58 protein-coding genes and 1 pseudogene (1 of these 59 running past the window's edge) are annotated in these 56,543 nt (G+C 58.7%); 45 read left to right on the top strand and 14 right to left on the bottom strand.

Annotated features, from left to right (window positions below):
• Positions 1-256: IS3 family transposase (locus G556_RS10290; protein ID WP_036916067.1), on the top strand; the 256-nt coding region annotated here is incomplete at its 5' end.
• Between the two features lie 212 nt (positions 257-468).
• On the opposite strand, the gene greA is transcribed toward G556_RS10290, so the two are convergent.
• Complete coding sequence (gene greA / locus G556_RS0104835; protein WP_024110451.1) at positions 469-975, bottom strand: transcription elongation factor GreA; 507 nt, start codon at positions 973-975, stop codon at positions 469-471.
• Between the two features lie 104 nt (positions 976-1,079).
• Between greA and mca the strand changes: the two are divergent.
• From mca to G556_RS0104885, 10 genes and pseudogenes are all read left to right on the top strand, one after another.
• Positions 1,080-2,014 (top strand): annotated as a pseudogene (gene mca / locus G556_RS10295) (mycothiol conjugate amidase Mca).
• Between the two features lie 194 nt (positions 2,015-2,208).
• The gene (infA, locus tag G556_RS0104845; RefSeq protein ID WP_016455544.1) at positions 2,209-2,430 is read left to right on the top strand and encodes a translation initiation factor IF-1; all 222 of its coding nucleotides are present in this window, start codon (positions 2,209-2,211) and stop codon (positions 2,428-2,430) included.
• A gap of 80 nt (positions 2,431-2,510) precedes the next feature.
• Positions 2,511-2,624: a 50S ribosomal protein L36 gene (rpmJ, locus tag G556_RS0104850; RefSeq protein WP_016455545.1), complete on the top strand. Its 114-nt coding sequence runs from the start codon at positions 2,511-2,513 to the stop codon at positions 2,622-2,624.
• Between the two features lie 256 nt (positions 2,625-2,880).
• Entirely contained in the window at positions 2,881-3,258 is a 378-nt protein-coding gene (rpsM, locus tag G556_RS0104855) for a 30S ribosomal protein S13 (protein ID WP_016455546.1), read from the top strand.
• 37 nt (positions 3,259-3,295) lie between these two features.
• Positions 3,296-3,700, top strand: a complete 405-nt coding sequence (gene rpsK / locus G556_RS0104860) for a 30S ribosomal protein S11 (protein ID WP_016455547.1) — start codon at positions 3,296-3,298, stop codon at positions 3,698-3,700.
• Positions 3,701-3,726: 26 nt separating this feature from the next.
• The gene (rpsD, locus tag G556_RS0104865; RefSeq protein ID WP_016455548.1) at positions 3,727-4,332 is read left to right on the top strand and encodes a 30S ribosomal protein S4; all 606 of its coding nucleotides are present in this window, start codon (positions 3,727-3,729) and stop codon (positions 4,330-4,332) included.
• Between the two features lie 119 nt (positions 4,333-4,451).
• A complete protein-coding gene (locus G556_RS0104870; RefSeq protein WP_024110500.1) occupies positions 4,452-5,492 on the top strand; it encodes a DNA-directed RNA polymerase subunit alpha in 1,041 nt (346 codons plus the stop codon).
• 50 nt (positions 5,493-5,542) lie between these two features.
• Positions 5,543-6,046: a 50S ribosomal protein L17 gene (gene rplQ / locus G556_RS0104875; protein WP_028821967.1), complete on the top strand. Its 504-nt coding sequence runs from the start codon at positions 5,543-5,545 to the stop codon at positions 6,044-6,046.
• A 67-nt stretch (positions 6,047-6,113) separates the two neighbouring features.
• Positions 6,114-7,202, top strand: coding sequence for a glycosyltransferase (locus G556_RS0104880; protein ID WP_028821968.1), 1,089 nt, complete (start codon positions 6,114-6,116; stop codon positions 7,200-7,202).
• A 169-nt stretch (positions 7,203-7,371) separates the two neighbouring features.
• Entirely contained in the window at positions 7,372-7,653 is a 282-nt protein-coding gene (locus tag G556_RS0104885) for a DUF1540 domain-containing protein (RefSeq protein WP_016455552.1), read from the top strand.
• A 62-nt stretch (positions 7,654-7,715) separates the two neighbouring features.
• Here G556_RS0104885 and G556_RS0104890 read toward each other — a convergent pair whose 3' ends face one another.
• From G556_RS0104890 to G556_RS0104925, 8 genes are all read right to left on the bottom strand, one after another.
• Positions 7,716-8,522 carry a hypothetical protein gene (locus tag G556_RS0104890; RefSeq protein WP_028821969.1) on the bottom strand — a complete coding sequence of 269 codons (807 nt, stop codon included), beginning with the start codon at positions 8,520-8,522 and terminating at the stop codon, positions 7,716-7,718.
• A gap of 95 nt (positions 8,523-8,617) precedes the next feature.
• Positions 8,618-9,718 carry a resuscitation-promoting factor gene (locus G556_RS11705; RefSeq protein ID WP_024110396.1) on the bottom strand — a complete coding sequence of 367 codons (1,101 nt, stop codon included), beginning with the start codon at positions 9,716-9,718 and terminating at the stop codon, positions 8,618-8,620.
• 197 nt (positions 9,719-9,915) lie between these two features.
• Positions 9,916-11,001, bottom strand: coding sequence for a resuscitation-promoting factor (locus G556_RS0104900; RefSeq protein WP_162139757.1), 1,086 nt, complete (start codon positions 10,999-11,001; stop codon positions 9,916-9,918).
• A 224-nt stretch (positions 11,002-11,225) separates the two neighbouring features.
• On the bottom strand, positions 11,226-11,831 hold the full coding sequence (locus G556_RS0104905) for a superoxide dismutase (RefSeq protein WP_028821971.1): 606 nt from the start codon (positions 11,829-11,831) through the stop codon (positions 11,226-11,228).
• Positions 11,832-11,881: 50 nt separating this feature from the next.
• Complete coding sequence (locus G556_RS0104910) at positions 11,882-12,079, bottom strand: CsbD family protein (protein WP_028821972.1); 198 nt, start codon at positions 12,077-12,079, stop codon at positions 11,882-11,884.
• Positions 12,080-12,200: 121 nt separating this feature from the next.
• Entirely contained in the window at positions 12,201-12,800 is a 600-nt protein-coding gene (locus tag G556_RS0104915; protein WP_016455558.1) for a class I SAM-dependent methyltransferase, read from the bottom strand.
• Positions 12,797-13,627 carry a tRNA pseudouridine(38-40) synthase TruA gene (truA, locus tag G556_RS0104920; RefSeq protein ID WP_028821973.1) on the bottom strand — a complete coding sequence of 277 codons (831 nt, stop codon included), beginning with the start codon at positions 13,625-13,627 and terminating at the stop codon, positions 12,797-12,799. The genes G556_RS0104915 and truA overlap by 4 nt, the downstream gene beginning before the upstream one ends.
• Positions 13,628-13,647: 20 nt before the next feature.
• Entirely contained in the window at positions 13,648-14,535 is an 888-nt protein-coding gene (locus G556_RS0104925) for a hypothetical protein (RefSeq protein ID WP_155941745.1), read from the bottom strand.
• A 112-nt stretch (positions 14,536-14,647) separates the two neighbouring features.
• Here G556_RS0104925 and rimP point away from each other — a divergent pair, with 112 nt between their 5' ends.
• From rimP to truB, 6 genes are all read left to right on the top strand, one after another.
• Positions 14,648-15,166 (top strand): ribosome maturation factor RimP, encoded by a 519-nt coding sequence (gene rimP / locus G556_RS0104930; RefSeq protein WP_028821975.1) that lies wholly within the window; start codon positions 14,648-14,650, stop codon positions 15,164-15,166.
• 8 nt (positions 15,167-15,174) lie between these two features.
• Positions 15,175-16,152, top strand: coding sequence for a transcription termination factor NusA (nusA, locus tag G556_RS0104935; protein ID WP_028821976.1), 978 nt, complete (start codon positions 15,175-15,177; stop codon positions 16,150-16,152).
• Positions 16,149-16,361, top strand: coding sequence for a YlxR family protein (locus G556_RS11275; protein ID WP_081636638.1), 213 nt, complete (start codon positions 16,149-16,151; stop codon positions 16,359-16,361). Before nusA ends, G556_RS11275 begins: the two co-directional genes overlap by 4 nt.
• Positions 16,362-16,598: 237 nt before the next feature.
• Entirely contained in the window at positions 16,599-19,466 is a 2,868-nt protein-coding gene (gene infB, locus G556_RS0104940; protein ID WP_028821977.1) for a translation initiation factor IF-2, read from the top strand.
• Between the two features lie 7 nt (positions 19,467-19,473).
• A complete protein-coding gene (gene rbfA, locus G556_RS0104945; RefSeq protein ID WP_016455564.1) occupies positions 19,474-19,914 on the top strand; it encodes a 30S ribosome-binding factor RbfA in 441 nt (146 codons plus the stop codon).
• Entirely contained in the window at positions 19,907-20,782 is an 876-nt protein-coding gene (truB, locus tag G556_RS0104950) for a tRNA pseudouridine(55) synthase TruB (RefSeq protein WP_028821978.1), read from the top strand. The genes rbfA and truB overlap by 8 nt, the downstream gene beginning before the upstream one ends.
• A 60-nt stretch (positions 20,783-20,842) precedes the next feature.
• Here the strand turns inward: truB and G556_RS0104955 are convergent, their stop codons facing one another.
• Entirely contained in the window at positions 20,843-21,445 is a 603-nt protein-coding gene (locus G556_RS0104955; RefSeq protein ID WP_028821979.1) for a MarC family protein, read from the bottom strand.
• Positions 21,446-21,530: 85 nt separating this feature from the next.
• Here G556_RS0104955 and G556_RS0104960 point away from each other — a divergent pair, with 85 nt between their 5' ends.
• From G556_RS0104960 to glmM, 6 genes are all read left to right on the top strand, one after another.
• Positions 21,531-22,457, top strand: a complete 927-nt coding sequence (locus G556_RS0104960) for a bifunctional riboflavin kinase/FAD synthetase (RefSeq protein WP_028821980.1) — start codon at positions 21,531-21,533, stop codon at positions 22,455-22,457.
• Positions 22,458-22,596: 139 nt separating this feature from the next.
• On the top strand, positions 22,597-22,860 hold the full coding sequence (gene rpsO, locus G556_RS0104965; RefSeq protein WP_016455568.1) for a 30S ribosomal protein S15: 264 nt from the start codon (positions 22,597-22,599) through the stop codon (positions 22,858-22,860).
• Positions 22,861-23,128: 268 nt separating this feature from the next.
• The gene (locus tag G556_RS0104970) at positions 23,129-25,354 is read left to right on the top strand and encodes a polyribonucleotide nucleotidyltransferase (RefSeq protein ID WP_028821981.1); all 2,226 of its coding nucleotides are present in this window, start codon (positions 23,129-23,131) and stop codon (positions 25,352-25,354) included.
• A gap of 116 nt (positions 25,355-25,470) precedes the next feature.
• Positions 25,471-26,205 carry a 4-hydroxy-tetrahydrodipicolinate reductase gene (gene dapB, locus G556_RS0104975; protein ID WP_028821982.1) on the top strand — a complete coding sequence of 245 codons (735 nt, stop codon included), beginning with the start codon at positions 25,471-25,473 and terminating at the stop codon, positions 26,203-26,205.
• A gap of 1 nt (position 26,206) precedes the next feature.
• A complete protein-coding gene (locus tag G556_RS0104980; RefSeq protein WP_028821983.1) occupies positions 26,207-26,908 on the top strand; it encodes an LmeA family phospholipid-binding protein in 702 nt (233 codons plus the stop codon).
• An 88-nt stretch (positions 26,909-26,996) separates the two neighbouring features.
• Positions 26,997-28,346, top strand: coding sequence for a phosphoglucosamine mutase (glmM, locus tag G556_RS0104985; RefSeq protein WP_028821984.1), 1,350 nt, complete (start codon positions 26,997-26,999; stop codon positions 28,344-28,346).
• A 441-nt stretch (positions 28,347-28,787) separates the two neighbouring features.
• On the opposite strand, the gene coaA is transcribed toward glmM, so the two are convergent.
• Positions 28,788-29,747 carry a type I pantothenate kinase gene (gene coaA, locus G556_RS0104990; RefSeq protein ID WP_016455573.1) on the bottom strand — a complete coding sequence of 320 codons (960 nt, stop codon included), beginning with the start codon at positions 29,745-29,747 and terminating at the stop codon, positions 28,788-28,790.
• A gap of 148 nt (positions 29,748-29,895) precedes the next feature.
• Between coaA and glmS the strand changes: the two genes are divergently transcribed.
• From glmS to G556_RS10300, 3 genes are read left to right on the top strand one after another with little or no spacing between them, the layout of a single operon-like run.
• Positions 29,896-31,737 carry a glutamine--fructose-6-phosphate transaminase (isomerizing) gene (gene glmS, locus G556_RS0104995; protein ID WP_028821986.1) on the top strand — a complete coding sequence of 614 codons (1,842 nt, stop codon included), beginning with the start codon at positions 29,896-29,898 and terminating at the stop codon, positions 31,735-31,737.
• Positions 31,738-31,755: 18 nt separating this feature from the next.
• The gene (locus G556_RS0105000; protein WP_028821987.1) at positions 31,756-32,133 is read left to right on the top strand and encodes a holo-ACP synthase; all 378 of its coding nucleotides are present in this window, start codon (positions 31,756-31,758) and stop codon (positions 32,131-32,133) included.
• Complete coding sequence (locus G556_RS10300; RefSeq protein ID WP_036916072.1) at positions 32,130-33,509, top strand: NAD(P)H-hydrate epimerase; 1,380 nt, start codon at positions 32,130-32,132, stop codon at positions 33,507-33,509. Before G556_RS0105000 ends, G556_RS10300 begins: the two co-directional genes overlap by 4 nt.
• Here the strand turns inward: G556_RS10300 and G556_RS0105010 are convergent.
• Complete coding sequence (locus tag G556_RS0105010) at positions 33,506-34,633, bottom strand: glycosyltransferase family 4 protein (protein ID WP_028821988.1); 1,128 nt, start codon at positions 34,631-34,633, stop codon at positions 33,506-33,508. The genes G556_RS10300 and G556_RS0105010 overlap by 4 nt on opposite strands.
• A 236-nt stretch (positions 34,634-34,869) precedes the next feature.
• Here G556_RS0105010 and G556_RS0105015 point away from each other — a divergent pair, with 236 nt between their 5' ends.
• Positions 34,870-35,871 (top strand): TerC/Alx family metal homeostasis membrane protein, encoded by a 1,002-nt coding sequence (locus tag G556_RS0105015; protein ID WP_028821989.1) that lies wholly within the window; start codon positions 34,870-34,872, stop codon positions 35,869-35,871.
• A 1-nt stretch (position 35,872) separates the two neighbouring features.
• Here G556_RS0105015 and G556_RS0105020 read toward each other — a convergent pair whose 3' ends face one another.
• Entirely contained in the window at positions 35,873-36,523 is a 651-nt protein-coding gene (locus G556_RS0105020) for an MBL fold metallo-hydrolase (RefSeq protein WP_051176710.1), read from the bottom strand.
• A 17-nt stretch (positions 36,524-36,540) separates the two neighbouring features.
• On the bottom strand, positions 36,541-37,272 hold the full coding sequence (locus tag G556_RS10305) for a maleylpyruvate isomerase family mycothiol-dependent enzyme (protein ID WP_051176691.1): 732 nt from the start codon (positions 37,270-37,272) through the stop codon (positions 36,541-36,543).
• Between the two features lie 53 nt (positions 37,273-37,325).
• Between G556_RS10305 and uvrA the strand changes: the two genes are divergently transcribed.
• The 18 genes from uvrA to G556_RS0105115 form a co-directional block, all read left to right on the top strand.
• Positions 37,326-40,202: an excinuclease ABC subunit UvrA gene (gene uvrA, locus G556_RS10310; protein ID WP_051176693.1), complete on the top strand. Its 2,877-nt coding sequence runs from the start codon at positions 37,326-37,328 to the stop codon at positions 40,200-40,202.
• Positions 40,199-42,151 carry an excinuclease ABC subunit UvrC gene (uvrC, locus tag G556_RS0105035; protein ID WP_028821991.1) on the top strand — a complete coding sequence of 651 codons (1,953 nt, stop codon included), beginning with the start codon at positions 40,199-40,201 and terminating at the stop codon, positions 42,149-42,151. Before uvrA ends, uvrC begins: the two co-directional genes overlap by 4 nt.
• Before the next feature lie 92 nt (positions 42,152-42,243).
• Positions 42,244-42,705 carry a YceD family protein gene (locus G556_RS0105040; RefSeq protein WP_155938431.1) on the top strand — a complete coding sequence of 154 codons (462 nt, stop codon included), beginning with the start codon at positions 42,244-42,246 and terminating at the stop codon, positions 42,703-42,705.
• A 163-nt stretch (positions 42,706-42,868) separates the two neighbouring features.
• Positions 42,869-43,060: a 50S ribosomal protein L32 gene (gene rpmF / locus G556_RS0105045; RefSeq protein ID WP_016455584.1), complete on the top strand. Its 192-nt coding sequence runs from the start codon at positions 42,869-42,871 to the stop codon at positions 43,058-43,060.
• Entirely contained in the window at positions 43,061-43,828 is a 768-nt protein-coding gene (gene rnc / locus G556_RS0105050; protein WP_024110426.1) for a ribonuclease III, read from the top strand.
• Positions 43,821-44,672 (top strand): bifunctional DNA-formamidopyrimidine glycosylase/DNA-(apurinic or apyrimidinic site) lyase, encoded by an 852-nt coding sequence (gene mutM / locus G556_RS0105055; RefSeq protein ID WP_024110387.1) that lies wholly within the window; start codon positions 43,821-43,823, stop codon positions 44,670-44,672. The genes rnc and mutM overlap by 8 nt, the downstream gene beginning before the upstream one ends.
• A 23-nt stretch (positions 44,673-44,695) precedes the next feature.
• Complete coding sequence (locus G556_RS0105060; RefSeq protein WP_051176695.1) at positions 44,696-45,217, top strand: GtrA family protein; 522 nt, start codon at positions 44,696-44,698, stop codon at positions 45,215-45,217.
• A gap of 3 nt (positions 45,218-45,220) precedes the next feature.
• Positions 45,221-48,772 carry a chromosome segregation protein SMC gene (smc, locus tag G556_RS0105065; RefSeq protein WP_028821993.1) on the top strand — a complete coding sequence of 1,184 codons (3,552 nt, stop codon included), beginning with the start codon at positions 45,221-45,223 and terminating at the stop codon, positions 48,770-48,772.
• 156 nt (positions 48,773-48,928) lie between these two features.
• Positions 48,929-49,444: a M48 metallopeptidase family protein gene (locus G556_RS0105070; RefSeq protein ID WP_028821994.1), complete on the top strand. Its 516-nt coding sequence runs from the start codon at positions 48,929-48,931 to the stop codon at positions 49,442-49,444.
• Between the two features lie 111 nt (positions 49,445-49,555).
• Positions 49,556-50,707 carry a signal recognition particle-docking protein FtsY gene (ftsY, locus tag G556_RS0105075; RefSeq protein WP_051176697.1) on the top strand — a complete coding sequence of 384 codons (1,152 nt, stop codon included), beginning with the start codon at positions 49,556-49,558 and terminating at the stop codon, positions 50,705-50,707.
• Between the two features lie 47 nt (positions 50,708-50,754).
• A complete protein-coding gene (gene ffh / locus G556_RS0105080) occupies positions 50,755-52,311 on the top strand; it encodes a signal recognition particle protein (protein ID WP_028821995.1) in 1,557 nt (518 codons plus the stop codon).
• A 9-nt stretch (positions 52,312-52,320) separates the two neighbouring features.
• Positions 52,321-53,406, top strand: coding sequence for an amidohydrolase family protein (locus G556_RS0105085; RefSeq protein WP_028821996.1), 1,086 nt, complete (start codon positions 52,321-52,323; stop codon positions 53,404-53,406).
• A 147-nt stretch (positions 53,407-53,553) separates the two neighbouring features.
• Positions 53,554-54,027 (top strand): 30S ribosomal protein S16, encoded by a 474-nt coding sequence (gene rpsP / locus G556_RS0105090; protein WP_024110446.1) that lies wholly within the window; start codon positions 53,554-53,556, stop codon positions 54,025-54,027.
• A gap of 3 nt (positions 54,028-54,030) precedes the next feature.
• The gene (locus tag G556_RS0105095; protein ID WP_028821997.1) at positions 54,031-54,285 is read left to right on the top strand and encodes an RNA-binding protein; all 255 of its coding nucleotides are present in this window, start codon (positions 54,031-54,033) and stop codon (positions 54,283-54,285) included.
• 62 nt (positions 54,286-54,347) lie between these two features.
• A complete protein-coding gene (rimM, locus tag G556_RS10315) occupies positions 54,348-54,842 on the top strand; it encodes a ribosome maturation factor RimM (RefSeq protein WP_036916086.1) in 495 nt (164 codons plus the stop codon).
• The gene (gene trmD / locus G556_RS0105105) at positions 54,839-55,549 is read left to right on the top strand and encodes a tRNA (guanosine(37)-N1)-methyltransferase TrmD (protein ID WP_028821998.1); all 711 of its coding nucleotides are present in this window, start codon (positions 54,839-54,841) and stop codon (positions 55,547-55,549) included. The genes rimM and trmD overlap by 4 nt, the downstream gene beginning before the upstream one ends.
• 88 nt (positions 55,550-55,637) lie before the next feature.
• The gene (locus G556_RS0105110; protein ID WP_051176700.1) at positions 55,638-56,429 is read left to right on the top strand and encodes a succinate dehydrogenase cytochrome b subunit; all 792 of its coding nucleotides are present in this window, start codon (positions 55,638-55,640) and stop codon (positions 56,427-56,429) included.
• Positions 56,429-56,543, top strand: the 5' portion of a protein-coding gene (locus tag G556_RS0105115) for a fumarate reductase/succinate dehydrogenase flavoprotein subunit (RefSeq protein WP_028822000.1). Its footprint extends 1,898 nt past the window's final position; 115 of the gene's 2,013 nt are visible here — the first part of the coding sequence; it begins with the start codon at positions 56,429-56,431; the stop codon falls past the right edge of the window. The genes G556_RS0105110 and G556_RS0105115 overlap by 1 nt, the downstream gene beginning before the upstream one ends.

A 56,543-nucleotide genomic window follows, 5' to 3' on the forward strand; every position in this document is an offset into this window, starting at 1 on the left:
TTGGCGTCACCAACTAGAAAAACTCGGCGCGATTCAATCAATGTCTAGAAAAGGTAACTGCTATGACAACTCCATAGCAGAAAACTTCTTCTCACACCTCAAAGTGGAGTTCTACCACCAAGAAACCTTCAAAACTATTGACCAATTCATTCGTCAATTAGACGAATACATCACCTGGTACAACACCGCACGCATCCAAGAAAAACTAGAAGGCATGAGCCCGGCCCAATACCGAACTCATGCCCTAACAGCCTAAACCGGATACTATTTAAACCATCCAACAATCGGGGGACAGTTCAATTGTGGCCGCCCAAACTTTGTTGAAGTGCCGTGATCCGTCTCTCGGCGGCCCGTGAGGTGGGCGGACTCGAAAATGAAACAAGGTCTGCTCGATCGGGGCTTTAAGCTTCCGTTTCGGCAGACCTTGCTCTTAAAATCTGGGCTTTTTAATTTTACGGGTTAGAAATTTTATTTGTCCTCGAAGGGCTCTACGTTAATGATGGTGACCTCGATGGTCTTGCCGGTCGGGGCCTTGTAGCTGACCTCTTCGCCCTTGCTGTGTCCGACCACCGCTGCACCGAGCGGGGACTGCGGGCTGAATACCTGCGTGTCGATGTCTTCATCCAGACCGAGCATCTCGCGGCTGCCGAGCAGGAAAATGTCGGTGTCGTCTTCGTCGCCGAAATATGCGACGGTCACCAGGGTGCCGACGGCTGCCTCGTCCGGGTTAGAGGGTGCCTCACCGACCTCGGCCAGACGCAGCATGTGCTCCAGCTGGGCGATGCGGCCCTCTTGCTGGCCCTGTTCCTCGCGCGCGGCGTGGTAGCCGCCGTTCTCGGAAAGGTCGCCCTCTTCGCGAGCTGCCGCAATTTTCGCCGAAACCGTCGGACGGCCGACCTCCTTTAGGTAGGTCAGTTCCTCTTCGAGCTTGTCATAGGCTTCCTGGGTAAGCCAGATTACTGATTCTTCGGACATTCTGTCAGCATAGCGCGAAAGGCAGAAAAGACGGTTTTTTAATTTCTGAAACTGCTGTGATTAGCTGATTTGAGATGTCAACGCCTTGGTGCATCATTGAGCCTATGGGTTCCGGTTCTAAATCTTTGGCTGCCGACGGCTCTCAGCTTAGAGTCCTTCACTTCCACGCTCACCCGGATGATGAGTCCAGTAAGGGCGCTGCGACCACGGCGAAGTACGTAGCTGAGGGGGCTCGCGTGATGATCGCAACTTTCACGGGTGGCGAGCGCGGCTCAGTGCTGAACCAAGCCATGGACAGGCCGGACGTTTGGGCCAACATCACTCAGATTCGTAAGCAGGAGATGGCCGAGGCGCAGCGAATCCTTGGTGCGGAACACATTAATTTGGGTTTTGAAGATTCGGGGCTGCCTGAAGGCGATCCGCTGCCACCGCTACCGGTTGGCACTTTCGCAACCTACGACCCAACGGATGCGGCAGAGGGCGCAGTTAAGTTGATTCGCGAGTTCCGCCCGCACGTCGTCACTACTTACGACGAGGCTGGCGGGTATCCGCACCCGGACCACATTCAGACGCACCGAGTCAGTGTCGTGGCCCTAAAACTTGCCGCAGACGAGTCTTATGCCCCCGAGCTGGTGAGGTGTGGAAGACCCCGAAGGTCTACTATCAGATGGGCATGCATCGTGCTAAGTATGCAACTTTGAGCGAAGCGATGCTCGCTAAGGGGCTCGAGTCTCCCTACGCAGAGCGTCTTGTCAATTGGCAGGACCTCAACTACGAGCACCGAATCACCACCCGAATCGAGTGTGCAAAATACTTCCCGGTGCGCGACAGCGCGCTGCGCGCACACGCCACCCAGATCGATCCGCACGGTCATTGGTTCGCCGTGCCCCGCGAACTCGAGAAGAAGGTTTGGCCGACGGAGGACTGGCAGCTCGTCTACAGCAGTGTGCCAACCAAGATTCCCGAGAACGATCTTTTCGAAGGGCTGCGCCCGGCGGCTGCGGACCTCGCTGACCCTGATCCCGAGTGGATCATTTAATTGCACATCAATTTGGGTATTACCCCGCGCTCCGCATAGGATATCTAGTCGGCTCGTGCGTTTAGTGTGTCCAATTACGGGACGCTCTTAGCCGCGAGAATCGATAAGACGAAAACGGCTTCGCAATTTGAAGTCGTCCGATCAAGCCAAAAGTGGGACGTTCGTCACGAAACACTTTGGAAAATGAGAGGGTAATGGCCAAGAAAGAAGGAGCGCTAGAGCTCGAAGGCGTCGTGACCGAGGCCCTGCCTAACGCGATGTTCCGCGTTGAGCTGGACAACGGGCACAAGGTGCTAGCAACCATCAGTGGCAAGATGCGTCAGCATTACATTCGTATTCTGCCGCAAGACCGCGTAGTGGTTGAGCTTTCTCCTTACGATCTGAACCGCGGTCGTATCGTTTATCGTCACAAGTAGTCGCTAGATACTTCTGATACTGGCTAGTCCAGTTCGGGGTGTTTGGCGCGAAAAAGCAAGCAAAAGAGGAGCAGCTCGAAATGAAGGTTCAGCCGAGCGTTAAGCCGATCTGCGACAACTGCAAGGTGATCCGTCGCCACGGTGTTGTTCGTGTGATCTGCACCAATCCGCGCCACAAGCAGCGCCAGGGCTAATTGTTGATGCCCGACCGGGCCAACAACAGCTCCTGGTGAGGTCGACAACTGAATAAGGAATAACAACGTGAGAGCAAGGCCGTTGCGCAAAAGCTGAACGGTCGAACCCCTGGACGAAGGCCAGGGCCCGGGCGAAATTTAAAGACCCCCATGCAGGGTAATTTTCTTGGATGGCGAACGGGAACGCCTCACGCACACACCTTCGCAGAGCGGGGATGAAAACCCGTTCGAGAAACTATTGAAAGGTAACCGCCACATGGCACGCCTCCAAGGAGTCGATCTGCCGCGCGAGAAGCGCATCGAGATCGCACTTACTTACATCTACGGCATAGGCAAGACCCGTGCCGCGCAAACCCTGGCAGCTACAGGCATCAACCCGGACACCCGCGTGAAGGATCTCACCGAGGAAAACCTGGTTGCTCTGCGTGATCACATCGACGAGAACTACCACGTCGAAGGTGACCTGCGTCGCGAGGTTGCAGCAGACATTCGTCGCAAGATCGAGATCGGCACCTATCAGGGCCGTCGTCACCGCGCCGGACTTCCGGTTCGCGGTCAGCGCACCCGCACCAACGCACGCACTCGTAAGGGCCGCAAGAAGGCCGTCGCCGGTAAGAAGAAGGCAACGCGCTAAGCGTTAGCAGTCTACCTAACTGCCAAGGAGAAATTTTATGGCTACAAGCCGCAAGGGCGCCGGCAAAATAAAGCCGCGCCGCAAGTCTCACAAGAATGTGATCGCTGGAGCAGCGCACATCAAGTCGACTTTCAACAACACCATCATCTCGATCACCGACGCCGGCGGCCAGGTTATTTCCTGGGCTTCTGCTGGCACGGTTGGCTTCAAGGGCTCGCGCAAGTCGACCCCGTTCGCCGCTCAGATGGCAGCCGAGGCCGCAGGCCGTCGCGCCATGGAGCACGGCTTGAAGCGCATCGACGTCTTCGTCAAGGGTCCGGGTTCGGGCCGCGAGACCGCGATCCGTTCGCTTGGTGCCATCGGCCTTGAGGTCGGTGCCATTCAGGACGTCACCCCGATGCCGCACAACGGCTGCCGCCCGCCTAAGCGTCGTCGCGTCTAACCCGAAACCGAAAGGACTGATACATCATGGCCCGTTACACAGGCCCAATCACTAAGAAGTCCCGCCGTCTCGGGACAGACCTAGTTGGCAACGACAAGTCGTTCGAGCGTCGCCCGTACGCGCCTGGCCAGCACGGCCGTGGCCGCGTTAAGAACTCCGAATACTCGATGCAGTTGAAGGAGAAGCAGAAGGCTCGTTACGCATACGGCGTTCTAGAGAAGCAGTTCCTGCGTTACTACAAGGAAGCTGCTCGCCGCGAAGGCAAGACCGGTGACCTGCTGCTGCAGATCCTCGAGTCTCGTCTCGACAACGTTATTTACCGTGCTGGCTTTGCGGCTACCCGCCGCCAGGCTCGTCAGCTCGTTAGCCACGGCCACTTCCAGGTCAATGGCGTCCGCGTTGACGTCCCCAGCTACCGCGTAACCCCGTTTGACATCATCGATGTGATGCCTAAGTCCAAGGACATCACTCCGCTGGTTGTCGCCCGCGAAACTTGGGGCGAACGCGAGGTTCCGGCTTGGTTGACCGTGCGTCCTAACAAGATGCGCATCTTCGTGCACCAGCTGCCGACCCGTGACCAGATCGTCATTGACGTCAACGAACAGAACATCGTCGAGCTCTACTCTCGTTAAAAGCACAAATACCTGGGGCCGGGGAGGTCCCGACCCCAGGTGCTTCTGCAAGCTAAAAAGGCTTGTTGGGGCGAACCAATCGCGTCATCAGATGAAGGTTGGCGCGGGAAGGAAAATCAATGCTTATTGCTCAGCGTCCGACACTGTCGGAGGAGTACATCAGCGACAGCCGCAGCCGCTTCGTTATCGAGCCGCTGGAGCCTGGTTTTGGCTACACTCTCGGTAACTCGCTGCGTCGCACGCTGCTGTCGTCGATTCCCGGCGCGGCAGTCACCAGCATCAAAATTGCTGACGCTCAGCACGAATTCGCGACGCTCCCGGGCGTTCTCGAGGACGTAACTGAGATCATCCTGAACCTCAAGCAGCTGGTTGTAACCAGCGAAGAGGATGAGCCCGTCGCCATGTACCTGCGCAAGTCTGGTGCCGGCAACGTGACCGCAGCCGACATCGCTGCTCCCGCTGGCGTGGAGATCCTTAACCCGGACCTGCACATCGCTGAGCTCAACGAGCATGGTTCCATCGACATGGAGCTGATCGTTGAGCGTGGCCGTGGCTACGTTTCTGCATCCCAGAACAACAGCCCCGATCACGAGATCGGCCGCATAGCGATCGACTCGATCTACTCTCCGGTTAACAAGGTCAGCTACAAGGTTGAGGCCACCCGCGTTGAACAGCGCACCGACTTCGACCGTCTGATCATCGACGTTGAGACTCGTCCGGCCATCAGCCCGCGCGATGCACTGGCTAGCGCCGGCAGCACTCTGGTTGAGCTGTTCGGCCTGGCCCGTGACCTCAACGTGAACGCCGAGGGCATCGAAATTGGCCCTGGCCCGGTTGATGAGCAGCTGGCAAATGACCTTGCCCAGCCGGTCGAGGATCTTGATCTTTCCGTTCGCTCCTACAACTGCCTGAAGCGCGAAGGCATCGAGACTGTTGGCGAACTCGTCAGCCGTTCCGAGCAGGATCTGCTGGACATCCGCAACTTCGGCACGAAGTCCATCGACGAGGTCAAGCAGAAGCTTGCCGAGATGGGGCTTTCCCTGAAGGACAGCGCTCCGGGCTTCGACCCGCTAGCCGCTGCCGAGGAGTTCGGCGATCTGGCCGACGACGAAGAGTCCGAGGAGACCGGCGAGGACTTCGCCGAGACCGAGCAGTACTGATGCCACACGGCTTGCAAGCTGTGAAGATTTAAGAAATTTGGAGAACTAATATGCCTAAGCCAACTAAGGGCCCCCGCATCGGTGGCTCGCCTGCACACCAGCGCATCATTTTGGCTAACCTTGCCTCCCAGCTCTTCGAGCACGGCAAGATCAAGACCACCGAGACCCGCGCCCGTCGCGTGCAGCCTCTCGCTGAGCGCCTGATCAGCCAGGCCAAGCGCGGCGACCTGCACTCGCGTCGCGTCGTAAACCGTACGATCACCGACAAGGGTATCGTGCATGTGCTGTTCACCGAGATCGCTCCGAGCTTCGAGGGTCGCGACGGTGGCTACACCCGCATCATCAAGGTCGGCAACCGCAAGGGCGACAATGCCCCCATGGCTGTGATCGAGATCGTCACCGACAAGCTCGAGCCGAAGGCCAAGCCGGCCAAGGCTGAAGAGCCCAAGGTTGAGGAAGCCAAGGCCGAAGAGCCTAAGGCCGAAGAGGTCAAGGTTGAGGAAGCCGAGGCTGAAGAGGCTAAGGACGAAAAGGCTGAAGAGGCCGACAAGTAAAACATTTCCAAAGGCCCGGACCGTCGATTAGGCGGCCCGGGCCTTTGAGCATAAAAAGGAGCGAACCTTGCGCATCGCCCAGCTGGCTAATTTCGTGAGCCCCACGTCTGGTGGGATGAAAGTGGCTATTGATCAATTGGGCAAGGGATACTTAAAAGATGGGCACGAACGGCTTCTGATCATCCCGGGAAGTAAAGACCGCGTGATCGAGGACGATCACGGCACTACCGTTACTGTTAAGTCTCCGCGGGTCAATTCCGTGTACAGAATGATTTTTCGTCCCGATAAGGTGGCGAAAATTCTCGACAAGTTCCGTCCGGATGCCGTCGAGTGCTCCGATAAATGGACGCTCACGGGTTGTGCCAAGTGGGCGAGGACAAACTCTGCTTCGTCCGTGCTCCTAAGCCACGAACGCCTGGACGATATGCTCGCAGACTGGTTGGGCACCCGTATCGGCGTTAAGACGGCTGTAAGGGCTCTAAACAGGCGTCTGGCGCGTCGCTTCGACACTATCGTGGTGACGAGCGACTATTCGCGGGGAGACTTCGCTGGAATCGACGTAGATCTTCGCAAGGTCTCCCTTGGCGTCGACCTAGAAACTTTCAGCCCGCGCTACGAACAGCCAGAGGCGCCCTTAAAACTTTGCTACGCCGGACGGATGTCCCACGAGAAGCACCCTCACCTGGCCATCGGAGCTGCCGTTGAGTTGGCCAGGCGTAACGTTCCTTTCGAGCTGCACGTGTTCGGAAAGGGGCCGGACCTAGCGAAGATGCAGAAACTTGCGGAAGGCGCTCCGGTCTATTTTCACGGTTTCCTGTCAGGCAGGCAGGAACTAGCCGAGCGGTACGCCAGCTCGCACATCGCGCTTTCCGTGTGTCCTACCGAAACCTTCGGCCTCGCTGTTCTGGAATCGCTCGCGTGCGGGACACCTGTGGTCACGGCAGATCGTGGGGGAGCGAGCGAGCTCATCGACCCCAACAGCGGCGAGAAGGGCGAGCCAAGCCCCGAGGGTATCGCAGATGCTGTGGAGCGGCTCGCCGGCAGACTTTCGGATGATGTGCGCAAGGCGGCCAGGCGTAGGGCTGAAGAATTCAGCTGGGAAAAGAGCGCAAAAAAGATGCTAGAAGTCCATGAAAGTTTGCGTACCAATAGCTAAAAACAATCTATTAAGCCGAAATTTATTGGTATAGCTAACCTTACTAAAGCCCATTTCTAGGCTTACCCTTTCCTTACTTTCCTTGTCAGAGGCTGATTAAGTCAATTACTTTAATGATTGTCAACTAAATCTATATTTAGTAATTCTTCACGTCACGAAGGAGAGAAAAATGGCTACTCTAACAGCAATTAAGTCTTGTTCCGCCACCACTTGTGCGTTCAACAACGGCGGCTGCACCGCTGGCGCAATCACCATCGGTGGCACTAACGGTGCCGCCAAGTGCGGCACCTTTATCGAGCTCGACGCCCGTGGCGGCATGGGCTCTGGTGAGAACGGTGTTGGCGCCTGCCACCGTCTCGAGTGTGCTCACAACAACGATCTGATGTGTGCCCTCAAAGAGATCAAGCTGGTTGGCAACACTGCTTCCTGCGAGATGTACGAGGCTCGTTAAGCAAAGCAAAAAATATGTGGCTCCCGGATACTTCCGGGAGCCACATATTTATTAGTAAGTCCTTATTCAGCTAGAGATGAATTCTTGATTTTAAGCAATTCGTGTTCGAATTCTTTAATGTCTTTAACCGGTTTATCAAAGGCTGCGAAAACCGTGGTTATTTCGTCATTCTTAATGTGAGTCAGAGTCACACCGAGGCTATCGATGTCGGCGCAGACCACCTTGTTGGCAATATGCTGACAGATCGATGCCTGCGGGCAGCGGCCACAAATCTTTCCTGGCAGAACACCATTCTCGACCGCGATGCAAACCTTGCGGAGAACGTCGTTGGTGCCCAGAGACATTGAGCAGTCGATCTCGTCGGATAAAGTAGGAAAACTCACGGCCCTAGTGCTCGCTGTTATGGACTCGGGGCAGATTCTCGTCACACCGGACGGCTGATGGAGTAGCAACTTATCGATTGATACGATGCCGATTCGCACTTTGGTCTCCGCCACGAAGCTCGCAATCCGTTCAGGCAGCTTGCCCGCACTAAGCATCTCTTTGCTGTCTGCGAGGCTAATCCACTCGACTTGGCCCAGTACGTGAGCGGAAGCCGTCACAACACGAATAGACGGATCCATGCACTCCCTGATGATCTCGATGCGGACGGGATTGACCGTTTCCATTTTGTTTGCGGGGTCGGAATCCTGCGCAACGTACGCGATCAAAAATTCGTCGTCGGCACTCATCCCATGCAGTAGAGAGCCGATCTCAAACTCTGGGTTCTCCTTGTAGAACAGCGCAGAGGCTCTTCCAGTGCCTGACAACAGCCTGGACGCGAGAGAGCGCGACAACTCATCGAATGAGTATTGATGGTAACCGTTCATCTATCCTCCTGATAGGCGAGCCTAACCTATCAGAGAAGAAAAAGTGAATGTAAAAAATGGGTCGATTCTCATCGACCCATTTTCTAAGTTGGTGGTTAGCGCAGACCTAAGCGGGACGTGCAAGCCGGCCATGCGCCCCAGCCCTGCACGGCTTGAACCTTTTGGGCGATCGCTATCTGCTGTTCGCGGGTTGCCAGGTTCGCGGTAGGGGCGTAGGCGCCGCCACCAAAGGCATTCCAGGTTCCAGGGTTGAACTGCAGGCCACCGTAGTAGCCATTGCCAGTGTTGATCGACCAGTTGCCGCCCGCCTCGCACTGTGCGATGCTGTCCCAGACCGATCCGTTGGAGACGGCTGGAGCTGCCGCGCGCTTGGTGCCAACAGTGACGTGCTTGGCCTGAGCCTCTTCCAGCACCTTCTCGGAGACGACGGAGCGAGACTCTTCCTTGCCATCTACGATCACGATCTTGTAGACGACAGTCTTTCGGCCGTCTTTACCGGCCTTGGTCTCGCGGGTGACGCCCGCGTCGAGGTTAGCGTCTTCGGTCTTCTTGACCTCGCGGTCGATGCGCTCTTCGACGGTCTCTTCCTTTACCTCAACGCGCTTCACGACGATCTCTTGGCCTTCGGCGATCGCCTCGTCGAGACCGGGCTCTACGCGGTCATCGTCGTCGAAGTCGATCTTCTGTTCCTCCAGCAGGTCGCGAACGGTCGGGGCCGAGGTCTTCAACTCGGTGGTCGAACCGTCGACAGTAAGTTTGACGTTCTTAGGGGTGGTCGCGGTCAAGGTCAGGCCTTCGCGACCGATAGGAGTGGATCGGCTAACGGAAATTTCGTGATCGGTGCCGCGTAGACCCAGCTGGTTGAGCAGCTCGTCGACCGTTGTGGCCGTGGTCCATATCTCCTTGGTGACTCCATCAATGGTGATCTTTACGAGGCGGCCGAATTTAACGTCCACCATGGTGCCATCGGAAATTTTGGAGTCCGCAGATGGGATCACCTGATCGTGTTCGCCGATCTCGATGTTGTGCTTCTTCAGCGCGTCGGAGACCGTGGTACCCCAAACGCTTACAGCTTTAGAGTTGCCATCAACAGTTAAGGTGATGTCCTTGTCCATTGCGCTAGCAAAACCGCCAAAACCGAAGGTGGTTACGGCGATGGCGGAAGCCGATGCGATAGCTAAGGTTTTCTTCTTCATCTGTTCCTTAAGTCGGTATGTCTTTGGTGACTTGAGTAACGATAAAACAAATCCTGAGAAAAACCAAAGAATTCTTAATAATTCTTGGAAACTCTGTTCCAGGGCTGTGTGGAGTAAACGTTAAAAGCGAGCCTTGACTAGGCGGTAAAGCTTAAAAAAGGGAAGCTGAGGAGGATTCCTAAGTTTTCTTAAGAAACTTAGTACCAGCCGTTGGCGTCGGAGTGCGCAAGAGCCTGTTTCCAGCCGCCGTAGCGAGCCTTGACGTAACGGTCTCCCCATTTAAGTGCGTGCACGGGGTCGGTCCAATTGGATCCGAGCTTTGAACAGGGGAGAGCTTGAACCAAGCCGCAGGCGCCACTGGATGCGTTTACCGCGCCCGGCCTCCATCCAGATTCGCGCTGAATTAGTTTGTATGCCGCGGCAAAATCATCGACAGAGATGCCCGCATCGCTCATTAGCTGCATCCTGTCCTCGTGGCCGACCAGGCCAGCGATCTCCATGGTCCCGACGGCCTTTTCCTCGGCCTTTGGATCCTTGACGATCTTCTCTTCAAGCACTTGCCTGTTTTTCTCGACCCCGTTGACGATCGTCACTCGCGCCCGGACTATCTTCTCGCCTTTGACGCCCTCCACGATCACGCGCTCAACGCCCTTAGGAAGGTTGGGGTCGTCGGTTTTCTTGATCTCGAAATCGATCGGTTCGCTTTCTTCCTTGTTCTCAACTGAGACGCGGTCGACAGTGATGACCATGCTGCCGGTGATCTGTGTGCCGAGACCAGGGGAGAGCTTGTCGTGTTGGCCGAGTTTGATTGATTCGCCCTGCAAAACTTCCGCGACCGTGCCCGCAGTCGTTAAAATTTCCTTTGATTCACCGCCGACCTTCAAGGTGACGGATTTCGGTGTGAAGACAGTGAGAGTGATGCCTTCGCGACCGATGGGTAGCGAACGATCTACGGAAAGCCTATTCGCCGAATCCCGCATGCCAATTTGATTGAGTGCCTCGTCCAGGGTGGTTGCCGTAGTCCAGAAAGTCGTCACCTTGCCGTCGACCGTCATGGTGATCGGCCTGCCGTATTTGACCTCGACGACGTCGCCCTCGCCGATCTTCGCGTCCTTAGACGGCCAGACCTGGTCGTGTTCTCCTAGCTCGATTCCGGAGGCCGAGAGCAGACTAGAGACCGTGGTGCCGAAAAAGTTTGCCTGCTCGACTTTGCCGTCAACGCTGAGCATTACCTGCCGATCGAGATTTGCGCCTACAGCACCGATGCCAAAACCCGTTGCCACTACGGCGCCTGCGAGCAAACTTACCGACAGCCTACGCATTAAATTCCTCTCACTGCATCGACCGCAAAAGCGGGATCGCAGCAAACATGACACCCTTACCTAAAGACTAGGTAGGAGATGTCAATTGCTCAACACCTCGCCAAAAAGTTTCCAAAAAAATAAGCCCGGCGACTCAGTCGCCGGGCTTAACAGGTTTTAGGTTAAAACCTGTTTAACATTTTTAATTATTTAGCAGAGCGTGCGGCATCGAAACGCTCAGCAACGTCGGTCCAGTTAACGATGTTCCAGAAGGCGTCAACGTAGTCGGCCTTAACGTTCTTGTACTGCAGGTAGTAGGCGTGCTCCCACATATCCAGCAGCAGTAGTGGAACCGAGCCAACCGGAAGGTTGTTCTGGTGATCGTAGAAAGCCAGAGTGTTCAGACGCTCGCCGATTGGATCGTAGACAAGTGCGCCCCAGCCGGAGCCCTGGATGGACTTGGCGGCAGCATTGAACTGCGCGACCAGGTTGTCATATCCGCCGAAGAATTCGTCAACTGCTGCGGCAAGTTCGCCTTCTGGGCGCTCCGGAGCGTCGGGAGATAGGTTCTTCCAGAACACGGAGTGGTTCTGGTGGCCCGCTAGGTTGAAAGCGAGATCCTTCTCCAGCTTGCTCATGGCACCGAAGTTTCCCTTTTCGCGGCACTCAGCCAGCTGCTCGAGAGCACTATTGGCGCCGTCGACGTAAGTCTGGTGGTGCTTATCATGGTGCAGCTGCATGATTTCGCCGCTGATATGCGGTTCCAGCGCGCCGTAGTCGTAGTCGAGTTCGGGCAGTGTGTAGATAGCCATAAATTCTCCTTATGTTTTGGGCTAGCTGGAGGGGCGGACGAAAACAACAATTAGTTGCCGGTTAGCTTGTCCTTAATAGTGGAGGCCGCGTCCTTGATTGCGTCTCCAACCTTGCCGGCCTCAGCCTTGATTTGATCGCCAATGCTTTCGACCTGAGCCTGCTCGTTGCCAGTGGCCTTGCCTGCGGCCTCTTTTGCCTTGCCCTTGAGCTCTTCAGCCTTGTTCTGAACGTCGTCTGTGAAAGCCATTTCTAACTCCTTCTCGCGCTAAGCGCTGTTGAAAGTTTCAGCAATTTTTGCTTACTTACACCAGGTTAAACGAGAAGTAATTCGGAATTATTCCAAAAAAATAATTTTATTTTTCGGTCACTTACGCATGCGTGACTTTCAAAACGCGGAAACCCTTAGCCGATGCGAACTTTTCGCTGCTGAAGCCTTGCTGCTTTAGCCAGTTCGACAGCGAGTCTGCACCAAGATTCTTGCCGACCACCAGCCAAGCGATCCCCCCGGGCGATAGTTTTGGCAGCCAGGTCAACAGCAATTCGTGTAGCGCCTGTTTGCCAACCCTGATTGGGGGGTTGGACCAAATCTCGTCGTAGTAGCCGTCCGGGCGTTCTGCGAGCAGCTTTTCCGGCGTGGCGGTGGTTACCTTGACGCCGGCTTTTTGGGCGTTTTCTTGGGTTAGGCGAAGCGCTAGTTCGTTGACGTCGATGGCGTCGACGTCGGCCCACGGACATTCTTTGGCGAGCGCTACAGCGATGGGGCCAAAACCGCACCCGACGTCTAGAAGCCGCTTAGCGTCTTCTTCTGGTGGGGTGGTTCGGGTCAGGAGTACCCTGGTGCCGAGGTCTAGGCGGTGCGAACTGAAGACGCCTGGGGCAGAGACGAAGTCGTATTCGCGATCCCAGATCTTTGCTCTCACTTGGTTGCGTTCGCCGGTGTCATCTGGCGTGACGAAATAATGACTCATCGCTGTTCCTTTCCGGGCAGAACGCGCTTAGATCTTGCCTGCGAAACCCTCTCCGCCAGCTTGTCGTCGCTCGGGTAGGCGACCTCTTCTAGGGTTAGCCCCCGTGCGGGCATCACCAAAACTTCGGAGCTGCGCTTAGTGGCCGATAACAGATTGGAAATCCACTTCACGCTTCGTTGCCCCGATCCTACCGAGCATAAGGCCCCGGCTAAGGAGCGAACCATGGAGTGACAGAAGGCGTCAGCTTGAACGGTCATCTCGATGGTGCCACAGCGATCGTCGGCTCTCTTGACTGACATTTTTTGTAGACATCTGATGCTTGTTGCGCCCTCGCGGTATTTGCAAAAGGCGACGAAATCGTTCAACCCGAGCAGCTGTTCACACGCCTCGTTCATTCGAGCTATATCGAGGCTGTGGCGAACCGGCGAGGTGAATCCCCTGAGCAGGGGGTCTTGGAAGCTATCTACGTCCCAGACGCGGTAAACGTACCTGCGCCAGAGGGCAGAAAAACGGGCGTCGAAGTGTTCTGGGGCGACGCTGATCCGGTTGACCCTGACGTCTTCGGGCAAGATTCTGGTGAGCCTGCGCCGTAACTGCCTGGGGTCCACATCCGAGGGGAGATCCGCGTGCGCCACTTGTGCTCTTGCGTGGACTCCCGCATCGGTCCTGCCCGCGACGGTCAGCTGTGCGGGTTCATCGAGGCGCAGTACGGTGGTGATCCAGTGTTCGATTGTGCCCTGGACTGTGCGCAGGCCCTCTTGGTGGGCCCAACCGTGGAAGTCGGTGCCGTCGTAGGAGATGTCGAGTCGAAAACGGGTTGAAGACACGTTGCCAGATTCTACTTGAGCTAGCGCCAGCCCGGCCAACAAGTGAGCTGCCAGCCTCTTGCCACGGCCTTCGAGTAGGCGCCGCTCATGGATTTCGCGGCATCCTTCCTTTGGTCCGATGGGCTAGCTGCCAGGACCGAGGCCCAGCTGTCCGCGACGTCTTTTTCTAGGCCTGCCCAGATCTCTTTGTGTTTTGCGGGATCTTTGAGGCCCTCGATCTCTATGGTCACCGGACCCGGAGTTGGGGAGGTGACTTTCGCCAGGGTTTCGTCGCGTTCTCTGCGCGCCTGTTGGAGCCTAGCGGCCATAGAGTCGTTGTGGCTTACCCCATTCATGGCCTCTAACCCGGCGACCAGGTCTTGCTGATTGTCCAGCAAGACCGCTTGGGCGTCCGCCAGATCGCTAGGCGAGAAGATGCTCGGCGAGGAGCCTTTGAGGTTTACGTCCAGCTCGTTGCCGTTGTCAAGCGCAGAAGCGACGATGCTGGCTGTGGTGTGCAGGCTGGCGTAGAGCAAGGAGACCGAGGAATCATCGCTGATCGCGTGGTCAAGATATTTTTTAGCCGCAGCTTTCTCCTGCTCGGCAAGCTGAGCAAGCGTGGCTTCGGTCGCCTCGATGGGCCCCACGCTCGGCTTCGCTTCAAACGGGTAGGCCCGGGAAAGCACCTGCGCGTGCTCCGAATGCATCGTGGCTACGTCGCCCAACCAGGGATGCTCGGTGCTGAGACCCTTCGCCATTGAAGCCAGCTTCTGTTCGATCTGGGCTGCCTCCTGTTGTTCTTGGGAGGTGCTGATTGATGCCTTTGGCGCTGGCGATATGACAGGGCTGGGCGCGCAGCCGGTCAGCAGTGCTAGCGAGAGAGCTGCGGCGAAAGCCGTGCCGCACATGGCCTGAACGATTCTTGTCACAGTCAAAACCTATCGCTTTGGGAGAAACGGCTGGCAGCGCGTTATAATTAAAGGCGGTTTTGGCCTGTAAGCTAACCCAAGATAATTAAGGATCTGACAAGAGGATTACGCCGTGAACGACGAATTGACGCAACTTCTGACCCCGGTCCTGCAAGAACAAGGCTTAGAGATCGACGAACTTAAGGTCGTTCGTGCCGGTAAGAATAGGGTAGTGAGGCTGGACGTCGATGGTGACGGGCCTCAGGGGCATGGCCCAGACCTGGACCAGATTTCCGACGCCACCCGTGCTATCTCCGCTCTGCTCGACGAATCCGATGTGATGGGCGAGCAGCCCTACACCCTCGAGGTGAGCAGTCGCGGTGCTACCAAGCCGCTCACTAAACCCGTGCACTTTAGGCGAAACGCGAGCAGGTTGGTGCTGTTCACGCTGGGTGAAGGAAACGCGACTGGCAAGCCGGAGCTTCTAGGCAGGATTCTCAGCGCCGACGACTCGGTAGTGGTTGTTGCCCCCGAGGTGAAACCGGCCAAAAAGGGAGCCAAACCGAAAAAGCCTGATGTGGACCAGCTGAGCGTCCCCTATGAAGACATCGAAAAAGCCGTGGTTCAACTCGAGCTGAACCGCGAAGGATAGGAGATCTGATGGACATCGATATGGCCGCTCTGCGGGCAATCGAACGCGACAAGGAAATTCCCCTCGACTACCTGGTCGAGGCTTTGGAAGACGCGCTGCTAAACGCTTACAACAAGACCGATCACCCGGTCTCGGGTGCCCGCGTCGATCTCGATCGCAAGTCTGGAAAGGTCTCGGTGGTGGTTCCTGAGACTGACGAGGACGGCAACCAGATCGGCGAATACGACGACACTCCCTCCGACTTTGGCCGTATCGCCGCCTCAACAGCCCGCCAGGTCATCTTCCAGCGCTTGCGCGAGGCTGAGGACGAGCAGAAGTACGGCGAATTTGCTGCGGCCGAGGGAGACATCATGGTTGGCGTCGTCCAGCAGGACAGCGATTCCCGCACGGTTCGGGTTGATCTAGGCACTGTCGAGGCAATCATGCCGCTAGCTGAGCAGGCCCCCGGCGAGCAGTACACCCATGGCCGCAGGCTTCGGGTGTACGTCGTTGCGGTTCGTCGTGAGATGCGCGGCCCGCAGATCGTCGTCAGCCGTACCCACCCGAACCTGGTTAAGAAGCTTTTTGAGCTCGAGGTTCCTGAGATTGCTGATGGCGTCGTCGAGGTTAAGGCGATCGCTCGCGAGGCGGGTCACCGTTCTAAGATCGCCGTCTATTCCGCCAACCCGGATGTGAACGCCAAGGGCGCTTGCATCGGCCCGATGGGCGCGCGCGTCAGGGCAGTAACCAACGAGCTCGGCAAGGAAAAGATCGACATCGTCGATTGGAGCGAGGATCCCGCGCAGTTCGTGGCGAACGCGCTGAGCCCCGCGAAGGTCAGCTCCGTTGAGGTCGTGGACGAGACCGTGCGCGCTGCACGCGTTATCGTGCCGGATTACCAGCTTTCTTTGGCCATCGGTCGCGAGGGTCAGAACGCCAGGTTGGCCGCCCGTCTTACCGGCTGGCGCATTGACATCAAGCCGGACACCGCGTCGACCGAAAGGTGAACCATCCGCTGCGCACCTGTGTAGGTTGCAGGGCGAAGGCCGAGCCAAGCGAACTTTCCCGTTATGTACTGCGTGACGGGAAAGTGGTGGCCGATCAGTCCAAATGCGCACCCGGTAGGGGCGCCTGGGTGCACCCCGACGAGGTCTGCCTGACGAGCGCTCAAAGGGGTGGCTTCGCCAGAAGTTTTCGCACGCGGGTCGAGTCATAGCGTCCATTCCGCGCTTGTATGTTTTCCCTCGGTTAGAAGAAAAAGCCGCGAGGGTCTAAAATGGTTGCGTGTGTGCAATTGCACGCGCCTAACCGCTCTATTTAGTCGTGGCCAATGGGCCATGCAGCAAGAAAGTGGGCTAGCGCTCATGAACACTCGATGAGTATGCCGAAATGAGCATTACAACTAACTAGAGGCCCTGGCGCGCAAAAAAGACGCTGGGCCTGAAGGAGATAAGTGGCTAAGGTCCGCGTCTACGAGCTAGCAAAACAGCTCGGACTCGAAAGTAAACAATTAATCGCAAAACTTAACGACATGGGCGAATTCGTTCGCTCCGCTTCCTCCACGATCGAGGCCCCAGTGGTTCGTCGTGTCAAGGAGAAGTTCGAACAAGAGGGTGGCCAGGCCGAGGCCAAGAAGGCGCCCACAAAGTCTAAGGCGGCTAGCCGTAAGGCACCCGCGCCCGGTGCGACTAATGCTCCGGTAGAAACCAAAGAACCGATAAAGCCGAGCGCGACTGTGGCTGCCGAAAAGGCCGACAAGACTGCAAAGACTTCGTCTGCTAAGCCGGCTGCCAAGAGCGTATCGGCGGCTACGAAAGCTACGCCGGCTGCAATGCCTGGTGCGAATACCGCGTCCCGTAACGCTCCTCGCCCCAGCCAGGCTGGTGTAGTGCCGTCGACCTCGAAGCCGATCAGCGCCGAGAAGCCCGCCGCTAAGCCTTCGAGCCCTGCACAGGCTCCAAAACCTGCTGCCAAGCCAGCGCCGAAGCCCAGTCCTCGCATTACACCGAAGACTGCGCACCAGAGTGCTGCGAAGGCTAAGCCGGCGCCGAGCAATCAGGTGCGCCGCAGCAGCGGCAAGCCGCGTCCGGGCAACAACCCGTTCAGCTCCACGCAAGGCATGGGCCAGTCCCGTCACGGTTCGCAGCGTCGTGGTTCCGGTGGCTCGCAGCGTCCGCGCTCCGGTGCAGCCACGCCTGCGATGCCTCGTCCAGGCGGCACTTCCGGAATGCCCAAGCCGAACCCTGCGATGATGCCGAAGCGGGCAAATAACGCTCTCAGTAAGACCTCGAGCGGTCGCGGAGGACGCCGTGGAGGCCGCTCCAATAACAACAATGGCCCCGGCGGTTTCGGACGTCCAGGAGGTGCACCGCCTCGTGGTCGTACCTTCCGCGGCAGCACCCAGGGTGCATTCGGTCGCGGCAGCGGTGGCCGCAAGCGCAAGTCTAAGAAGCAGCGCAGGCAAGAATTCGACGAAATGAAGGCACCGGTAATTGGTGGCGTACGCATTCGCAAGGGTGACGGTCAGACCGTTCGCCTGCGTCGCGGCGCCTCGCTTACCGATCTGGCCGAAAAGATCGACGTCGATGCAGCACAGCTCGTACAGGTGCTGTTCAACATGGGCGAAATGATCACGGCTACTCAGTCGGTTCCCGACGAGACACTGGAGATCCTTGGCGCCGAGCTGGATTACAACATCCAGGTAGTTTCTCCCGAAGACGAGGATCGCGAGCTGCTGGAAAGCTTCGACCTCGAGTTCGGCGAGAACGAGGGCGGCGAGGAAGATCTGTCCGCTCGTCCGCCGGTCGTCACCGTTATGGGTCACGTTGACCACGGTAAAACCAAGCTGTTGGACGCCCTGCGACACTCGAACGTTCAGGCTAAGGAGGCCGGTGGCATTACCCAGTCCATCGGTGCCTACCAGATCGAGACTGAGGTGGAAGGCGAGACTCGCCCGATCACCTTCATCGATACCCCGGGCCACGAGGCCTTCACGCAGATGCGTGCTCGTGGTGCGAAGTCGACCGATATCGCGGTTCTGGTTGTCGCGGCCGATGACGGCGTCATGCCTCAGACAATCGAGGCGATGAACCACGCCAAGGCCGCTGATGTTCCGATCGTGGTTGCTGTCAACAAGATCGATAAGCCTACTGCCGATCCGGCCAAGGTTCGCGGCCAGTTGATGGAATTCGGACTGACTCCGGAGGACTACGGCGGCGACACGATGTTTGTCGATGTTTCCGCGGTCACGGGCAAGGGCATCGACGATCTACTCGAGGCGATCGTCCTAACCGCAGACGCGGCACTAGACCTGCGCGCCAACCCGGACATGCCGGCTCAGGGCGTCGCTATTGAGGCCCACCTAGACCAGGGTCGCGGCCCGGTGGCCACCGTCCTCATCCAGCGCGGTACGCTGCGCAAGGGCGAGTCCATCGTCGCCGGATCTTCGTACGGCCGCGTTCGTGCGATGATCAACGACCGTGGCGAATCCGTGGACGAGGCTCCGCCTTCGGCTCCGGTTCAGGTTCTCGGTCTGACCAGCGTTCCTGGTGCAGGCGACAACTTCCTTGTCGTCGACGACGACCGCGTCGCGCGTCAGATCGCCGATAAGCGTGAGGCACGCATGCGCGCCGCAATGCAGGCTGCAAGCAGCCGCCGCAAGACCCTCGACGAGCTGTTCGAACAACTCGAGAAGGGCGAGACCAGCGAGTTGACGCTGATCCTGAAGGGCGATGGAGCCGGCTCCGTCGAGGCCCTGGAGGATTCGCTGAGCCGTATCGAGGTCGGCGACGAGGTCAGCCTGCGCGTCATCGACCGCGGTGTTGGTGCCATCACCGAGACCAACGTTTCGCTGGCAGCCGCGAGCGATCCGCACGCCGTCATCATCGGTTTCAACGTTCGCCCCACGGCTCAGGCCGCGAAGCTGGCGGACCGCGAGAACGTCGACATCCGTTACTACTCGGTCATTTACGACGCGATCGACGAGATCGAGGCTGCTCTCAAGGGCATGCTCAAGCCGATCTACGAAGAGAAGACTCTTGGCCAGGCGGAGATTCGTCAGATCTTCCGCAGCTCCAAGGTTGGAAACATCGCGGGCTGCATGGTCGAGAATGGGCTCATCCGACGCAACGCCAAGGCAAGGCTGCTGCGCGATGGCGTCGTCGTTCGCGAGACCAGCATTGACTCCTTGCGTCGTGAAAAGGACGACGTCACCGAGGTCCGCGAGGGCTTCGAATGCGGTGTGACCCTCGAGCACTACGACGACATCCAGACCGGTGACGTCATCGAGTGCTACGAGATGGTGGAAAAGCCACGCGACTAGGAGAAGCATGACTAATCCGCGTATTGGAAAGATCGCAGACCAGATTCGTAAAATCATCGCGCAGTTGCTCGAGCGTCGTGTGAAGGACCCCCGCCTAGGGTTCGTCACGATCACCGACGTTCGGGTGACCGGCGACGGTCGTGAAGCTACGGTCTTCTACACCGATTTCGGTTCGTCCCTAGACGGGCGCGAAGCGGACGCCGTGGACGGCAAGACTGACACGGCGGCGGCTCTCGAATCTGCCAAGGGCATGATGCGCAGCGTCATAGGCAAGAAGCTCGGTATGAAATTCGTGCCGACCCTGACTTTCGTCCCCGACGGCTCCCAGGAGTCCGCCCGCGAGATCGAAGAACTCCTAGACAGGGTTCGCATCGCGGACGAACAGCTGGCCAGCCAACGAGGCGATAAGTTCGCCGGCGACGCCGATCCATATCGTGCTGATGAGTGATTCTGGAATTCTGATTGTCGATAAGCCCGCCGGGCTGACCAGCCAGCAAGTGGTTGGTCGGGTCCGGCGGGTCTTCGATGCTAGGAAAAGAAAGTTGAAGGTTGGTCACGCGGGCACGCTCGACCCGATGGCCACCGGCGTTCTGATCGTGGGCGTTGGCAAGGCAACAAGGCTTTTGGGTCATCTTGCGCTGCACGACAAGGCCTATTCTGCAACCATTCGATTGGGCCAGTCGACCTCCACAGATGACGCAGAGGGCGAACTGATCCAGGCTAGCGATGCAAGCTCCATCAGCGAGCAGCAGCTAGCCGAAGCAATCAAGCCGCTGACAGGCGACATCATGCAGGTGCCCAGCTCGGTGTCTGCGATCAAGGTGAACGGGAAGCGCGCCTACGCTCTGGCCCGAAAGGGCGAGGACGTGGCGCTAGCCGCCAGACCAGTGACCGTCAGTCGCTTCGACGTGCTAGATGTTCGCAAGTTGGGCGAGGTCTTGGATGTTGATGTCGAGGTCGAAGTGAGCTCTGGAACATACGTTCGCGCACTTGCCAGGGACCTAGGCGAAGCGCTCGGCGTCGGCGGCCACCTGACGATGTTGCGTCGCAGCAGGATTGGCCGCTACAACTTGGCGGAGGCGGTGGCTCTCGACGACATTAGCGAAGAAGCCATGATGCCGATGGCTCAGGCCGCCCGGTTTAGCTTTCCCGTACGAAACGTGGACGAAGCTCAGGCGCGAAACGTCGGCTATGGCAAACCGCTAGACATCACCGTCGAGGGGCCAGTAACTGGTTTGGTCGATCCGGAAGGTAACCTGATCGCGCTCTACGCACCAGATGACTCGGGCGCAAAGCCGCTTGCAGTGTTGATCTGATAAATCAGGTGAATCTAAAAAGTCGCCCGAAGTTCGGGCGACTTTTTCGGTTTGAGCCGATTAGTGGGTGGCAAGCGAGAAGTAATCCGCGATGCCGTTCAGCGTCATCTGCACGGCCACGATGACCAACACCATGCCCATCAGGCGTTCGATAGCAGTCAAAGTCTTTTCACCAAACAGCTTGATCAGGGACTGCGAGAAGAACAGCACGATGGCGGTGACGAGCCAAGAGACGATAAGCGCCAGCAGATACCAAGCAATGCCCTCCGGGTTGCGCGAGACGAGCACGATTTCCATCGCCAACAGACTTGGCCCGGCGACGTAAGGCACGGCGAGCGGCACGATGAAGGGCTCGTCCTCCGGCACCCTTTCGCTCAACGAATAGGTTGGCGTCGGGAAGATCATGCGCAGCGCGATCAGCATCAAGATGACGCCACCCGCAACAGTCAGAGCAGGTGGAGAGACATCGAAAATCTTCATGAACGTCTGGCCGCCGAACAAGAATACGAGCATGACGACCAGCGCGATAAGCAACTCTCGAACCACGATTCTGCGCCTGCGGCGGGCTACCGTGTGGCGAAGAGCCGTGAGGAAAAGCGGAATATTTCCGAGCGGATCCATGATGAGGATAAAGATTGCAGCAGCTGAGATAAACAATTCCACGCAAGGCAGATTAGCGCAGTTGGTTAATTCACGCTTCTTGCCTCTAAGCTGATGTGCGGTTCACTCATCGATTTCGGAGGTCTCAATGCGCCGCAGCGTGGTGTTGATCGGAAACTTTGACGGTGTCCATCTCGGTCACCAGTCGCTGATCGATCGCGCCCGAGCACACGCAACAGCCCTCACGGACGATGAGGGGCCGCTGCCCGTGCTGGCGGTTACTTTCTGGCCGCATCCGACGAAAATTTTTAATCCAGAGCACACACCTAAGCTGCTGTGCCCGCTGCCCGAACGCCTGGATCTGCTGACCTCCAACGGCGTCGACGAGGTCCGCGTGGTTCAGTTCACCGAAGAGATCTCCGGGTGGAGCCCGCAGCAATTCATCGAGACGATCTTGATGCCGCTGAACCCGGCAGCAATAGTCGTCGGCGAGAACTTCCGATTCGGCAAGAAGGCGGCAGGGACTCCGCAGGATCTGCGCGAGTATTCAGCCGGTCTTTCAGACGGCTTCGACGTAGACGAGGTTGCCCTGGCCGAGATCGAGAATCGTGTTGCCAGTTCCAGCGCGATCAGAGAGTCGCTGCAGGCCGGGGACGTCGAGACTGCCGCGGTTAATCTAGGGCGATATTTCCGGGTCAGGGGAGTGGTGGTCGTCGGTGATCAACGCGGCCGACTGCTCGGTTTCCCGACCGCGAACCTGCCCATCAGTTCCGAATACGAGGTGCCCGCGGATGGCGTCTACGCCGGCTGGGTTAGAGTGCTCGATGATCCGGACGTGAAAATGCCTGCCGCGATCAGCGTTGGCTCCAACCCGACCTTCGACGGCGTTCTCAATCGACGCGTCGAGTCTTACGTGCTAGACCGCGACGACCTCGAGCTTTACGGAAAGTGGATCGCGGTGGACTTCGTCGCCCAACTGCGCGGAATGATCAAATTTAGCTCTGTCGACGAGCTCGTCAAGCAGATGAATAAGGACGTGGAAAAAACCCGCGAGCTGCTGGCCCCGTCCGCCTAGGTCCTTCGCCTTGCCAGGCGATTTAGGTGGCTGGGCGCCAAACTGCTAGAGTATTCAATCGCCGTCTGATCGGCCGCGGATGCCCAAGAGCAACTTAAGTTGCGCCGCGCAACGGGAAACTGAAAGGAGAGCTGTCTTCATGGATGCAGCTGAAAAGAACAAAATTATTGAAGAGTACGCAACGCACCCGGGTGACACTGGTTCTCCAGACGTTCAGATTGCGCTGCTGAGCAAGCGAATCTCCGACCTGACCGAGCACCTGAAGGTCCACAAAGGCGACCACCACTCTCGCCGTGGCCTGATGCTGATGGTTGGTAAGCGTCGTCGTCTGCTCAACTACGTGGCTAAGGAAGACATCAACCACTACCGTGAACTCATTAAGCGGTTGGGTCTGCGCCGGTGACGTTTTGACTTATTTGGGGAGTGGCTGCTCGAGCGGTCGCTCCCCATTGGCGTGTAATGGACAATCTGCATGCCAAGTTCCCCGAGTTAAGTGGATAATGCAAGGGGAAGCGAAAAACTAAATAGGTACTGGGGAATGCGGTTTGGTCCTCGGTAGTGGCTGCCGGGAAGAATGCCCGTTGGCCTCGATCGAAGACCGGCCCGTGGTTTCCCCCTTAAAAACAGCCGAGGCGCAGATTCGCCCGGCTACGACTACATAAGGAGGACCCGTGGAGGGACCTGAAATCAAATACTCTGAGGCCATTATCGACAATGGCAAATTCGGCAAGCACGTAATGCGCTTCGAGACCGGTCTGCTGGCTCAGCAGGCCGACGGCGCCGCCGCCGTTTACATGGATGGCGACTCGATGCTGCTTTCCACCACCACAGCGCAGAAGACCCCGCGCGAATCCATCGACTTCTTCCCGCTGACTGTTGACGTCGAGGAGAAGATGTTCTCCATCGGCAAGATTCCGGGCAGCTTCTTCCGTCGCGAGGGACGTCCCAGCGACAACGCCATCCTGGCTTGCCGCCTGATTGACCGCCCGCTGCGTCCGGCTTTCGTTAAGGGCCTGCGCAACGAGGTTCAGGTAGTTGTCACCGTGCTCGCCATGGACCTGAACGTTCAGTACGACGTTGTTGCTATCAACGCGGCTTCGATGTCCACCCAGATCGCAGGCCTGCCGTTTAGCGGCCCGATCGGTGGCGTCCGCATCAGCCTGATCGACGATCAGTGGGTTGCGTTCCCGACCTACGAGCAGGACGCTTCAGCGACCTTCTCGATGGTTGTTGCCGGCCGCGTGCTGGCCGATGGCGACATCGCCGTCATGATGGTTGAGGCTGGCGGCACCGACGCCACTTGGGACAACGTTCGCGCAGGCAAGACCGCCCCGACCGAAGAGGTCGTCGCCCAGGGTCTTGAGGCTGCCAAGCCGTTCATCAAGGTTCTTTGCGACGCTCAGGCCGAGCTCGCCGAGCAGGTCAATAAGGAAACCTACCCATTCCCCGTATTCAAGGAATACGAAGATGACGTCTACGAGGCAGTCGAGAAGCTGGCCTCTGACGAGCTGGACCGCATCATGCAGATTGCCGACAAGCTCGAGCGTCAGGACGCCGAGAAGGAACTCAAGAACAAGGTCGTCGAGGAACTCGTCGCCAAGGAGGAGTTCGCCGAGCGCGAGGCCGAAATAGGTGGCGCCTTTAAGGCAGTTCAGAAGAAGATCGTGCGCAACCGCGTCCTAAAGGAAGGCAAGCGCATCGATGGTCGTGGCCCCAAGGACATCCGCACGCTGAGCTCTCAGGTTGGCATCATTCCACGCGTTCACGGCAGTTCGCTGTTCCAGCGCGGCGAGACCCAGGTCATGGGCATCACCACGCTGAATATGCTCGACATGGAGCAGAAGCTCGACACCCTGAGCCCGAACAACACCAAGCGCTACATGCACCAGTACGAGATGCCGCCGTATTCCACCGGTGAGACTGGCCGCGTCGGCTCCCCGAAACGTCGTGAGGTTGGCCACGGTCACCTGGCCGAGCGTGCTATCACCCCGGTTCTTCCGGCCCGCGAGGAATTCCCCTACGCGATTCGCCAGAATTCGATGGCGGTTGGCTCCAACGGCTCCACTTCCATGGGTTCGGTTTGTGCATCCAGCCTGGCTCTAATGAATGCTGGCGTTCCGCTGCGCGCCCCGGTCGCAGGCATCGCAATGGGCCTGATGAGCGAGACCGACGAGAACGGTGAGACCCACTACCTGACCTTGACCGACATCCTGGGTGCTGAGGACGCGCTCGGCGACATGGACTTCAAGGTTGCAGGCCCCGAGGGCTTCATCACCGCCCTCCAGCTCGACACCAAGCTAAACGGCATCCCGGCTGACGTTCTGGCTGCCGCCCTGAAGCAGGCTCACGAGGCTCGCATCACCATCCTGGACGTTATGAACGAGGCAATTAACGAGCCCGACGAGATGGCTGAGACCGCGCCGCGCATCATCACCGTCACTATCCCGACCGACAAGATCGGCGAGGTGATCGGGCCTAAGGGCAAGATCATAAACCAGATCCAGGACGAGACCGGCGCCAACATCTCCATCGAGGAGGACGGCACCGTCTACGTCGGCGCCGACAACGGCGAGTCCGCGGAGGCTGCGCGCAAGCAGATCAACGCGATCGCTAACCCTGTCATGCCGCAGAAGGGCGAGCGTTATCTGGGTACCGTCGTCAAGCTGACCAACTTCGGCGCATTCGTCTCCTTGCTCCCGGGCAAGGATGGCCTGCTGCACATCTCGAAGCTGCGCAAGCTGAACGATGGCAATCGCGTCGAGTCCGTCGAGGACGTCGTCAGCGTCGGCCAGAAGCTGCAGGTTGAGATCACCGACATCGACGACCGTGGCAAGCTGTCGCTCAGCCCGGTGGTTGAAGAAGAAAAGTCCGAGGACGCCGAGGCATCCGAGGAGTAATTCTTCAAATAAATAAATAACTTTGATTGGCGGCCCCTCTGGGCCGCCAATTTTTATTCATATTTTTGTCACCAGCACCTAGTAGTGTTCGTTGTAACGAAGTGAGGAGATTCTAAGTGATAAAGGTTGCAGTTTTTGGGGCAAAGGGTCGCATGGGTCAACGCATTTGCCAGGCGGTCGAAGAAGCCGAAGACATGGAGCTGGTTGCGGCGATTGACGCAGGAGAGGACCGCGAACCGGCCAAAGCTGCGGATGTGGCGATCGATTTCACCGTCCCCGACGCGGTTCTTGGCAATATCGAGTGGTGCCTGAGCAATAACGTCCACACCGTAGTTGGCACCACGGGGTTCACAGACGAAAAGTACGACAAGGTTCGCAAATGGCAGGCTTCCAGCAAGGCGAACGCGCTCATTGCGTCGAACTTCTCTATCGCTGCCGTGCTGATGATGAGCTTTGCAGCGAAGGCAGCCCCGTTCTTCGAGTCCGTAGAGATAATCGAGCTGCACCACCCCGACAAGTTAGATGCGCCATCGGGTACCGCGCAGACCACCGCCCGCGCGATCTCTCAGGCACGAGAAAAGGCCGGCTGCGCGCAGATTCCCGATGCCACCCAGACAGATCCGAATGGGGCTAGGGGAGCGCAGATCGACGGCGTTCACATCCACGCGGTTCGCTCCCGCGGTCTGTTCGCTCACCAAGAGGTCATCTTCGGTAACCCCGGCGAGCAGTTGACCGTCCGCGACGATTCATTCGATCGCGGCAGCTACATGCCCGGCATCCTGGCCGCAGTTCGCGCTATTGGCGATCGCCCTGGCCTGACAATCGGCATAGACGAACTTTTAGGAGTCTAAATTGCGTACTGCCCTCAAGTGGATTCTCGGCATTTTGATCGTGGTCGCCCTTGCGGTGGGCTTCGTTGTGGCGGATACAGCGGTCAAACGAAACGCCGAGATCGCCACCCGCGATCAGATCATGCAGGAGTTCTCAAGCGAATCGGGGCCTGCCGGCGCGAACGTGAAGTTCGATGGTTTCCCGTTCATGAAGTATTTTTTCAACCACAAAATCTCTTCCGGCACGCTCCAGGCCGACAACCTGTACATTGCCGACCAGGACTTCCGCATTGCCAAAGCAGACTTGAGTTTCGACACTGTGTACTTGCCGAAAGAGGGCAGCGGCAAGGTTGATTCTGGGCTGGGCACATTTACGCTTTCCTACGATGAACTGTCCAGGAAAACCGGTAACGAGCTCAGCATGTATTACGCGGGCGACGAGCGGGTCGGGGCCAAAGGGAACGTGGAAATCATGGGCACCAGCTCCAAGATGGACATCACTTTCGGCCTAGAGCTGGCCGGCAACGAGATCCGTTACAAGGATGTCAAGGCGCAGTTCGCGGGCTTCACGATTCCTGAGGAACTATTGAACAGCGAGGAGGCCCAGAAACAGATGGCCACTACGCTGCCTGAGGCCCCCGGCTTGACCTACGAGTCTTTGACCCCCACCGAAGAAGGACTTGTGGTCGGCGTTTCAGTCAGCGGATTGGAGCTGCCGGCATAGTCGTCGGGCTTGCCTTTTGAGTTGGCGAGCCCCACTTCCTAGCGCGCCAAAGGTGAAGCTCGCTTGAGATCGCGATAGTTTATAACTCATGGCACGACTATTTGGAACTGACGGCGTCCGTGGCGTCGCAAACATAGATTTAACAGCAGATCTGGCCCTGAAACTTTCGGTGGCAGCTGCGCACGTGCTCGGCGAGGCTGGGGCGTTTAGCGATAAGCGTCCTCGCGCGATCGTCGGGCGCGACACCCGAATCTCCGGGTCTTTCCTGAAAGCCGCCGTATGTGCTGGTCTGGCTAGCGCGGGTGTGGACGTCGTCGACGTAGACGTAGTGCCGACCCCCGGTCTTGCGCACCTGGTGGCTAGCGAAAAATTCGACCTGGGCGTCATGCTTTCCGCAAGCCACAACCCGATGCCCGACAACGGCATCAAGTTCTTCCAGCGTGGCGGCGTTAAGCTTGATGACGCGATCGAGGACGAGATCGAGCGCCAGCTCGACGCCAAGTGGCAGCTGCCAACCGGCGCCAAGGTTGGCGACATCACCTTCGACGACACACTGCTCGGCAAGTACATCGAGTACCTCGCAGAAAGCCTGAATGGTGAGTCCCTAAAGGGTCTGAGGGTCGTCTTGGACGGGGCTAACGGCTCCTCCTCCTACACTGCCGTTCCGGCTTTCGAGAAGGCCGGCGCCGAGGTCATCGGCATCAACGTGGAGCCCAATGGCCTGAACATCAACGACAACGCCGGATCCACCCACATCGATGGCCTTCGCAAGGCCGTCATCGAAAATGGTGCAGACGCCGGTTTCGCCATGGACGGCGATGCCGACCGCTGCTTGGCAGTCGACGCTGAGGGAAACGTAGTCGACGGCGACCAGATCATGGCGATTCTCGCTCTAGCGCTCAAATCGCAGGGCAAACTGCACGGCGACACTTTGGTTGCGACGATCATGAGCAACCTCGGCCTGAAGCTTGCCATGAAGGCCAACGGCATCAGCATCGACCAGACGAAGGTGGGCGACCGTTACGTGCTGGAATCCATGCAGGCAAACGGCTTCACCCTCGGTGGCGAACAGTCCGGCCACGTCATTATCAGCGAATACGCCAACACCGGTGACGGCGTCTTGACCGCTCTGCATGTTGCAGCTGCCATGGTCCGCCAGGGCAAACCGCTTGCCGAGCTCGCCAGCGTAATGAAGCAGCTGCCGCAAGTGCTTATCAACGTCCCTAACGTCGACAAGCTGCGCGCCTCCTTGGATCCTGAGATCACCCAGGCCGTGACCTCCGCAAATCAGGAACTCGGCGGGACCGGCCGCGTCGTCCTGCGGCCGAGCGGAACCGAGCCTCTGGTCCGCGTCATGGTTGAGGCCCCGACCCAAGAAAAGGCCGACGAGGTGGCACACCGCCTTGCCGAACTGGTCGCCGAACGCCTCGCGCTGTAAAACCAACAAATCTCAAATGTCCCCGGAGGATTCCGGGGACATTTTTCTGTCCTACTTGTTTTTTCCTTCTGCTGGATTTGGGCCTCCTCGTCTGGTGTCGCATATCGTGGTTGATCTTGTAGCTTCTGGGCGGTTGCTGGTCTGGGTTGCTTTGTAGAGCGAGTAGCCGTGTCTTCGTTCATCTCTTATCGCTTGCGCGATGAACGAGCTATCACTCTCGCCACGCCTCGATGCTCGTCAAACCAACCCAGCCCAGCACCCTCACTTTTAAAAGTGGTCACCGCGTCGCCAGTGAAAATTAACGTGGAAGAAATTGTTCGTAGTCGGACTTTTTGGTTCCCGCTAATTTGAGAATTTTTAGTGGGTGCAGAAAAGTTCGTAGTCGAATCTTTTGGTTCCCGTTGATTTTGCGGATACAGCGTATAGCCGCTGGGTAGGTGCCTAGATCTTGCGGATTCGCACGTGGCGGATCGAGTGGTCGGAGGACTTGCGTAGCACGACGGTTGCGCGTTCGCGGGTCGGGTCGATATTGGCTCGAAGGTTCGGGCCGTTAGTGGTCTCCCAGATCGAAAGCGAGGTTTCTCGGGCTTCGGAGTCGTCCAGAGTGGCGTACTTGTGGAAATAGCTGCTCGGGTCCGCGAAGGCGCTGGAGCGCAGTGCTAGAAAGCGGGATAGGTACCAGCGGCGAATGTCGGCCTCGTCGGCGTCCACGTAGACGGAGAAGTCTAGGAAGTCGCTGACGGTGAGCCGCTGACCATTGCGTTGAATGGTGGCGGGCTGCAGAACGTTCAGGCCCTCGACGATTAGCACGTCTGGCTGTTCGATGACGATTTTGTCGTCCTTGACGATGTTGTAGATGAGGTGCGAATACTTCGGCGCGACCACCCTCGGATTGCCCGATTTAACCGCGATGACGAATTCGAGCATTGCGCGCTGGTCGTAGCTTTCGGGGAAGCCCTTGCGATCAAGGATTCCGCGGCGCTCTAGCTCATCGTTGGGGAAGAGAAAACCATCGGTCGTCACCAGATCCACCTTCGGCGCGGAAGGTTGCCTGCGCAGCAGCTCGGCGAGGAGCCGAGCAGTGGTGGATTTGCCGACGGCGACGGAACCGGCTACGCCGATCACGAACGGGGTGCGGGTGGGCTTGATGCCCAAGAATTCGTTGGAATTCGAGTACATCCGCGCGGTGTTTTTGCGATAAAGCTCGACAAGTTGAGTCAGCGGCAGGTAGACCTCTTCGACGTCCTGCAGGCTGGTTGGGTCTTGCAGGCCCCTGAGTTTTTCAAGGGTCGCGCTATCGAGCGTCGTGTGCGAGGCTTGGGCCAGTTGCGCCCAACTCTGCCTTGGAAGGATTAGCCAGGGCCTGTTAGGCGACTGGCGGACTGCGATACTCATTTGCATCAAGCTTAGGGTCCCGGCGGATAAGCTCCCAAAATATTACAGTTGAAAAGCTCCTATGTCATAACGGGAAGTTATTTTTTTAGTTTTCTTGACCCTAAAATCCGTGGTTGGCTTGTTGTGACGTGCAGCTTTGCGAGAAGATAACTCTATGTGTGGAATCATCGGGTACGTCGGCGCTAAGTCGGCACAGCACGTAGTAATCGAGGGCCTACGCCGCCTGGAGTATCGCGGCTACGATTCGGCGGGTATCGCGCTCGTCGGAGCTGACGGGCTGCACACCTCTAAAAAGGCTGGCAAACTGTCTAACCTGGAAAACGAGCTCGCCGCGCACGCACTGCCCGAGGCCACCACCGGAATCGGTCACACCCGTTGGGCAACGCACGGCGGCCCGACGGACGAAAACGCCCACCCCCACGTCAGCGCCAACGGCAGGGTTGCTTTGGTGCACAACGGAATCATCGAGAACTTCGCCGAGCTTCGCAACGAGCTGATCGGCCAGGGCATCAAGTTCAACTCGGAGACCGACAGCGAGGTTGTCGCTCAGTTGCTCGGCAAGGCAGTGGAGAACAAGAACCTTCTGGATGCCATGCGCGAGGTAGTAGCCAGACTCGAGGGCACTTTCACTCTGGTCGCGGTCGACGCCACGGACCCGAAGCACGTGATCGCGGCCCGCAGGAATTCGCCGCTCGTCGTCGGCGTGGGTAAGGGAGAGAACTTCGTCGCGTCCGATGTTGCGGCTTTCATCGAGCACACCCGCGAGGCGATTGAACTCGGCCAGGACCAGATCGTTCAGATCAGCGCAGATGAAATCAAGGTCATCAACTTCGATGGAACCGACGCCGAGACCCGCAGCTATCACGTTGATTGGGACGCGTCCGCTGCCGAAAAGGGCGGCTACGACTGGTTCATGCGCAAGGAAATTTTCGAGCAGCCGCGCGCGGTAGCCGACACCTTACTTGGCCGCTATTCGGCTAACGGCGAGCTGGTTCTGGACGAGATGAGCATTCGTCCCGAGGATCTTCGCCGGGTAAACAAGATCGTCATCGTCGCCTGCGGCACGGCATACTACGCGGGTATGGTAGCCAAGTACGCGATCGAACACTGGACTCGCGTGCCTTGCGAGGTCGAGCTGGCCAGCGAATTCCGCTACCGGGATCCCATCGTTGATCCGATGACGCTGTGCGTAACGATCAGCCAGTCGGGCGAGACCGCTGACACCTTGATGGCGATTCGTCACGCTCGCGAGCAGCACTGCAAGGTGATCGCCATCTGCAACACCAACGGTGCCACCATCCCGCGCGAATCTGATGCGGTTATTTACACCCACGCCGGCCCGGAGATCGGCGTGGCCTCCACCAAGGGATTCCTGACCCAGTTGGCGGCCTGCTACCTGCTCGGTCTCTACCTGGCTCAGGTTCGTGGCATGAAGTACGGCGACGAGATCAAGACGATCATGGCCGAGCTTGAGCGGACTCCGGAGCTCATCCAGCACGTACTAGACCAGGCGGATGATGTATATGAGCTTGCTCGCGAGGTCGTCGGCCTCAACGACTTCATATTCCTTGGCCGTCACGTGGGATATCCGGTCGCCCTGGAAGGCGCTTTGAAACTGAAAGAGATCGCCTACCAGCACGCCGAGGGATTTGCCGCTGGCGAGCTGAAACACGGTCCGATCGCGATCATCGAGCCCGGTATGCCGGTGTTCGTGATCGTCCCACCTAAGGGACGCGATCAGCTTCACGAGAAGGTCGTGTCTAATATTCAAGAAGTAAGGGCTAGAGGAGCGCGCACGATCGTGCTGACCGAAGAAGGCGACGAGTCAGTGGTTCCGTTCGCCGACAAGGTCATCTGGCTGCCGCACGTTTCCACGCTGCTACAGCCGCTGGTCTCAGTCATTCCGCTGCAGCTCTTCGCCTGTGAACTGGCCACCTTACTGGGCAACGACGTCGATCAGCCGAGGAACCTGGCCAAGTCGGTAACAGTGGAGTAACTAGGTAAGGGATGCGTAATGACCCGGATCATCGGTATCGGTGTCGATATTTGCCAGGTAGACCGGATGAGCGCCGCACTGAAGCGACATCCCGGTCTGGCGAACAAGCTGTTTACAGCCGATGAATTGGTCAACAGCGAGGGCGAGAGACGCACCAACCAGTCTCTGGCTGCCAGGTTTGCCGCTAAGGAGGCGCTGGTGAAGGCCTTGGGCGGCCCTGGTGGATTGCGCTGGCACGATTGCCAGGTGATCTCGGACTCGTCCGGAAAAGTTCATCTGGTGCTCAGCGGAACGGTTAAGGCCGCCGCGGAAAAGGCAGGCGTGCTAGACACCCATCTGTCGCTTTCACACGATGCCGGTCTTGCCGTCGCCCAGGTGGTCTGCGAGGGGCTATGAGGCAGGTTGCCCGCGTCGCCCAGATCCGTGCGGCTGAGGAGGCCTTCTTTCAGGCGAATCCCGACGTCGATCTGATGCAGCGTGCCGCCGCGCAGGTGGCCGAGATGGCGGATTCGATGATTGTTCCCGGCGGTACCGTGCTCGTCGCGGCGGGGCCGGGCAACAACGGTGGCGACGGGTTGTACGCGGCCAGCCGGCTGGCGAAGCTGGGGTTCCAGGTTTACGTTTGGCTGCCCATGAATAAGACCCACGAGGCTGGTCTGAGCGCGGCCTTGCAGGCAGGAGCGACGCTAGTCGATTCTTTCGATGAATTAGACGTTGATCTGGTCATCGACGCTGTGTTCGGCATCGGCGGGCGTCCAGGCATTCCAGCCAACATGGTGGGACTGGCCGATTTTGTGGAGTATACGGGCGCCCCGGTTCTAGCGGTGGATATTCCGTCCGGTCTGGATGCCGATAGCCACCGGGTTTCGGCTCCATGTCTGCCTGCCGATGTGACCGTCACTTTTGGCGCTTTCAAGTTCTGCCAGGTGGCCTATCCAGCTAAGGCGAAGTGCGGCGAGGTTCGGCTGCCAGACATCGGTCTAAAGGTGCCCGAAACAGCTATCGGTCAGCTGGACGAGTTGGACGTCGGCGGGCTGTGGCCGGTTCCGGATCACACAAGCGACAAATATTCTCGTGGCGTGCTGGGCATAGACACTGGCTCGCAGAAGTATTTCGGGGCCGCTTTGCTAAACCTTTCCGGCGCACTCCATGCGGGTGCCGGCATGGTTCGATACGCCGGTCCAGTTCCTAAAGAGACCGTGGTCTCGAAATTTTCTTCCGTCACCATCGGCGTCGGGAAAGTGCAGGCCTGGTTGGTCGGTTCGGGCTGGGGTGGGCCTGATAAGCAACGCCTGGAAAAGCGTGTCAGCGACGACGTCCCGATGGTCATCGATGCCGAAGCCATCGATTCCCTAGAGGGGCTAAAGTTGCCCGAAAACAGCCTGCTAACTCCGCACGCGGGCGAGCTGGCCAGGCTGCTTCGAGTCGAACGTTTCGAGGTGGAAGACGACCCCATCGGAAGCGTCAAAAACGCCGCGAACAAGGTTGGTGCCACGGTTTTGCTGAAGGGCGCCACCCAATTCGTCAGCGACGGCGAGAACGTGATCATCGCCACCGAGGGCTCCGCTTGGAGCGCGCAAGCCGGTTCCGGGGACGTTCTCGCTGGTATCTGTGGCACTTTGTTAGCCGCAATGGGCGGTGAGTACCCAGCAATTCTCATCGGAGCGTTGGGCGCCTCCATCCAGGCTATGGCTGCACGGTCAAACCCAGGCCCGCACACTCCCGAAGAGGCTGCAAAGGCCATGGCCGAACTGATTGGCAGGTTAGTTTAGGCTCCCGTGACGAGCGTGCTCGAGATCGCCTCGTCGTAGTATCCGACGAGCTGCTCGCAAAGCTTCGCCCAGCTCCTGTTCAAAGCTCGCCGGCGCCCTGCCTGGCCGAACGCTTGGCGTTTGTCTGGATCAGAAACCAATCCGGCGACTGACGAGCGCAGCGCGCCCAGTTCACCCGGCGGGTAGAGGTATCCGTTGAAGCGGTCTCGGACGATGTCTATCGGCCCGCCTTTGCCCGTCGCGACCACCGGAAGACCGGATGCCTGGGCCTCCTGCAGGGTTTGACCGAACGTCTCAGTTTCGCCTGGGTGAACGAAAATGTCGGCGCTGGCCAGGTACACGGGCAGTTCGTCACCGGTTTTCATCCCCGTGAATATCGCCCCAGGTAGCATGGTTTCGAGCTCTTTGCGCTTGGGTCCGTCTCCGATGACCACCAGCTTTGTGTTCGGCAGATTCAAAAGCACCCGCAGATCCTCGACCTGTTTTTCGCGCCCGAGACGTCCCATGTATGCGATTACCGTCTCGCCGTTCGGAGCCCAAGAGTCGTGCAGCGACTGGTTGCGTTTGGCCGGACTGAACCGCTCGGCGTCCACGCCTCGACCCCACACCTGAACCCTCTCGAAGCCTCTCCTTTCGAGCTCATCGCGGGTGTAAGAAGAAGGCGCCAGCGTCATTGTGGCCATGTTGTGCATTCGCTTCACGTAGCGCCAAAAAAGCGGTTCCACGGCCGGATAACCGTAGGTGGCAACATATTTCGGCACTTCGGTCTGGTAGAGCGCGACGGTCGGGATGCCCAGCTTCGACGCCGCCAATATGCCCGTGTGACCAAGCGCAAATGGCGCAGCCAGGTGCACGACGTCCGGACGGAACTGGGCGAACATTTTCTTGATCGTGCGGTTGCGTGTCGTCGACAACCTAAACTCCGGATACCACACCAGACTCATCGAGGACGTGGCGTAAACGGGGAAGCCCTGGTAGGAGGTGGGCATGCCGTCTGGGTGCTTAGGAGCTATGACGATTGCCTCATCCCCACGGCGTTTCAGGTGCTCCAACATCCTAAGAACTGAGTTCGTCACTCCGTTGACGCTGGGCAGGAAGCTCTCAGACACAAAAGCGACTCGCATGAGTTAAAGGATAACCCCACATGCCCCATATTCCGCACGTCGAATGTCCTCGCGGGCAACGAGAGAGTTGCCTCGTCTGGCATTTAACAATTTTCGCAGGCACAATTGAATGGCTGGAGGGGAGTAACCTCACATGTGAAGATCGTCATCCCGAAGCGAAAGCTTCCGGTCTCACAGCGATTGATCGCGGCCAGACCTCCTAAACGTTTTAGGCATCTGCCATAAGGAAGGTTTTAATGCATGTAACGCCATTGGCGTGGGTGATCACCATTGCCGTGCTCACCGCTGTGCTGGTTGTTGACGTCATCATGATGAAGCGCAAACCGCACGAGCCATCAATGAAGGAATGCGTCATCGCGATCTCGGTTTTCGTGGGCGCAGCGATCTTGTTTGCTATCGGAATCGGTTTATTCGCGCACCCCACTGACCCGACTAAAACCAGTTGGAACTACGCAACCGAGTTCATAGCCGGTTACCTGACTGAATATTCGCTTTCGATCGATAACCTGTTCGTCTTCATCATCCTCCTGGGCAGCATGAAGGTGCCCCGCAAGTATCAGCAGTTCACGCTTATGATGGGCATTATCCTCGCCCTGATCTTCCGCGGAATCTTCATCGCCCTCGGTGCCGTAATCATCAACACCCTTGCCTGGGCGTTCTTCATTTTCGGCGTGTTCCTGCTGTACACCGCCTGGAAGCTGGTGGACGATTATCGCAAGCCCGAACACGAAGAGACGAGCCAGCCCTCAGATAACAAGCTGATGCTCTGGATCAAGAACGTCGTGCCCTCCACAGAGGAGTACCACGACACCCACCTGAGCCTGAAGATCGACGGCAAGCGCGTCTTCACCCCGTTGTTCTTCGTGATCGTTGCGCTCGGCTCCATCGACATCATGTTCGCGCTCGATTCGATTCCGGCCATCTTTGGCTTGACCCAGGAGCCATACCTGGTATTTACCGCGAACTTCTTCGCCTTGATGGGTCTGCGCCAGCTTTACTTCCTGCTCGGTGGTCTGCTCAAGCGCCTGGTCTACCTGTCGCTTGGCCTCTCGTTCATCTTGGCCTTCATTGGCGTGAAGCTGCTGCTACATGCCGCACACCACTACGGCTGGATCGGCTGGGAGGTGCCCACCTGGCTATCGCTGGTGGTCATCATCGTCACTCTCGTCGTGACTGCGGTGGCGAGCCTAATGAAGACCAGGCACGCCCCCAAGCTCGAGCCGGAGCATGAGCTCTAACTCACCAACCTCGTTGACGCCACTGCTCTAGCTGCCCTCGTTCGGCACCTAGGGTGGTGGCGTCGCCGTGTCCGGGGTGGATGACGGTGTCGTCGTCGAAGACGTCGAAGATCTTCTTTGTGACGTCGTCTAGCAGTTGGTCAAAGTCTTCCCGGCTGTTCGTTTTGCCGACGCCTCCGGGGAACAGCGAGTCTCCGGTGAAGATGTGTGCGGTGCCTTCGTCCGGGGCAAGCGCAACGGCGATCGAGCCTGGAGTGTGCCCGACCAGCCCAATGATCTCCAGCAGGCTGTCTCCGACTACAAAGTGATCGTTGTCCCAGACGGGCTCGCTGACGACGCCGGTTTCGTCCGTGATAGCGTGAGCGTCGTCTTCACCCGCGAGGACCTGGGCGTCGCAGGAGTCTGCGATGGCTTTGAGCGCCTGCAAGTGATCGTGGTGACGGTGAGTGGTGAGAATGTGCCCGAGTTTGTTTTCCCCGATCAGTTTCTTCAGGAGGTCGGGGCTGTCCGCTGCGTCTATGAGCAGCGCGGAATCCTCGTCGGGCACCAAAAGATACGTGTTGTTGTCCATATCCGAAACGCTCGCCTTGGTGACCGTTATGTCTGCCACCTTGAAGGTGAGCGGGCTGGAAAATGGTTCGACGTGATACATGTTTTCCTCCATGGAGATTATGGCAGGTTATCGTGCGGCGGTGCGCCGAGTTCTAGCATTCTTTCCTGGCTCATTCGCCCGGTCAACCAGCCGAGAAGCAGATTATCTGGTCCGGTTACGGTCGGGGCGGAGATTCGGTCTGGGCCCACTTGAGCCTCGATACCGCTATCCGAGACGATTCGGGCCGCCGGCGCGTTTTGCCTCACGGATGGCAGCAGCGTGTTCAGCTCGAGCAGCCAGGTTGCAACGGGCTGGCTGACGTCGTCGATGGTCTGACCGCAGCCGAGATCGATGTGATGCAGAACCGTCTCGTTTAGCCGCAGCACGGTCAGGATATCGGAACTTACCGTCAGGCCATCGGCTGTTTCGAACGTGAAGCTTGGGCAGATGCTCTGCAGGCATTGATTTAGCTGGCCCGCAGTGGTGTCAAGCGCCACCTGAAGCTCCAGCGCGCTACGTTCGGATGCGCGCTCTAGGGCTTCGGAGCTTTGTCTCGGCATCCGCAGTTGGTAGCCGGGCGGGGCAACCCTGGCGTCCCGGACCAGCTGCATGGTGTTCTCCGCTTGGATCGCCAGGTGCGCGGCGATGTGTGCTCTGGTCCAACCGGGCAAGAGGGACGGCTTTTGCCAGTCTTCGTCAGAAATGGCGATGGTGTCGCCGAGCAGTTTGCTCGTCTCTTCCAGTTTGTGCTTCGCCAACTCTGTGAAGTTAGTAACGCTCGTCAGCCGACTTAAGCCTAGGGTTTCCATATCCTTAGCAAACCACGTTAGGGCAAAACTGTCATTGTCTTTTCCTTGTTTCGATGCGGCAGGGATGGTTTAGGCGGACAAGTAACATTGAAAGAGTGATTGATCGGCTAGTGATTCGTGGCGCCCGCCAACATAACCTGAAGAACGTCTCCCTGGACCTGCCTAGGGATTCCCTGGTGGTTTTCACAGGGCTTTCGGGCTCGGGTAAATCGTCTTTGGCGTTCGACACTATCTTCGCCGAAGGTCAGCGCCGTTACGTCGAGTCTCTTTCCGCATACGCCAGGCAGTTCCTGGGGCAGATGGATAAGCCCGCGGTGGACTTGATCGAGGGTCTTTCGCCGGCGGTCGCCATCGACCAGAAGTCGACGAGCCGCAACCCGCGTTCGACGGTCGGCACGGTCACCGAGATCTACGACTACCTCAGGCTTCTTTTTGCTCGCGTCGGCCACCCGCACTGCATTGTGTGTGGCGAGCCGATCGCTAAGCAGAGCCCGCAGCAGATCGTCGACCAAATTTTGGCTATGCCCGAACGCACGCGTGCCCAGGTTCTTGCGCCGATGATCCGAGGCCGCAAGGGCGAGTACTCCGAGATGTTTAGGAACCTGTCGACGCAGGGCTACGCCAGGGTGAAGGTGGACGGCGAGACGTATCGCATCGGCGAGGTCCCCGCCCTGAACAAGCAGAAAAAGCACGACATTGACGTTGTCATCGACCGAATCTCCGTCAAGGAGGAGGCCAAGCAGCGCATTACTGATTCCGTCGAGACCGCGCTCGAGCTGGCAGGCGGCATTGTGACGCTGGACTTCGTTGATCTTGCCGAGGACGACCCGCAAAAGGTGCGGACGTTCTCCGAAAACATGGCCTGCCCGAATGGCCACAACGTCGAGATGGACGAGCAGGAGCCAAGGCAGTTCTCGTTCAACTCTCCGTGGGGTGCGTGCCCCGCCTGTGACGGTCTCGGCTTTTCCGAGGAGGTAGACCCCGAGTTAGTGGTCCCGGACACCTCGAAGTCTCTTGCTGAGCGTCCCATCGCGCCTTGGGCCAACCCAATGACCGCCAAACATTACAGTCACGTCTTCGAGTCTCTGGCCGAGCGCGATGGCTTCTCGATGGATACACCGTGGCGAGACCTGCCGGCAAAAACCCGCAAGTACATTTTGGAGGGCAACAAGGACGCCGTCGTGGTGCGCTACCGCAACCGGTTTGGTCGCACCCGCAGCTACACGCAGAAGTACGAGGGCGTGCTGCCAAACGTCAAGCGCCGCTACCAAGAGGCAGAGACGGATGCCGCGAGAACGCGCTGGGGTCAGTACATGCGAGAGATCCCCTGCCGGGCCTGTAAGGGACGCCGGCTCAAGCCTGCGACTCTGGCCGTTACCGTCGGTGGTCTGAACATCGCCGAGGTTTCCGAGCTGCCGATCTCTAAAGCTGCGACTTTCTTCTCAGATCTCGAACTGAGCGATACCGAGCGCCAGATCGGCAAGATGGTGCTGCGCGAGATCGACGAGCGGCTCAAATTCTTGGTCGACGTCGGTCTCGATTACCTGACGCTGTCCAGGGCGGCAGCTACTCTCTCGGGCGGTGAGGCGCAGCGCATCAGGCTCGCCACGCAGATCGGATCTGGGCTGGCCGGCGTGCTTTATGTGCTCGACGAGCCCTCTATCGGTCTTCACCAGCGCGACAATGATCGGCTCATCGCCACGCTCAAAAAGTTGCGCGATCTGGGCAATATGCTGATCGTCGTCGAACACGACGAGGACACAATCCGCGAGGCCGATTGGCTGGTGGACATCGGCCCGGGCGCTGGCGTCAACGGTGGCGAGGTCGTGGTCAACGGCACGCTCGACGACATGCTTAAGAACAAGCGCTCCATCACGGGTGCCTATCTTTCCGGGCGAAAGAAGATCGAGGTGCCGGCCAAGCGACGTCCGGGTAACGGCAAGGAGATCGTCGTCCGAGGAGCGCGAGAAAACAATCTCAAGGACATCACCGTCCACTTCCCGCTTGGCAAGCTCGTCGCGGTTACGGGCGTCTCCGGCTCGGGTAAGTCATCGCTGGTGAATTCGATCCTTTACACCGCGCTTGCTCACGACATTCACGGGGCCCGCGCTGTGCCCGGCAAACACAAGCAGATCGATGGCGCGGAAGAAATCAATAAAATCATCCACGTCGACCAATCGCCGATCGGACGCACACCTCGCTCGAATCCCGCCACGTACACCGGTGTTTTCGACAAGGTGCGCCAGCTTTTCGCAGCCACTCCGGAGGCGAAGATGCGCGGCTACCAACCCGGACGATTCAGCTTCAACGTGAAGGGTGGGCGCTGCGAGAATTGCTCCGGCGACGGCACCATCAAGATCGAGATGAACTTCCTGCCCGACGTCTACGTGCCCTGCGAGGTCTGCCACGGCGCGCGCTATAACCGCGAGACGCTTGAGGTGCGCTACAAGGGCAAGACCATCTCCGAGGTTTTGGACATGCAAATCGACGAGGCTGCGGAGTTTTTTGCCCCGATCAAAGCCATATCAAGGCACCTGGATACGCTGGTCGACGTCGGCCTGGGCTACGTCCGCCTCGGTCAGCCGGCAACGACACTCTCCGGTGGCGAGGCGCAGCGTGTGAAGCTCGCCACCGAACTGCAGCGTCGCTCCACCGGGCGCACGATGTACGTCCTGGACGAGCCGACCACCGGATTGCATTTCGAGGACATCCGCAGGCTGCTGGACGTGCTGAACAGGCTGGTTGATCAAGGCAATTCCGTGGTCGTCATCGAGCACAATCTTGACGTCATCAAGACCTCCGACTGGGTCATTGACCTTGGTCCGGAAGGCGGCGACGGCGGCGGCACCCTGGTGGCTCAGGGCACGCCGGAAAAGATCGCGGCGGACAAGAACTCTTACACAGGTAAGTACCTAAAGCGAGTTCTATGACAGATCCCGCTAGCTACCGGCCGGCGCCAGGGTCCATTCCGACGGATCCCGGCGTCTACCGCTACCTGGATCCGCACGGCAAAGTCATCTACGTCGGCAAGGCAAAAAATCTTAGAAACCGGCTGAATTCTTACTTTGCCGACCCAGCGAGCCTGCATCCGCGCACGCAGACGATGATGAGGACAGCGGCCAAAATCGAGTGGACGGTGGTGCAGAACGAGCTCGAGTCGCTGCAGCTCGAGTACACCTGGATTCAGCTTTACAAGCCCAGGTTCAACATCATGTACCGCGACGACAAGAGCTACCCGTGGCTTGCGGTTACGTCAAGCGACGAGTTTCCGAGGGTGTTCGTCGGCAGGGGAGCCAAGCGCAAGGGGTGGAAATACTTCGGTCCGTTTGGCACGGCGTGGGCGGTTCGCGACACATTGGACACCCTGTTGTGGGTATTTCCGATGCGCTCGTGCAGGAATGGCGTTTTCAATCGCGCCCAGGCCTCAGGCAGGCCGTGCCTGTTCGGTTATATCGGAAAGTGTTCGGCGCCGTGCGTCGGCAAGATCAGCGCCGAAGATTACAGGCAAATCGTCAACGATTTCTGCGCTTTCTGGGCGGGCAAATCCAACAAGATGGAGCGAAAGCTCACGGCTCAGATGGAGGAGGCCTCCGCGAACCTAGATTTCGAGCAGGCGGCCGTGTTGCGCGATCGCATCTCTGCGCTTCGCAAGGCCACCGAGAAGAACGCAATCGTGCTCTCCGACGACACCGATCTGGACGTCATCAACGTCTGCGACGATCCGCTGGAAATCGCTGTGCAGATCTTCCGAGTGCGTTCCGGGCGTGTCAGGTCGGAGAACTCGTGGGTTGCCGACCGGGCAAACGATGCGCCGGTCTCCGAGCTGCTCGAATCGTTCATCCTGCAGCTATACGACGACCACCACGTGCGCACCGAGACCGAAAACATTCCTCCCGAGATTCTGGTGCCCGATATGCCGCCCACTGCGAGCTTGCTCGAAGAGTTGCTCTCGAAGAAGGCCGGGCGAAAGGTTCGACTGCACGTGCCCAAACGGGGCCAGAAACTGGATCTGCTGGACACCGTAGGCAAGAACGCCCAGCAGGCGCTCGCCAGGCACAAGACGAAGCGAGCCAGCGACCTGACGACGCGCAGTCAGGCGCTCGATCAGCTTCAGGAGGCACTCGGTTTAGAGAGTGCCCCGCTGCGGATCGAAGGTTTCGACATTTCGCACACCCAAGGCCAAGAAGTCGTCGCCTCGATGGTTGTTTTCGAGGACGGCCTGGCCAGAAAGAGCGAATACAAGCGCTTCCTGATCAAGAGCTTCGAGGGCTCCAACGACGTTGCCGCCATGGACGAGGTGTTGCGGCGCAGGCTTGGCAGGCTGCTCGACGATCGCAAGGCGATGGGGGAGGACGAGACCCTTATCGACCCGACGACGGGTGCCCCACGCAAATTCTCTTACGCCCCTTCGCTGATCGTCGTCGACGGTGGCCTGCCTCAGGTTAATGCTGCCCAGGAGGTGCTCGACGATCTCGGGTTGTCCGCAGAGATAATGCTGATCGGCCTTGCTAAACGCTTGGAGGAAGTCTGGATCCCCGGTGAGGAATTCCCCGTGATTTTGCCGCGCAACTCCGAGGGCCTATACCTGCTGCAGCGGGTCCGTGACGAGTCGCACCGTTTCGCCATCACCTTCCACCGCAGCCGCAGGGGCAAGGCGATGCTAGAGTCTGCACTTGACGGAGTGCCCGGGCTGGGTGAGGTGCGTCGTAAGACGCTAATCAAGGCATATCCGAGCATGAAGAAGCTTCGCGCAGCGAGCGCAGAGGAAATCGCCGAGCTGCCTGGCTTCGGCATAAAAACCGCGGAGGGCATCGTCGACGCGCTTGCTGCTGAACCCGAGGGCCAATCGATAAACATGACCACCGGCGAGGTCACCTAAAGTTTGTGCGTTTCGGTAGGATTAGGAGCGTGAGTCAAGAAAAAGATGACAAGTGGGTAGTTAGCGTCCACGACCTGTCCGGCGACGGCCAGATGCGCGAGATCGAGGATCAACTGCCGGCCCCGCAAGACCTAGGTATCGAGATGGCTAAGGTGCCAGCTGGCGAGCCGCTGGACGTTAACCTGCGCCTAGAGTCGGTTAGCGAGGGCGTACTGGTGACGGGGTCCGTTGACGCCGATATCGAGGGCACCTGCTCCCGCTGCCTCAAGGAAATCTCTTGGCCCCAAAACTTTACGGTTCAAGAGCTCGTTTATTACCCCAGCAAGGATGCGGAAGAGGACGCCTTTCTGGTGGCGGACGACGCCATCAACCTGGAGCCGATCATTCGCGAGGCCATCGTTTTGAACCTGCCGTTCAGCCCCCTTTGTGACGACGATTGCGCCGGCCTTTGTCCCAGGTGTGGGATGGACCTGAATGAGTTCCCGGATCACGTCCACGAGGCTCCGATCGACGACCGCTGGAGCGCGCTCAAAGGTCTGAATCTGGAAAACTAGATGCCTTCACGGTTTTGTTTGATTGGCCAGACGCGATAGCATGAACCGCTGGCGGATTCGATGTGCTCTTTTGCGTGCGCTTGAACGTGCGGTTAATTGAGCCCGATGGCGCCTTGAACTTAAATATGAGGCATAGGGCCTCAACCATCCTAAGGAGAAGATAGTGGCTGTTCCCAAGCGCAAGATGTCGCGCAGCAACACTCGCTCGCGTCGTTCGCAGTGGAAGACTACCCCTGTGCAGACCGTGACCTGCGCCAACCCGGCTTGTGGCGCGCAGCACCTGCCGCACACCGCTTGCCCCGAATGCGGCCAGTACGGTCCGCGCGGCGAGCGTCGCCAGGTTTTGGACGTTTAATTGAACTCCGACGAGGGTCGGCTCACCAGCGAAAACTCGCCTGCATGGCTAGAACACTTCGCTGAGTCGGGGCTCGGAAAACTCTTAGACAGGTTGGGTGTACATGTTTCACCCGACCTGTTTGATTTAGCGCTCACACACAGGTCTTGGGCGTACGAGAACGGCCATGCTCCGCACAACGAACGCCTGGAGTTCCTTGGCGACGCGGTGCTCGGCGTGATCGTCACGGATCACCTCTACCGCACGTTCCCGGACGAGCCCGAGGGGCAACTAGCTAAGCTGCGTGCTGCCGTCGTCAGCTCAGTTGCGCTAGCCGACGTGGCACGCGACCTGCACATCGGTGGCCTGATCAAGCTCGGCAAGGGCGAGATAGGCACTGGTGGAGACGACAAGACCTCGATTTTGGCCGACACTATGGAGGCCATCATCGGTGCGATCTTCATCGGCTGTGGAATGCAGGCGGCATCCCGCTACGTCCACACCCTGATCGATCCGCGCATCGAACTTGCTGCTAACGCAGGAGAGAGCCTCGACTGGAAGACATCACTTCAAGAGATAGCTTCCGAGATGGGGCTGCCGGCGCCCAAGTATGACGTCACGGGCTCTGGTCCAGACCACCGTCGCACCTTCTCCGCGGAGGCGATTCTGGGCGATCTTTCGTTTGGCCCTGGCGTCGATTCCAGCAAGAAGCGTGCCGAGCAGCAGGCTGCCTCTATTGCTTTCCGAGAGTTAAAGGCCCGACAGGATACTCAAGTGTCAGATGCCTGAGCTTCCCGAGGTTGAGGTAGTCCGCAGGGGACTTGAAAAGAACGTTACAGGCCGGATGGTCTGTGACGTAACTGTTCTGCGCGAACGTCCGGTGCGCTGGGATGGCCCAGACGCCTTCAAAGCGGGTGTTGTCGGACGCACTTTTGCCGCACCACGCAGACGCGGCAAATACCTCTGGTTCCCGTTCAGCGATGGAGATGCCATGCTCGCGCACTTGGGCATGAGCGGGCAGTTTCGGATCGATGCGCCGGGCGCCGATCTGGCCCCAAATACTCGGGTGCTTTTCGATCTGGACGACGGCCGTCAGCTGCGGTTCGTCGATCAACGAATGTTCGGCGGCCTACAGCTTGCCCCGCAGGGCGCTCAGCTGCCGGCCCAGGTGAGCCACATTGCCCTCGATCCGTTCGATGAATACTTCAACATCGAGCAGACCATCGAGCGAATCCGTGCGAAGCGCTCGACCATCAAGCGGGCGATTCTCGATCAGTCCGTTATTAGCGGCATCGGGAATATTTACGCAGACGAATGCCTTTGGCGTGCCAAGACCCATTACGATCATCCCACTCAGCGGCTCACCGCGGCACGGGCCCGTCGGGTATTGGTGGCGGCGAAAGAGGTCATGACCGAATCGCTGGCCCAGGGCGGCACCAGTTTCGACGAGCTGTACGTCGACGTGAACGGCTCGAGCGGTTATTTCTCGCGCAGCCTGAACGTTTACGGTCAGGAAGGCAAGCCGTGTGCCAGGTGTGGCACGCAGATCCGAAGGGATTCGTTCATGAATCGGTCGAGCTATCTTTGCCCGAAATGTCAGCGTTTACCCCGCCCAATCCACGGCGATAAGTAAATTACGCGATAGGTTTGGTAGATATGGGGAAAAGTAAGGCTGGAGTAGTCGCGGAGTTTTTGCGTTTCGGCATCGTCGGCGGTTCCGGGTTCCTGGTCAACATGCTCATCACCTTCGTCATGACGAAGCTCAACGGCGGCACCCAGAACGACAACGACATCGTCTTCCAGCTTCCTGGCCCGTTCGCTTTTCGCTTCACGATTTTGGTGTGGATCGTTTCGTTTTTGATCGCGAACGTTTGGAATTTCCAGATCAACAGGTCCTGGACGTTCAAACGTGAACACAAGCGTGGCTGGTGGGCGGAATTCTGGCCGTTCTTCATCGTGGGGCTGGTGGCGGCAATCGCGGGCATCTTCATCAAGATCGGGTTCACCAACCCGCACTCCTTCATGTACCTGCCCGACCCGCCGTTTAACGACTACGAGGGCCTACGCGCCAGGGCTTATTGGGCACAGCTTTTCACCATCGTTTTGACCATGCCCATAAATTACATCGTCAACAAGTTGTGGACTTTTAGGTCAGTTACCCCCTCGGATCAGGGGTAGGGCATGTATCTAAAGAGCCTCACGCTAAAAGGTTTTAAGTCCTTCGCTTCGGCGACGACCCTAAACTTCGAGCCCGGAATCACCGCGATTGTCGGGCCTAACGGATCGGGTAAATCGAACGTTGTTGACGCGCTCGCCTGGGTGATGGGCGAGCAGGGTGCGAAGTCTCTGCGTGGCGGCAAAATGGAGGACGTCATATTCGCGGGCACCTCGGGTAGGGCGGCGCTCGGGCGTGCGGAGGTGTCGCTGACCATCGACAACTCCGACGGGTTGTTGCCCATCGATTACACCGAGGTGACGATCAGCAGGACGCTGTTTCGGGCTGGTGGCTCCGAGTACGCGATCAACGGCACCACTTGTCGGCTGCTGGATGTTCAGGAGCTGCTGAGCGATACGGGCATGGGCCGGGAGATGCACGTCATCGTCGGGCAGGGGCAGCTAGATCAGATTTTGCGTGCTACCCCGGAGGTTAGACGAGGCTTCATCGAAGAGGCAGCGGGAGTCCTGAAGCATAGGCGCCGCAAGGAAAAAGCAAGCAGGAAGCTAGCCTCCACCCAACAAAATCTAGAGCGGCTCAACGATCTGATTCGCGAGATTCGTCGTCAACTGAAGCCGTTGGGCAGACAGGCTCAGGTGGCGCGCAGGGCCGCTGTTATCCAAGCCGAGTTGCGTGATTCCAGAGCCAGGCTGCTTGCCGACGACTACACCCAAGCCAAGTTGGCGCTCGACTCTGAGCTTGCCGGAGAGCAGGCAGCCGCGGACGCCAAGCGCGCAGCCACTCAGCGGGTCGAGCAGGCCCAAAGCGATGAGCTGGCGGCTGAGCAGGCGGTCAGCGAGTTGGCGCCGGTGCTTAACCAGGCCCAAGAAGTCTGGTATTCCATTAGCGCCCTTCGCGAACGAGTCTCCACGACTATCTCGATCGCCGCGGAAAGAATGCGCTACAGTGCTGCTCAACCGAACGTCTCCACGGGCCGGGACCCGGATGAGCTCGAGGCAGAAGCGGCCCAGGCTAGGGAAAAGGAGGCCGCGCTGGCGGCCGAGGCCGAGCAAGCCAAGGCCAAACTCGAGGAGGCAACGGAAAAACGCAAGGGCGCCGAGGCAGATTACGAAGCTGCCGAAAAGAGCTACAGCAATGCGTTGCGAGCCGTGGCGGACCGGCGAGAGGGGCTGGCTAAATTAAACGGCAAGGTTTCATCTCTCAAGTCGAGGATGCAGGCCGGGCTGGAAGAGGTCGAGCGTCTGAAGAAACGTCATGCGGAAGCGCTCGAGCGGTCTAAGCAGGCGGACGTTAAATTCGCCGAGCTCGAAACCCAGATCACGGGTGCCAGCGATGGCGAGGTCGACCTGGACGCGGTATTCGAGCGAACTGACGAGGCGCTCGCCAAGGCTGAGGAGCACCGTCAGGAGATTTTGGAGCATTCGCGACAAGCCTCCAGCGAATTGGCTGCGGTTGCTGCCCGTCTAGAGGCGTTGAAGCTGGGCCTTCAGCGTCGCGATGGTTCAGCGGCACTCCTCGAGTCTGATCTTTCCGGCACATTGGGATCGCTGGCGCAGCTGGTTAAGGTGGAGCCGAAGTGGCAGACCGCGGTCTCCGCTGCGTTGGGTGCGGCCACTGAAGCGGTCGCCGTGTCTGCAGCCAAGGACGCTGACGAGGCCCTCGCGCTGCTGAAGGAAAAAGATCTCGGCCGAGCATCGATGCTGGTGGCCGATGCCCCGGAACCTGAGATTCCGATGCCCCAGCTGCCCGACTACGCGGTTTACGCCATCGACGTGGTCCAGGCGGACGACGGCGTTAAGAATGGCCTTCGCTCGGTGCTGGGGTCTACGGTCCTAGTCGAGGACCTCGCCGCCGCCAGAAAGTTAACCGCAGATTTTCCGCAGGTCACCGCCGTCACGGCTGGCGGTGACGTCGTCAGCGCCTGGTTAACTTCCGGTGGCTCGGACTCTAAACCCTCCCTGATCGAGGTGCAATCCGCGGTCGATGAGGCAGAAACCGCGAAGGTGAAGGTCGAGGCGCAGGTGCAGCGACTGAAGTTCGAGATGGCCAAGGCAGATAGCGCGCTTGTCGAGGCACAGAAGAAAAACGATGCTGCGCTTGAGCGACTGAACGAATCCGATGCCAGGATGACCGCCCTTGCCGAGCAGATCAATTCGCACGCCCAGGAATCCGCCGCTGCGCTTTCCGAGGCGGAGCGGCTCAAGCAGGCGATTGACAACGCAGAACAGTCCGGTTCTAAAGACCGGGTTGAGTTGGAGGAACTCGAGGCAAGGTTAGCCGCGGCGAGTGGCGAGGCAGACGTCGAGGAACCGGATCCCGCCGAGCGCGATCAGCTTTCGGTGGTTTCAAGGATGGCCCGGCAGAGTGAAATGGACGCCAGGCTCGCGCTGCGAACTGTAGAAGAGCGGGTCAGGTCGCTTTCCGGGCGCGCGGACTCGTTGGCTAGGGCAGCTGCAACCGAGCGGCTTGCCAGGGCTAAGGCAGAGGCAGAGGCAGAGCAGCTTCGCAGGGAGGCGATGATCGCTGCAGCCGTCCACGAGGGCGCGCTTTGGTTGGCAGATCGCGTAGACGAGGCCAAGGAGGCCGCGGGCGCCCGGCGAGCCGAGTTGGAAGAGGCAAGGACGAAGGCGGACGCAGACCTGTTCGCAGCCCGCGAGGTCAGCAGGCAGGCGCAGCGAGAGCTAGACAAGCTGGTCGAGGGCGCCCACAAGGACGAAATGGCCAGGGTGGAGATGAAGATGCGCGTCGAGCGCGTCGCGGAGCAGGCAATGACCGAGCTAGGGCTGGAGCCGGATGCGCTGATCGAGGAGTACGGCCCTGAACTGATGGTTCCGGTGCTGGTACACAAGGACGGCACCGCGGTCAGCCCGGACGACGAGGAGAAGCCAGAGCCGATTCCTTACGTCCGCGAACAGCAGGCACGTCGAGCGAAAAAGGCGCAGAAGGATCTGGAGCTGCTCGGGCGGGTCAACCCCCTCGCGCTTGAAGAATTCGACGCGATGAGCGAACGCCACACATTCCTGGCCAACCAGGCCGAGGATCTCAAAAAGACCCGCAAGGATCTTCTGGACCTAATCGACGACGTCGATAATCGCGTTCAGGAGGCCTTTGTCAGCGCCTACGAGGACATTGCAAAGACGTTCACCGACGTGTTTGCCAGGCTGTTTCCCGGCGGCAAAGGCAAGCTCATCCTCACCGATCCCGAAGACATGCTCAATACGGGTGTCGACGTGGAGGCCAAGCCGGCAGGCAAGAAGGTCAAGCGGCTGTCGCTGCTTTCCGGTGGCGAGCGCTCGCTGGTCGCGGTCGCCTTCTTGGTCAGCCTGTTCATTGCGCGCCCGAGCCCGTTCTACATCCTCGACGAGGTCGAGGCTGCCCTGGACGACGTGAACCTCGGCCGGCTCTTGGATATCTATCAGCAGCTTCGTGACTCGTCCCAGTTGTTGGTCATCACCCACCAGAAGCGCACGATGGAGATCGCCGACGCGCTATACGGCGTCACTATGCGCCAGGACGGCATCTCCACGGTTATCTCTCAGCGGTTGATTGATGGGTGATTTTCAAAAGTTCTGCCAAACTCAACTGAATAACCGTTCGCTGCGACTGCAATTTCGTGTTCACCCTTGTCAGGCGGTTTTCATTAATCTGAGTCTCAGTAATCGGGGTTTACAGAGTTGAGTTTGGCAGAAAAACTTGAAGTAGACTCGCCTGTTGTGGCGCTAAAAGTTGAGATTCGACGCAGCGCGCGACGCAAAAAGACCGTTTCTGGTCGTGTCGATGGCGACACGATAATCGTCAACGTGCCTGCCAGTCTTTCCGCTGCCCGCGAGCGAAAGCTAGTTGACGACATGGTGCGCAAGCTGCGCGACAAAGTGCGTAAGGGTGCCGCCCCCAAAACTGATCGCGAGCTTTTTGAGCGCGCCCAGCGAATCGCCACAGAGTATCTGGACCCGCAGGTCGGGCGGCCTGTGCGCCCGTCCAGCGTGCGCTGGGTTAGCAACCAGAATCAGCGCTGGGGCTCGTGCACGATTGACGATGCCACGATCAGGCTCAGCGACAGGATGCAGGAGATGCCGCAGTGGGTGGTGGACTACGTATTGTTGCACGAGCTAGTTCACCTTGTTGAGGCGAATCATTCGCCCAGATTCAAGAAGCTGCTTAGCGCGTATCCGAAGGAGGAGCGAGCGCAGGGCTTTCTGGAGGGCTGGACTGCAGCCATGCGCTGGTAGGGGCTGAGCACAATGTGTTGTCCCTCGGCCTGTGCTATTTCCAGCTATTAAAAGCTTCCGGGTAGGCTTGGGTGCGTGGGAAATCTTGTTTTTTGGATTCTAATTGCAATTATGCTGGCCGCGGCCGCCGTCGCCGGTCTGAGCGTCTACCTGACTCGCGGCCGTCGCAAACCGATTGCTCGCGGCGAAGAGCCGAAGCAGGTTACAGCCGGAGGTGACGAGGAACCGCTGGTCACTGCCCCGAGCGTGGAGAACGAGCCGGTTGCCGAGCCCGCAGAAACCACCGAGGTAGTTGAAGAACCCGCTGCAGAGGTAGTGGAGCCGCAGGTAGAAGAGGTGGAGCAGCCTCGTTCTCGCATGGCTCGCCTGCGCAGGCGGTTGGCCTCGTCCAACAACGCGCTGGCCAAGGCGCTTGCCGATCTGCTCTCCAGCGACAACATTGACGACGATACCTGGGACGATTTCGAGACCACCTTGATCACTTCGGACCTCGGAGTTGGCCCCTCCACTGAGCTGGTTGAGACGCTCCGTAAGAGGCTGTCCATCGACGGCATCGACGATCCCGCCCAAGCCAAGGAGGCGCTGCGCGAGGAGCTGGTTAAACTAGTCGATCCGAGCCTGGACCGCTCGTTGAACCTCGACCACGAGGAGGGCAAACCCGCCGTCGTGATGATGGTCGGTGTCAACGGCACAGGTAAGACCACCACCGTCGGCAAGCTGGGTCGCGTGCTGGTCGCCGAGGACAAGAAGGTGCTTTTCGGCGCCGCCGACACCTTCCGCGCGGCAGCCGCCGAGCAGCTCACCACTTGGGGCGATCGCGTCGGCGTCCAGACCATTCGCGGTGAGGAGGGCACCGATCCTGCCTCGATCGCATTCAATGCCGTTGACGCCGGCATCGAACAGGGTGTCGACGTCGTGTTGGTAGACACCGCTGGCCGTCTGCACACCAAGACCGGCCTGATGGACGAGCTCGGCAAGGTGAAGCGAGTCGTAGAGAAGAAGGCGCCAGTCAGCGAGGTGCTTCTGGTTCTCGACGCCACCACCGGCCAGAATGGCCTGACCCAGGCACGAATTTTCGCAGAGGTCGTAGACGTTACTGGCATCGTACTCACTAAGCTGGACGGTTCCGCCAAGGGCGGCATCGTCGTGCAGGTTCAACGTGAACTAGGTGTTCCGGTCAAGTTCATTGGGCTTGGCGAAGGCGCCGACGACCTGGCTCCGTTCGAGGCAGACGGCTTCGTTGCGGGACTACTGGGCGAGTAATCCAGCATTCGGGCTAGGCTATAAGCCGAAAACTTACGGAGGAACGCGTGTTTGACACCCTGCAAGATCGCCTTGCCGCGACTTTTAAGAATCTGCGCAACAAGGGCAGACTGACCGACGCCGACATCGACTCGACCGCGCGCGAGATTCGCATCGCGCTGCTCGAGGCCGACGTCAACCTGTCGGTGGTGAAGGAGTTCATCGCCGCGCTGAAGCAGCGCGCCCATGGCGAAGAACTATCCAAGGCTTTGAACCCGACGCAGCAGATCGTCAAGATCGTCAACGAGGAGCTAATCGAGATCCTCGGTGGGGCGACCCGCACTATCCAGTTTGCGAAGAATCCTCCCACGGTCATCATGCTGGCAGGTCTGCAGGGTGCCGGTAAGACGACCCTCGCAGGAAAGCTGGCCAAGCACCTCAAGGAGGGCAAGCACAGCCCTCTTTTGGTTGCGGCCGACCTCCAGCGTCCGAACGCAGTTCAGCAGCTGCAGGTGGTTGGCGAGCGCGCAGGCGTATCCGTTTACGCGCCCCAGCCGGGTAACGGCGTCGGCGACCCGATCCAGGTAGCTCGCGATTCCGTCGAATACGCCCGCACGCAGCTGCACGACGTGGTGATCGTCGACACCGCCGGCCGGTTGGGTGTCGACGAGGAGATGATCGCCCAAGCTCGCGACATTAAGCAGGCAACCAACCCCGACGAGACACTTTTCGTTGTCGACGCGATGATCGGTCAGGACGCCGTCAACACGGCCCGCGCTTTCGAAGACGGCGTTGGCGTCAGCGGCGTCGTGCTTACCAAGCTGGACGGCGATGCCCGAGGCGGTGCCGCGCTGTCCATCGCTAAGGTGCTTGGCAAGCCGATCATGTTCGCCTCCAATGGCGAGAAGCTGGAAGATTTCGACGTCTTCCACCCCGACCGCATGGCCAGCCGAATCCTTGGCATGGGCGACATGCTCACGCTAATCGAGCAGGCAGAGAAGGCGTTCGACAAGAAGCAGTCCGAGGAGGCGGCCGCTAAGCTGCTGTCCGGCAAGGGCGAGTTTGGCCTCGACGACTTCTTGGCTCAGATGCAGCAGATGCGTCGCATGGGCCCGATGTCTAAGATCTTCGGAATGCTGCCCGGCATGGGGCAGATGAAGGACGCAATCGCCAACATCGACGAGAAGCAGATTGACCGCATCGAGGCGATCATCTACTCGATGACCCCGGCGGAACGCGCGGACGTCAGCATCCTCAACGGTTCCCGGCGCGCTCGAATTGCGCGCGGCTCCGGTGTCGAGGTGAAGGACGTCAACGAGCTGGTTAAGCGTTTCACCGAGGCGAAGAAGATGATGAGCCGAATGGGCTCCATGATGGGCGGACTGCCCGGCATGGGCGGTGGCAACCGCAAGCAGGCCCGCACTCAGCAACGTAAAAAGAAGGGTCGCGGCGGCCGGAAGGTCTCCGGCAACCCGGCCAAGCGCGCAGCGCAGGCGTCCGGAAAGCCGCAGGCCGACCAGAAACCGGCAGAGTCTCCGTTCGGAATTCCGCAGACGCAGGGTTCGGACTTCCAGCTGCCGCCCAACGTCGCGCAGATGCTTAAAGACTCTGGTCTTGGCAACTAGGAGAAGATCGTGAAGTTCGGTATCGAGGCTACTGTTCTACCCAGCGGTGAACGTAAGACGCTGTGGGTTGCAGATGGAAAGATCAGCGAAGAGGCGAAGGGCTCGCCCATCCTGCTGAAGGATGTTTGGGTGATGCCTGGGCTGGTCGACGCTCACTGCCACATCGGACTGGCGGCAAAGGGCCCAGCCACCGACGAGCAGACTATCGAGCAGGCCATCACAGACCGCGATACCGGCGTGTTGTTGGTCCGCGACACTGGCGTTCCCCGCGATACGCACTTCGTCGATCGACGCGAAGACCTGCCTCGAATCATCCGCAGTGGCCAGCACGTCGCAAGGTACAAGCGCTACATCCGCAACTATGCGGTGGAGGTTGAGCCCGAAGAGTTGGTGGACGAGGTTGCCAGGCAGGCCTCTAAAGATGGCCAGTGGGTAAAGATCGTGGGGGACTGGATCGATCGCGAGCTTGGTGATCTGGCTCCGCTTTGGCCAGCAGACGTCGTCAAGAAGGCCGTCGACAAGGTGCACGAGTTAGGCAAGCGAGTCCAGGTGCACACCTTTGGCGAGGAAGCGGTGGCTGATTTCGTTGCTGCTGGTGCGGACTGTATCGAGCACGGAACCGGCCTGAGCGACGAGGCCATCGAGGAGATGGCGGAGACCGGCATCGCGCTGGTTCCCACCATGACCCAGCTTGCAACTTTCCCGGAGCTCGCCGCAGGTGGCGACGAGAAATACCCGACCTGGGCCGCTCACATGCGGGCGCTGCACAAAAAGCACTTCGACGTCATGGGCAAGGCGCTGGAAGCCGGCGTTCAGATTTATGCTGGAACAGATGCCGGCGGCAGGCTTGTCCACGGCAGGATCGCTCAGGAAACCGACCTGCTTGCTAAGCTTGGCGGCGCTGAATTTGCTGCCGGCGCGGCCAGCTGGAGGGCTCGCGAATGGCTCGGCGCAATGCAGTTGGAAGATGGGGATTCGGCAGATTTCGTTTGCTATCGGGAAGATCCGCGCAAAAACATCTCGGTGTTGCATGATCCGGAGGCCATCGTTTTGCGCGGCAAGCCTGTTAAGGGTTTGCAGTCAGATTTCTGCTGAAGTGCTAAATCTGGCATAATCTATGAATGCGTCTGTGTCCAGGTGCCCTCTCAACACTGGCGACGCAGGACCGACGGTTTCAGCGCAACGTGCCCCACACGTGAGCGAAACCAAAAACTTGGATTTGTAACAGGAGATTCCACACAAGTGGCAACGAAAATTCGTCTGAAGAGACTAGGCAAGATCCGTCAGCCGCACTACCGCGTCATCGTCATCGACGAGCGCGCTAAGCGCAATGGCACTGCTATCGAGGAGATCGGTCAGTACCACCCGAAGTCTGAGCCCTCGGTTATCGAGATCAACTCCGAGCGCGTGCAGTACTGGCTCGGCGTCGGCGCGCAGCCGACCGAGGCCGTTGTTGCTCTGCTGAAGCGCACGGGCGACTGGCAGAAGTTCACTGGCGACAAGAGCCCCTCCGGCATCGATCCGCAGCCCGTTAAGGCTGACAAGCTGGAGATCTTCAACAAGGCTCTGGCCGAGGCTGATGACGAGCCCACCACTGAGGCCATCAGCAAGAAGCAGGATAAGGCGCAGGAGCCGGCAGCAGAGAAGGCCGAGGAAGCCGAAGAGGCTGAAAAGGCTGAGGAGCCGGCCGAGAAGACTGAGTCCGAAGAGGCGTAACGAATGCTTGCTGAGGCTATTGAGCACCTGGTGTGCGGCATCGTCGCTAACCCCGCCGACGTCTCCGTTCGCGACAAGCAGATTCGCGGCGGACGAATGCTTGAGGTGCGCGTTCACCCCAGCGACGTTGGCAAGGTCATTGGTCGCCAGGGCCGCACGGCCACTGCTATTCGCAAGGTGATCGGCGCACTGGCAGACGGTGAACAGGTCCGCATCGATTTTGTGGACGTTGACCGCAAGCCACGAGGCCGTCGCTAATTTACGCGTTAATCGGCGTCCCACTTGTGTGGGGCGCCGATTTTTTATAGATGGGTTTTGAAATGACTGAAGTGATCGTCGCGAAGATCGGCCGGGCGCACGGTATTAAGGGAGATTTTTTCATCGACCTGCGCACTGATGAGCCTGAACTGCGGTTCAAGGTGGGCGAAAAGCTGAAGATTCAGGGTGAAAAGATTTTCCGCGAGGTCACTGCGAATAGGAAGCAAGGTAATCGTCTGGTCCTGCACCTGCAAGGTATCGACGATCGCAATCTTTCTGAGGCGCTGACCGGAAAACTGCTATTTGCTGAGGTCGGCGACGAATCTCCCGCAGACCCAGAAGAATTCTACGACCGTCAGCTAATCGGGCTCCAACTTCTAACTTCGGAAGGTGAGAATCTCGGCGAGATAACAGAGGTCTGGCACGCCCCCGCTCAAGATATTTTGGTTGCCGGTGAAATCGCGGTTCCATTCGTCTCCGAGCTGGTCGAGCGTATCGATCTCGACTCGAAGAGTGCGGTGCTGACCGATAAAGGATCGCAGGTAGTTGTCCGATGAGAATTGACGTCATTTCAATCTTTCCGGAATACCTTTCTGGGTTGGAGTTGAGCCTGATCGGCAAGGCTGCGAAGGCTGGACTGCTGGATATCCGCGTTCACGATCTGCGGGATTGGACGCACGATCGGCATCGCACCGTCGACGACACTCCTTATGGCGGGGGAGCGGGGATGGTCATGAAGCCAGAGCCGTGGGGCGAGGCGCTGGACGATCTAGCTGAAAGCTACGAATCAGACGAGCGTCCGACCCTGATTTTCACCAGTCCTTCGGGTGAGGTTTTTAACCAGAAGCTCGCAGAGGAGCTGTCGGCTAAGGAATCGATCGCATTCGCTTGTGGACGATATGAGGGCATCGACGCCAGGGTGGCCAAGTGGGCGAACGAAAAGTTCGACGTTCGCGAGGTCAGTATCGGCGATTACGTTCTTAACGGCGGAGAGGTCGCCGCGATGGTGATGACCGAAGCGATAGTCCGGCTGATTCCGGGCGTGATCGGTAATCCGCAGTCTTTAGTCGAGGAGTCCTATTCCGACGCCGAAGAGGGGCTGCTGGAATACCCGATCTACACTAAGCCGTCGTCCTGGCGCGGATTAGACGTCCCCGAGATCCTGTTGAGCGGCAATCACGGCAAAATCGATCGGTGGCGTCGTGAGCAATCTCGCATGATTACTAGTCTGCGTCGACCGGAATTGCTCGAGGAGGGAGAATAATTTCCCCACAGCGCCCTCTCTCATACTGAGGTAGTAGCTGCGCGGTTGTGGCTACAGTTTCAGTTAGGTCTGCTTAACCTGAAAAAATATGCCGAAAGACATACCCGAGCAAGAAAAAGCGGGGTCTATGGGCTATGGTATTTCCGTGGCCACGAAACTAATTACGAAGTCAGGGGAGACGACTCCCCATAAGGCTGCCCTGCACTCGTCCGTCGCCCGTAAGGTGCTGATGGCTATCACGGGCCTTTGCCTTATCCTGTTCCTACTAATGCACGTGTTCGGCAACTTGAAGCTGCTCGTGCCCGACAACGGTGCGGAGTTCGACGAGTATTCACACTCGCTGCGCACTCTGCTTTACCCGATCCTGCCAGAGCGTTTCTTCCTCTGGGTCTTCCGCCTGGGGCTGCTGGCCTGCGCGTTGATCCACATCTACGAGGCAGTAAGGCTTACCTTCCGCAGCTACACCGGTGGTAACCGTGTGCGTTACCTCCAGCGCAAGTACCTCGAAGGTAGCTTCGCGGCTCGCACCATGATCTGGACCGGCGTCCTGATCCTCATCGGTGTTGTAGTCCACCTGCTGCAGTTCACCACCCAGACAATCAAGGTTAACTACCCTGCTGGCGAAGAGAGCATTCTTCCTCACCTGCGTGTCGTGAACGCATTCCAGGAGCCCTGGATGCTGATCGCCTACGCCATCTGGGTTGGGCTCGTCTGCTACCACATCTGGCACGGCTTCAGCAGTGCATTCTGCACGCTGGGTCTGCGCATGGGTGCGACTAGCGAGAAGGTTATCCATGTCTGTGCTCTCATCTGCGCTCTCGCTTTGTTCGTCGGATTCATGCTGACCCCGACATTGATCACGTTTGGAGTGATTTTCTGATGACTGTCACCAACATTCCTGCCGGCGACGAGGTCTACTACTCGCTCGGCGACGAGATTCACGACACCAAGGCTGACACCTCCAAGCCGATTGATCAGGTCTGGAAGGACCGCC

It is taken from the genome of Propionimicrobium lymphophilum DSM 4903, from assembly GCF_000423485.1.
Taxonomy (GTDB): domain Bacteria; phylum Actinomycetota; class Actinomycetes; order Propionibacteriales; family Propionibacteriaceae; genus Propionimicrobium; species Propionimicrobium lymphophilum.

What these genes read in the sequence shown, in the direction of transcription:
- greA (WP_024110451.1), bottom strand. Translation starts at nt 975, where the DNA reads ATGTCCGAAGAATCAGTAATCTGGCTTACCCAGGAAGCCTATGACAAG.
- infA (WP_016455544.1), top strand. Translation starts at nt 2,209, where the DNA reads ATGGCCAAGAAAGAAGGAGCGCTAGAGCTCGAAGGCGTCGTGACCGAG.
- rpmJ (WP_016455545.1), top strand. Translation starts at nt 2,511, where the DNA reads ATGAAGGTTCAGCCGAGCGTTAAGCCGATCTGCGACAACTGCAAGGTG.
- rpsM (WP_016455546.1), top strand. Translation starts at nt 2,881, where the DNA reads ATGGCACGCCTCCAAGGAGTCGATCTGCCGCGCGAGAAGCGCATCGAG.
- rpsK (WP_016455547.1), top strand. Translation starts at nt 3,296, where the DNA reads ATGGCTACAAGCCGCAAGGGCGCCGGCAAAATAAAGCCGCGCCGCAAG.
- rpsD (WP_016455548.1), top strand. Translation starts at nt 3,727, where the DNA reads ATGGCCCGTTACACAGGCCCAATCACTAAGAAGTCCCGCCGTCTCGGG.
- G556_RS0104870 (WP_024110500.1), top strand. Translation starts at nt 4,452, where the DNA reads ATGCTTATTGCTCAGCGTCCGACACTGTCGGAGGAGTACATCAGCGAC.
- rplQ (WP_028821967.1), top strand. Translation starts at nt 5,543, where the DNA reads ATGCCTAAGCCAACTAAGGGCCCCCGCATCGGTGGCTCGCCTGCACAC.
- G556_RS0104885 (WP_016455552.1), top strand. Translation starts at nt 7,372, where the DNA reads ATGGCTACTCTAACAGCAATTAAGTCTTGTTCCGCCACCACTTGTGCG.
- G556_RS0104890 (WP_028821969.1), bottom strand. Translation starts at nt 8,522, where the DNA reads ATGAACGGTTACCATCAATACTCATTCGATGAGTTGTCGCGCTCTCTC.
- G556_RS11705 (WP_024110396.1), bottom strand. Translation starts at nt 9,718, where the DNA reads ATGAAGAAGAAAACCTTAGCTATCGCATCGGCTTCCGCCATCGCCGTA.
- G556_RS0104905 (WP_028821971.1), bottom strand. Translation starts at nt 11,831, where the DNA reads ATGGCTATCTACACACTGCCCGAACTCGACTACGACTACGGCGCGCTG.
- G556_RS0104910 (WP_028821972.1), bottom strand. Translation starts at nt 12,079, where the DNA reads ATGGCTTTCACAGACGACGTTCAGAACAAGGCTGAAGAGCTCAAGGGC.
- G556_RS0104915 (WP_016455558.1), bottom strand. Translation starts at nt 12,800, where the DNA reads ATGAGTCATTATTTCGTCACGCCAGATGACACCGGCGAACGCAACCAA.
- nusA (WP_028821976.1), top strand. Translation starts at nt 15,175, where the DNA reads ATGGACATCGATATGGCCGCTCTGCGGGCAATCGAACGCGACAAGGAA.
- rbfA (WP_016455564.1), top strand. Translation starts at nt 19,474, where the DNA reads ATGACTAATCCGCGTATTGGAAAGATCGCAGACCAGATTCGTAAAATC.
- truB (WP_028821978.1), top strand. Translation starts at nt 19,907, where the DNA reads ATGAGTGATTCTGGAATTCTGATTGTCGATAAGCCCGCCGGGCTGACC.
- G556_RS0104960 (WP_028821980.1), top strand. Translation starts at nt 21,531, where the DNA reads ATGCGCCGCAGCGTGGTGTTGATCGGAAACTTTGACGGTGTCCATCTC.
- rpsO (WP_016455568.1), top strand. Translation starts at nt 22,597, where the DNA reads ATGGATGCAGCTGAAAAGAACAAAATTATTGAAGAGTACGCAACGCAC.
- glmM (WP_028821984.1), top strand. Translation starts at nt 26,997, where the DNA reads ATGGCACGACTATTTGGAACTGACGGCGTCCGTGGCGTCGCAAACATA.
- coaA (WP_016455573.1), bottom strand. Translation starts at nt 29,747, where the DNA reads ATGCAAATGAGTATCGCAGTCCGCCAGTCGCCTAACAGGCCCTGGCTA.
- glmS (WP_028821986.1), top strand. Translation starts at nt 29,896, where the DNA reads ATGTGTGGAATCATCGGGTACGTCGGCGCTAAGTCGGCACAGCACGTA.
- G556_RS0105000 (WP_028821987.1), top strand. Translation starts at nt 31,756, where the DNA reads ATGACCCGGATCATCGGTATCGGTGTCGATATTTGCCAGGTAGACCGG.
- G556_RS10300 (WP_036916072.1), top strand. Translation starts at nt 32,130, where the DNA reads ATGAGGCAGGTTGCCCGCGTCGCCCAGATCCGTGCGGCTGAGGAGGCC.
- G556_RS0105010 (WP_028821988.1), bottom strand. Translation starts at nt 34,633, where the DNA reads ATGCGAGTCGCTTTTGTGTCTGAGAGCTTCCTGCCCAGCGTCAACGGA.
- G556_RS0105015 (WP_028821989.1), top strand. Translation starts at nt 34,870, where the DNA reads ATGCATGTAACGCCATTGGCGTGGGTGATCACCATTGCCGTGCTCACC.
- G556_RS0105020 (WP_051176710.1), bottom strand. Translation starts at nt 36,523, where the DNA reads ATGTATCACGTCGAACCATTTTCCAGCCCGCTCACCTTCAAGGTGGCA.
- G556_RS10305 (WP_051176691.1), bottom strand. Translation starts at nt 37,272, where the DNA reads ATGGAAACCCTAGGCTTAAGTCGGCTGACGAGCGTTACTAACTTCACA.
- uvrA (WP_051176693.1), top strand. Translation starts at nt 37,326, where the DNA reads ATGCGGCAGGGATGGTTTAGGCGGACAAGTAACATTGAAAGAGTGATT.
- uvrC (WP_028821991.1), top strand. Translation starts at nt 40,199, where the DNA reads ATGACAGATCCCGCTAGCTACCGGCCGGCGCCAGGGTCCATTCCGACG.
- G556_RS0105040 (WP_155938431.1), top strand. Translation starts at nt 42,244, where the DNA reads ATGCGCGAGATCGAGGATCAACTGCCGGCCCCGCAAGACCTAGGTATC.
- mutM (WP_024110387.1), top strand. Translation starts at nt 43,821, where the DNA reads ATGCCTGAGCTTCCCGAGGTTGAGGTAGTCCGCAGGGGACTTGAAAAG.
- G556_RS0105060 (WP_051176695.1), top strand. Translation starts at nt 44,696, where the DNA reads ATGGGGAAAAGTAAGGCTGGAGTAGTCGCGGAGTTTTTGCGTTTCGGC.
- smc (WP_028821993.1), top strand. Translation starts at nt 45,221, where the DNA reads ATGTATCTAAAGAGCCTCACGCTAAAAGGTTTTAAGTCCTTCGCTTCG.
- ftsY (WP_051176697.1), top strand. Translation starts at nt 49,556, where the DNA reads ATGCTGGCCGCGGCCGCCGTCGCCGGTCTGAGCGTCTACCTGACTCGC.
- G556_RS0105095 (WP_028821997.1), top strand. Translation starts at nt 54,031, where the DNA reads ATGCTTGCTGAGGCTATTGAGCACCTGGTGTGCGGCATCGTCGCTAAC.
- rimM (WP_036916086.1), top strand. Translation starts at nt 54,348, where the DNA reads ATGACTGAAGTGATCGTCGCGAAGATCGGCCGGGCGCACGGTATTAAG.
- trmD (WP_028821998.1), top strand. Translation starts at nt 54,839, where the DNA reads ATGAGAATTGACGTCATTTCAATCTTTCCGGAATACCTTTCTGGGTTG.
- G556_RS0105110 (WP_051176700.1), top strand. Translation starts at nt 55,638, where the DNA reads ATGCCGAAAGACATACCCGAGCAAGAAAAAGCGGGGTCTATGGGCTAT.